A 56,861-nucleotide genomic window follows, 5' to 3' on the forward strand; every position below is an offset into this window, starting at 1 on the left:
ATCAGAAATCACACCAGAACGAAGCACCAACCAATCATCAACGACAGCGCCGCCCGGATTTAGCAGACACGCCCTAGGCGGGCCAGCCTCTTCGGAGCGCCAGCCAGTCGAGGAACGTCCAGGCGTAGAGGCGCTGGTGGCGGCGCAGCTCGGGCGTGCAGCCGGGCGGCGGTGGGGTGTCGAGGTCGTCGAGCATGTACGCCGCGATCAGGGCCGCGCCGCAGTCGAGGTGGTCGGCGGGGACGTCGGCGGTGAGCGGGCTGCTGCGGATCGCCGCCTGGGTGTCGATGCCGTCGTACTGGGCGATCGGGAGCAGGCTGGCCCAGTCCAGCCACCGCGGGCCGAGGGCGAGCCAGTTCCAGTCGACGGTCCAGCAGGTGCCGGACCGGTCGATGAGGAGGTTGTCCGGGCGGAGGTCGTTGTGCAGGGCGGTGTCGCCGGCGAGGGCCTCGGGGTAGAGCGCGATGAGGTCGGAGAGCTCTTGCAGTACGCCGGGGAGCCAGGGCTGGAAGCCCGTCGGGAGCGGTCGGTCGCCGGAGCGGATCCGCTCGGGGAGGTCGATCGGCCAGCCGTTGGCGATGTCGTCGACGAAAGCGTCGAGGCCGGTCAAAGGTGCGGGCGTGAGGGCTTCGGCGATGACCTCACAGGAAGTACTCGCCGCAGCGAAGTCTTCGGTGGTCCAGGGCGAGCTGGGCATCCGCCCGTCGATCAGCTCGGAGGCGACAGCAAACCATTTGGTGTCTTCAGTCTCCGTGGTTGCTGTTGCGACGATCCGCGGGACTCGGATGACGTCCGGCAGTTGGGGGACGATCTCGGCTTCGCGCTGGTAGGCGCCGTACGCGTGCAAGGTGTCCGGGGCCGCTTTGACGAAGAGCTCTCGGCCGTCGGCGAGCCGGACCGGTGCCGCGAAGCCGCCGGTGAAACCGGAGCCGACGACGGCGCCGGCCTCGGCGATCTCGGTGCCCAGGGCAACAGCCAAGGCGTGCTGGAGGGCCGCGGGCAGGGTGTCCCAGCCGGGGCGGGCGGAGGTGGCGCGGTAGTCGACGACGGGGGGACCGGGCATGCCGCAGACCTTAGCTGCCGAGCGCCCAGCGAGCCTCTCATTTCTGGTGGGTGGTGGACGGTTGGCGTGCGCAGCATGGACGGGTCTGTGGTGCTGCGCTCGGAGATCTACGCGAACGCCCCGCTATCGCGCTAGTTGTGCGCGAACACGGTCTTCGGCCGGGCGAACGTGGTCGAGACACCGGCGACACCCGCGCAGAGCACCCCGATGAACACCGGCACCCAGTACGCCGACGAGGCGCCCCACACGTCGACCGCGTGACCGGCGGCCGCGTTGCCGGGGGCAACTCCGAGCAGGATCCCCGTGACCGTCCAGGTGATCGCCTCGGTCAGCCGCTGCGGCGGCACCCACTCCTCGACGCACGCGGTGACCGCCACCATCGTCGGCGCGATCGTGAGCCCGGCGCAGAAGAGCACTCCACCCAGTGCGACGGTGTTGCCGACCCAGGGGAGTGGTGCCAGCGAGATGGCCAGCAGGATCGTCCCGATCAGCAGGCGGCGCTCCACCGGAGCTCGCCAGTGGACCGATCCGTACCAGAGTCCGGCCAGCAGCGACCCGAACGCCCACACCGCCAGTACGACGCCGGACATGCCCGGCTGTCCCTGCTCGGCGGTGAAGGCGACAGTGACGACCTCAGCGCTCCCGAGCGTCGCCCCGAGCCCCACGCCGATCAGGCTGAGGAGCAGCAGCGACAGCCAGGGCAGCGGAGCCTGCTCGGCCCCGTTGGCCTTGCCGCGACCAGGTGGGTCGGAGCGCCGCAGCAGCGCCAGCCAGATGCCACCCGCCAACCCGAGCACGCCGGCGGTCGCCAGGGCGACGTACGGGCTGACCTGGGTTGCCAGCGCGGTGACGAGCACCGGCCCGATGATGAAGACCACCTCGTCGCCGACAGCCTCCAGCGCGAACGCGGTCTGCAGCGCCCGGCCCCGGCCGAGCAGGTGGGTCCAGCGGGCCCGGACGAACGAGCCGACCTGCGGACGGCTTGCACCGGCCAGGAACGACAGCAGGTAGAGCACGGCGGTCGGGGCGTCGGCCCGGACCGCCAGCAGGAGCCCGACCAGGCCGATCGTGCAGAGCACGCTGCCGGTCAACAGGAGGCTGCGCTGCCCGAACCGGTCAACGAGCCGGCCCTGGATCGGACCGGTGATCGCACCCGCGACGACAGCCACGCCGGAGACCGCTCCGGCCAGTCCGTACGAGCCGCTCTCCTGGGCGATCAGGATCACGATGCCCAGCCCGATCATCGAGATCGGCATACGCCCGAGGATCCCGGCGGCGCAGAACGCGGCGGCGCCGGGACGGCGCATGAGGTGGACGTAGGGCATCAGCATGGGGGACCGTGCACACCGTATCCGCAGGGCCTGACAAACTCGTTACATGCCCCACCCCGTGTCGCCTGACTCCACCCCGTACGACGCTGTGCTGCTGCTGTCCTTCGGCGGTCCCGAGAAACCCGAGGACGTGCTGCCGTTCCTGCAGAACGTCACCCGCGGCCGTGGCATCCCCGACGAGCGGCTCAAGGAGGTCGGCGAGCACTACTACGGCTTCGGCGGCAAGAGCCCGATCAACGACCAGAACCGCGCGCTGCTGGCCGCGCTGCGGGAGTCGTTCGGCGACCTCGGCCTGGACCTGCCGATCTACTGGGGCAACCGCAACTGGGCGCCCTACCTGACCGACACGCTGCGCGAGATGGCCGCCGACGGGATCGGCCGGGCGGTGGTGATCGTGACGAGCGCCTACCCGTCGTACTCGGGGTGCCGGCAGTACCGGGAGAACCTGGCCGACGCGACCGCCGCGGTCGAGAACGCGCCGGTGATCGACAAGCTGCGGCACTACGCGAACCACCCGGCCTTCGTCGCCTCGTTCGTCGAGTCGACCGCGGCCGCGCTGAGCGAGCTGCCCGAGGGTGCCGCGATCGCCTACGTGACGCACTCCATCCCGACCGCGATGAACGCGACCAGCGGACCGGACGGCAACGGGTACGTCAGCTGGCACCTCGACGTCGCCGCCGAGATCACCGCCGAGCTGGAACGGCGTACCGGCGTCTCCCGGCGGACCGACCTGGTCTACTGCTCGCGGTCCGGCCCGCCGCAGGTTCCGTGGCTCGAGCCGGACGTCAACGACCACCTGGAGGAGCTGGCTGCGGCCGGCGCGCCCGGGGTGGCCGTCGTGCCGATCGGGTTCGTCAGCGACCACATGGAGGTCATCTACGACCTCGACACCGAGGCCGCGGCGACCGCCGACAAGCTGGGCCTGCCGATGGCCCGGGCAGCGACGCCGGGGACCGACCCGGGGTTCGTGACGATGCTGCGCGACCTGGTGGTCGAGCGGGCCGAGGCCGAGCGCGGCGGCCAGCCCGAGCGGCCCTGCGTGGGCAAGCTGGGTCCCGGCTGGGACAACTGCCGCCCCGACTGCTGCCCGGCCTTGCGCCGCCCGACCCCCTCCACCCACACCGCCGTACCAACGACAGCAGGATCGAAGGAAACCGCATGAGCACCCCGCAGGAACTGCTGAAGCTGGCCGTCACGGTCGCCACCGAAGCGGCCGAGCTGATCGTCGAGCGGCGCCGCGGCACGGTCACCGTCGCCGACACCAAGAGCACCGCGACCGACATCGTCACCGCCGTCGACCGCGAGTCCGAGGAGCTGATCCGGGCCCGCGTGCTGCAGGCCCGGCCGGACGACTCGTTCCTCGGCGAGGAGGGTGACGACATCGACGGGACCAGCGGCGTGCGCTGGGTGGTCGACCCGATCGACGGCACGGTCAACTACCTGTACGACATCCCGACGTACGCCGTCTCGATCGCGGTCGAGCAGGACGGCGTGACGGTCGCCGGGGTGGTCGTGGACGCGCCGAAGGGCGAGGTGTTCACCGCGACGCTCGGCGGCGGCGCGTTCCTGGACGGCAAGCCGATCCGGGTCTCGGACTGTACGTCGCTCGACCGCGCCCTGGTCGGCACGGGCTTCGGCTACGACCCGGACCGGCGGCTGGTGCAGGCCGAGGTGGTCCAGCAGCTGATCGCCAAGGTTCGCGACATCCGGCGGATCGGGGTCGGCGCGATCGACCTGTGCTACGTCGGCTGCGGGCGGCTGGACGCGGTCTACGAGCGCGGGCTGAACCCGTGGGACTACGGCGCCGGCGCGCTGGTCGCGTCCGAGGCGGGGGCGACGGTCGGCGGCCTGAACGGTGCACAAGTTTCGCCGGAGATGTCGATCGCGGCCACGCCTGGGGTGTTCGATGCGTTACACGACGCACTGGCCGCCGCGGACCCGCTGCGCGCATAATTTTGCACATTTGTGCTCACAAAGTGCTCATACTGAGCGGTAACGAGCATTCTTCTGTTCGGTCCTGACAATTTCTTCGACACGCGGGTCACAAGGTGGACCCCGGCGCGCGCGAAGGCCTGTCGATAGGGCACAATCCCTGCCTCGGGAGCGGAAGCGAGTCCGGTCCCAGCCTGTCTGTCAAGGGTTTCGGGGGACCAGAGGATTCCGGGTGGAATTTCTCGGGCGCGTTATCCGTTCCAGGGCTCAGCAGGCAACACCACGGGTACGAAGAGGGCAGGGAAACACCATGGCGACTGACTACGACGCCCCGCGCAAGACGGACGAGGACTCCAGCGAGGAGTCGATCGAAGAGCTGAAGACTCGCCGTCACGACAAGAACTCCGGCAAGGTCGACGAGGACGAGGCCGAGGCGGCCGAGAGCTTCGAGCTGCCCGGTGCCGACCTGAGCCACGAGGAGCTGGCGGTACGGGTCCTCCCGCGCCAGGCCGACGAGTTCACCTGTTCGAGCTGCTTCCTGGTCCACCACCGCAGCCAGCTCGCGAACAGCAAGAACGGCCAGCTGATCTGCCGCGACTGCGCTGCCTGACACACGGCAACGCGGCCGCCCTGCTCGGCTGATCCGTACCAATCGGGACCGTTCCCCTTCCCGGGGGCCGGTCCCTTGGTACGTTCTCAGGCCGCCTCCTCGCTAGATCCCGTGACGTCAGGACCTTGCCACGCTGCTCTGCGTCAGCGCGGCTGCGAGCTGCTCCGGCTTCCGCGTGGCGATCAGCCAGTACGGCGCGGGGTCGTGCGGGTCGGTGATCTCCACCCGGACCGCGCCCTTCAGGTAGCCGCGCAGCACCAGGTACGCCGCCGGGTCGCAGTCGCGGCCGAACGCGTTCCGGACCGCTTCACCGGTCAGCGGCTCGACCTTGCCGAGGTGCTCGCGCTCGATCGACGCCTTGCCCGCGCGGAGCCGCTCGGCGTCCACCGCGACCTGCGCGCCGCCGTACCGGATGAAGAGCGCGGCCAGCAGGACAGCGCACACCCCACCCGCGGCCAGCCCGGCCGGCTGCCCGGCAGGCACCGCGACGATCAGCCAAATGGTCAGAACGAGCAGGGCGGCGATAACCCACCAACGCACCGGCACGCTCAACCGCTCCCGATAGTTCGTCACAGGACCAGCCTGGCACGTGGGTCCAGGAGTGACGTCGGTAGGGTTCTCGATCGTCGGTCCGGCACTCGGAGAAGTGACCCGCCACTGCCAGACGCCAAACACAAAGGTGAACCCCATGACCGAAGTACTGATTCAGCGGCTCGACGCGGAGTTGCCGGTGCCGGCGTACGCGCACCCGGGGGACGCGGGGGCCGACCTGGTGGCGGCGCACGACGTGACGCTGAAGCCGGGGGAGCGGCAGTTGGTCGGGACCGGGATCGCGATCGCGTTGCAGGACGGGTTCGCCGCGTTCGTGCACCCGCGGTCGGGGCTGGCGGCGAAGCACGGGGTGTCGATCGTCAACGCGCCGGGAACAGTGGACGCGGGCTACCGCGGCGAGATCAAGGTGTGCCTGGTCAACCACGACCCGCGCGCCGAGGTGACGCTGCGGCGTGGTGACCGGATCGCGCAGCTGGTGGTTCAGCGGGTCGAGAAGGCCCGGTTCGTCGAGGTGACCACCCTGCCGGGCTCCGCGCGCGGTACGGGAGGACACGGCTCGACCGGCGGTTTCGGTGATGTGACACGCTGATCAGGTTGCCGCCCGCTGACCTGCGGGTACGGGAGACTACGGCGGGGTTCGTGCCGCCCCCAGAAGACTGACGATCGAGGAAGTAGGCAAGAGCAGTGATCTTCCGCCGCAAGGCCAAGAACGAGGACGCCCCGGACACTGTGGACGCCGTCGAGGAGACGACGACCGAGGAGGCCACCGGCGACGGTGGCGCCGAGGACACGGGCACTGGGGAGTCCCCGGCCGCCGTGGACACCAGTGGCGGTCCGTTCGACGTGACCGAGGTGGACCCGGCGACGCTGGAGGCCGAGGACCGGATCGACCTCGGGGCGCTGGTGATCACCGGTCTGCCGGGCATGGAGCTGCGGCTGCAGGTCGACGAGCAGAGCGGTGACGTGCAGGCGATCCTGCTGGTGCTGGAGGACTCGGCGCTGGAGCTGCGCGCGTTCGCCGCCCCGAAGACGGCCGGCATCTGGGACGAGGTCCGCCGCGAGATCGCGAGCGAGGCCACCAAGATGGGCGGTACGGCGTCGGAGACCGAGGGCCCGTTCGGGACCGAGCTCGTGCTCGTCGTACCGGTGCAGGACCCGGAGGGCCAGATCTTCAGCCAGACCTCGCGCGTGATCGGCATCGACGGCCCGCGCTGGCTGCTGCGCGGCACCGTGCTCGGTCGCGCGGCGGTCGAGCCGGAGGCCGCGCCGCCGATGGAGCAGGCTTTCCGCAACGTCGTCGTCGTCCGCGGTTCGGAGCCGATGGCGCCGCGCGAGTCGCTGGCCCTGAAGCTGCCCGCGGGCGCTCAGCCGGCCGCCGAGGAAGAGGCCTGATCCTCATGTCCGGATACCGGTTCGGCGCGCTCGCGCGCGGATTACACTGATCCCATGGGGAGCGACAAACCCGCAGGGTTGTGGCGCCGTGCCTTCCGCGGCCTGGCCGGCGACCAGGACGAGCAGGACGCCGAGGTACTCAAGGACTTCGCCCACGACTGTGGCGCGCGGTCGATCACCGGTTGTCACGACCGGGAGATGGTGACGCTGTACGGGACGCTGCGCACCATCACCTTCAGCCCGCGCGGCGGTGTCCCGGCCCTGGAGGGCGAGTTGTACGACGGCACCGGAACGGTGAAGCTGGTCTGGCTCGGCCGGCGCAAGATCGCCGGCATCCACCCCGGCTCGGAGCTGATCGCCTCCGGGCGGATCGGTGTGGTCGACGGCGACCGGGTGATGTTCAACCCGCGCTACGAGCTGCGTCCGACGGCCGCGAATGGCTGAGCCGCGCGCCGGCCAGGACTCCGAGCGGGACCTGGACGGCCACATCGACCCGAACCTGGGGCACCAGGCCCCGAAGCACCCGACCGACGAGGAGCTCGTCGAGGTCCTCCGGCCGGAGCTCGAGGCGGCCGAGGCCGAGCTGACCGACGACAAGCCCGCGGGCGAGTCCGCCGACGAGCGGCCGAAGACCACCGACAAGGACTTCTTCCAGGCGCTCGGCGGCTGGGGCGCACTGCTCGACATCGGGCTGCCCTGGATCGCGTTCCTGATCGTGTACGGCGTCAGCGACCACGACCTGAAGCTTGCGCTGATCGTCGCGATCGCGTGCGCCGCGGCCGTCGCCGTCCTGCGGCTGGTCCGCAAGCAGCCCCTGCGCAACGTGCTCGGCGGCTTCGTCGGCGTGCTGATCTCCGCCTGGGTGGCGAACCGGAGCGGCAACGCCGAGGACGTCTACCTGCCCGGCCTGCTGACCAACGTCGGCTACGGCCTGCTCTACCTGATCACCGTGCTGATCCGCTGGCCGCTGTTCGGCGTGCTCTACGGCCTGATCACCCAGACCGGTACGGCGTGGCGCCGCGACCCGGCGCTGCTGCGCGGCTTCAGCCGGGCCACGTGGGTGTTCGTCGCGCTGTTCGCGATCCGCCTGATCGTCCAGGTGCCGCTCTACCTGGCCGGCAGCCTGAACGCGCTGGGCATCGCGAAGGTCGGCCTCGGCCTGCCGTTCTACGCGCTGGCGCTGTGGCTCGCGTACGCCGTACTGCGGGGCTCGATGCCCGCGGACAAGTGGGACGAGGCGCGTGACCACGTCACGCACCTGCTGGGCGGCGGCAAGAAGAAGTAGTCCTGACGTACAGAACCGCCGCACACCTCAGAGGTGTGCGGCGGTTTCTTCGTTACTTGCGGTGGTGCGGGGAGAGCATGTCCTCGAGCTGTTCCTCGGTCTCGTCCGCCGCGACGAAGAGGAGCTCGTCGTTCAGCTCCAAGGTGCCCTCCGGGTCCGGCCGCAGCACCCGGCCCTCGCGGATGATCGTCACCAGCGCGGTGTCGGTCGGCCAGTCGATGTCGCCCACCCGCAGGCCGATCATCGGGGAGTCCTCGGGCAGCGTCAGCTCGACCAGGTTCGCGTCGCCCTGGCGGAAGGTGAACAGGCGGACCAGGTCACCGACCGAGACGGCCTCCTCGACCAGCGCCGACATGATGCGCGGTGTCGACACCGACACGTCCACGCCCCACGCCTCGTTGAACATCCACTCGTTGCGCGGGTGGTTGACCCGGGCAACGGTCCTCGGGACGCCGAACTCGGTCTTGGCCAGCAGCGAGACGACCAGGTTCACCTTGTCGTCACCGGTGCTCGCGATCGCGACCTGGCACCGCTGCAGCGCGGCCTCCTCCAGCGAGGACAGCTCGCAGGCGTCGGCCAGCAGCCACTCGGCGCGCGGCACCGACTCGGCCTTGATCGCCCGCGGATCCTTGTCGATCAGCAGGACCTCGTGCCCGTTCTCCAGCAGTTCGCCGGCGATCGAGCGGCCGACGTTCCCCGCGCCGGCGATGGCTACCCGCATCACAGCTCCTCAGGCTTGGTGCCGAGCTGGGACTCGATCGCCGCGGCGCTCGTCTCCAGCATGACCACGTGCACCAGGTCACCCTCCTGGATGACCGTGTCCGCCTTCGGCAGCAGGCCTTCGCCGAGCCGGGTCAGGAACGCGACCCGGGCGCCGGTGGCCTTCTCGATGTCGAACGCGGCCCGCCCGACCCAGCCGGAGTGCACGTGCACCTCGGCCAGCCGGATGGTCGCCGACGGGTCGCGCCACTCGGGCTCGGACCCGCTCGGCAGCAGCCGGCGGACCATCTGGTCCACCGTCCACTTCACCGTGCCGACCGTGGGGATGCCGAGCCGCTGGTAGACCTCGGCACGGCCCGGGTCGTAGATCCGGGCGACGACGTTCTCGATCCCGAAGTTCTCCCGGGCGACGCGCGCGGCCAGGATGTTGGAGTTGTCGCCGTTGGAGACCGCGGCGAAGGCCTCGGCGTCCTCGATGCCGGCCTCGATCAGCACCTCACGGTCGAAACCCATCCCGGTGATCGTGCGGCCGGAGAAGTTCGGGCTCAGCCGGCGGAACGAGTCGGCCGACTGGTCGATGATCGCCACTGTGTGGCTGCGCTTCTCCAGGGTCCGGGCGAGCGTCGACCCGACGCGACCGCAGCCCATGATGACGACGTGCACTCCGTGATCACTCCCTGCCCCGCGGGGGGCCGCTGGCATCCATTCGGCGGTGTAGACGCTACACCGGACCGGGGCTCCCTCTAACATCCTCGTGTGACCCCTGCCCTAGGCGACATCGGCAAACGCATCCTGATCGGCCGCAAGCTGCGCAGCACGCAGCTCGGCGAGACGCTGCTGTCGAAGAAGATCGCACTGCCCGTGTTCGCCAGTGACGCGCTGTCGTCAGTGGCCTACGCGCCCGACGAGATCTTCCTGACCCTGTCGCTGGCCGGGCTGGCGGCCTACAGCTTCTCCTGGAAGATCGGCCTGCTGGTCGCGTTCGTGATGCTGATCGTGGTCGCGTCGTACCGGCAGAACGTGCACGCCTACCCCTCCGGCGGTGGCGACTACGAGGTCGCGACCGTGAACGTCGGGCCGAACGCCGGGCTGACCGTGGCCAGCGCGCTGATGGTCGACTACGTGCTGACCGTGGCGGTGTCGATCTCGTCCGGGGTGCAGAACGCGAAGTCCGCGCTGCCGTTCCTGGCCGGCCACGAGGTCCCGCTCGGGGTCGGGCTGGTGCTGATCCTGACCGCGCTGAACCTGCGCGGCGTCCGGGAGTCGGGGGCACTGTTCGCGATCCCGACGTACATCTTCATGGCCGCGATCATCGGCATGACGCTGTGGGGCCTGGTCCGGCTGAGTGCCGGCAGCCTGCCGCTGGCCGACAGCGCGGCGTACGACATCCATCCCGAACCGGGGCACGAGGTGTTCAGCGGTCTCGCGGCCGCGTTCCTGCTGGCCCGGGCGTTCTCGTCGGGCTGCGCGGCGCTGACCGGGGTCGAGGCGATCAGCAACGGCGTACCGGCGTTCCGCAAGCCGAAGAGCAAGAACGCCGCGACCACGCTGCTGCTGCTCGGCACGATCGCGATCACGATGCTGATGTCGATCCTGTTCCTGGCCAGCAAGATCCACCTGCGCTTCGCCGAGGACCCGGCCACCCAGCTGTACCGCGACGGCGTACCGGTCGGTGACTCCTACACCCAGAAGACCGTGATCGGGCAGATCAGCCACTCGGTCTTCTCGAACTTCTCGCCCGGCTTCTACCTGGTGCTCGCCGCGACCATGCTGATCCTGGTGCTGGCCGCGAACACCGCGTTCAACGGCTTCCCGGTGCTGGCCTCGATCCTGGCCCGGGACGGCTTCCTGCCCAAGCAGCTGCACACCCGCGGCGACCGGCTCGCCTACAGCAACGGCATCATCCTGCTCGCGGCCTGCGCGGTCGGCCTGATCATCGCCTTCGACGCCGAGGTCACCAAGCTGATCCAGCTGTACATCGTCGGGGTGTTCGTCTCGTTCACGCTCAGCCAGTTCGGCATGATCCGGCACTGGACGCGGCACCTGAAGACCGAGACCGACGCCGCGGTCCGGGGCCGGATGATGCGGTCGCGCTCGATCAACGCGGTCGGCCTGACCCTGACCGGCATCGTGCTGGTGATCGTGCTGATCACCAAGTTCACCCACGGCGCCTACATCGCGATCATCGCGATGGCCGTGCTGTTCGTGATGATGAAGGGCATCCGCCGCCACTACGACACGGTCGGCCGCGAGATGGCGGTCGACGAGGGCGACCAGCTGATGCTGCCGGCCCGCGTGCACGCGATCGTGCTGGTCTCCAAGCTGCACAAGCCGACGCTGCGGGCGCTGGCCTTCGCGAAGGCGGCCCGGCCGTACATGCTCGAGGCCGTCACCGTCGACGTCGACCGCGAGGAGTCCGAGACGCTGCAGGCCGAGTGGGAACGGCACGACATCCCGGTCCCGCTGAAGCGGCTGGCGTCGCCGTACCGGGAGATCACCCGGCCGATCCTGCAGTACGTCCGCGACATCCGGCGGCAGTCGCCGCGCGACGTGGTGATGGTCTACATCCCCGAGTACGTCGTCGGTCACTGGTGGGAGCACATCCTGCACAACCAGAGCGCGCTGCGGCTCAAGGGGCGGCTCTTGTTCACACCTGGTGTGATGGTGACGTCGGTTCCGTACCAGCTGATCTCGTCCGAGGCGGCCCAGGAACGGCAGGACAGGGTGGAGCGGGTGGCCGGACAAGTACGCCGGGGCGCTCGCAAGACGTCGGGAGATCGGTGACGGGCGAGAACGACATCGTCGGAACGGTGCTGGAGCTGGAGATCGGCCCGGTGGCGCACGGCGGGCACTGTGTCGCGCGGTACGAGGGCCAGGTGGTCTTCGTCCGGCACGGACTCCCGGGGGAGCTGGTGCACGCCCGGGTGACCGAGCGGACCAACAAGTACCTGCGGGCGGACGTCGTACAGGTGCTGACGCCGTCACCGCACCGGATCGAGCCGCCCTGCCCGTACGCCGGGCCGGGGCGCTGCGGCGGTTGCGACTTCCAGCACGCCAACATCGTCGAGCAGCGACGCCTCAAGGCGACCGTGGTCTCCGACACGCTGCGGCGGATCGGCGGCATCGAGCGGACCGTCACGATGGAGTCGCCCGGTGACGACGGGCTCGGCTGGCGGACCAGGATGCGGTACGCCGTGGGGCCCGGCGGCCGGCCGGGGATGCGGGTGCACCGGTCGCACGACCTGATCCCGATCGACCAGTGCCTGATCGCGCATCCGGGGACGCCCGACGTACTGGACCAGCGCTGGCCGGGGACCACCTCTGTACAGGCGGTGGTGTCGTCGGAGGGCAAGCAGGCCGTGATCACTGACTCCGAGAGCGGCGGCCGGGTTGTCGAGGTCGTGCGGGATCGGCGGTTCCGGGTGGAGGCCGGTGGGTTCTGGCAGGTGCATCCGGCGGCTGCTACCACGCTCGTGGACGCCGTACTGGCTGGGCTGGAGCCTGCTGCTGGTGAGACCGCTCTGGACCTGTACTCCGGGGTGGGGCTGTTCGCGGCGTTCCTGGCTGAGGCCGGGTGTGCGGTGCTGGCGATCGAGGGGGACAAGGACGCGGTCAAGAACGCCCGGCGGAACCTGCACGACCTGAGCGGGGTCACGCTGGAGCAGGGCGATGTGGATCGGGTGCTGAACGGCGCCGTACGGCAGGGGCTGTCGCAGGTCGACCTCGTCGTACTGGATCCGCCGCGGACCGGCGCCGGCAAGCACGTCGTCCAGCGGATCGCCGGGCTGGCGCCGCGGAAGGTGGCGTACGTCGCGTGCGACCCGGCGGCGCTGGCGCGCGACCTGAAGACGTTCGCAGGGCTCGGGTACGGCGTCAGCTCGCTGCGGGCTTTCGACCTGTTCGGGATGACCCATCACATCGAGTGCGTGGCCGTGCTGGAACCTGTGACTGGTTAGTTACTAGGCGGCTCAGGTACCGTTCTGCGCTGGTGCCCTGATGTTCGCTGGAGACCTGATACCCGATGCCGCTCGTCGATCTGGATGACCCGGAGGAGCTCCGCGCCCGCTGGAGCGCCCTCGCCGCGGTCGCTCACGCGACCGGTTTCGACCGTCGCTGGTACGCGGACGCCGACGGCTGGTACCACCAGGACGAGACCGGTTCGGACCTGCGGCTGGTGCGGCTCTCCGACGGCCGGTCGGTTCTCTTCGGGTACCACACGCAGCACAGCCGGACCGCCGGGACGGACCTGCTCGCGGGCGCCCCGGACTGGATCGGGCAGCCGGAGGTCAAGCGGCGGATCGCCGCGGGAGAGCTCGGGTTCGTCTACGGGTCGTTCAACGGGACGTGGGCGCGGGCGTCGTACGAGGGTGATCCTTGGCAGCCGGTGGACGACGGTTTCGGACCGATCGGGCAGTGGATCACCTCGGACGAGGAGGCCGCGCGGGAACTGATCGAGTGGGCCGCGGAGTGGGCCGACTACCTGGGCGGGCTGGACGAGCTGGTGCCTTCGGGCGTGGCGCTGATTCGATCCGCTGGTGCTTCGGCGTTGTCGGCGGAGCAGCTGGGGGAGTTCTTCTCGCGGCTCGGGGTCGGGCCGCGGTCGGCGCAGCAGCCGGACTTGTACGCGGCGCTGACGGCTGTGCAGCAGTTCGATCCTGGGGCTGCTGGTGCTGCTGCTGCGCCGGCTCCTGTTGCTGAGGAGCCTGAGGAGCCTGAGGAAGAGCTCTACATCGTGCCTCCGGGGGTCAGCCCTTTCACCGGCCAGCCCATCGCCGAGGACGCCCACGAGATCATCGGCGCCGAGCCTTCGTACGAGGCCCAGCCGTCGTACGAAGGCCCGCCTTCCCACGAACCTCAGCCCTCGTACGAGGCCCCGCCTTCGTCCGAAGCTCAGCCGGCTCCCGAGCCTCCTGTTGAGGACAACTACGGCGTCGTCAACAAGAAGCCCCGCCTCTTCGGCCGCAAGAAGAAGCAGCGCGAGGACGACAACGCCTCCCTGGCCGGCCTCGGCCTGGCCGCCCCCGACCCCGATCCGACTCCCCAGGCCCCGCGCACCTACGACCGCCCCCTCCCGTCGTCGGAGCCCCCACGCGTAGGCGGCCCCGTACAGGACGGCGAAGACTTCTACGCCAGCCTCTTCGCCGACGCCCCCGCCGCGGCGACGTACACCCCCGACACCCCGACCGACCAGCAGCCCGCCAGCGACACCTGGTCAGCCAACGACGCCACCAGCGAACTAACCGCCGTCCCCGACGAAGCAGCCCCCTTCGCCGCCCCCGACGACACCGCCCCCGTCGCTGTCCCCACTCCCTTCGCCGTCCCCGACGACAGTGCTCCTTTCGCCGTCCCCGACGACACGGCCCCGTTCTCGCCCTTCCCCGAGTCGGACCCGCCACGCCCCGACTCCCCGTTCGCCCCCACCCCCCAAGGCCCGGCCCGCGAGCCCCACTCGCTCCGCGACGCCAGCCCGGGCGACCCCTCACCCCACTCCGCCTCACCTTTCGCGCCATCTGCCGACGGCCCCCAAACACCGCCCCCCGAGGCCCGCTCGCTCCGCGACCCCGGCCAGGGCGACCCCACACCCCAGGCTGCCTCACCCTTCGCGCCCCCGGCTGGTCACCAGCCCGGCCCAGACGCACCCGACTCACCCTTCGCCCCCCAGCGCCCCGGCCTCGACGGGCGTGCGCCCAGCTCCCCTTCAGCGCCCGCTCCTGACACGTCCCGCACTCCAGGACCCGACGACCGCTCGCGTTACGCTCCGGGACCTGACGACCGCTCGCCCTACGCTGCGGATCCCGACAGCCAGTCGCCCTACGCGCCGGCCCCCGGCGCCCGCTCGTTCCAGGACCCCGCGCCCGGCGATCACGCCCCCCAGCCCGCCTCGCCTTTCGCGCTGCCGTACGACGAGCCGGCCCCCTCCGACCCCGAATCTCCTTTCGCTCGTTCACCTGGCGAGCCCCCGGTCGCCCCCGAATTCTCGTCGTCCGCAGCAGACGACACCGGCGTCATCACTCCCATCGATTCCGACGACGAGTTCTCGGCCGCCGACGACGACACCGGCGTGCTCGCCCCCGTCGACAGCGAGCCGTACCCCACAGACGACGCCCCGGACCCCACCCCGCCGACAGATGCCCCCGGCGCCACCCCACCGATAGCCGACCCCGGCACTGTCGACGCCTTCACCGCCGGCGACGACACCGGCGTCATCCCACCAATCACCGACGCCGTCGCGGATCCCACCCCCGACGACGACACCGGAGTAATCCCACCCGTCGCCCCTCTCTCCACCCCGCCGGACGCCCCCCAGGACCACCGCCCCACCTCACCCCTGGACCGCGACCAGGACCACCAGACGTCCACCCCTCCGGCCGCCCCCTCGGACCAGCACCCCGGTTCACCCTTCGACGCTGCCCAGGATCAGCGCCCCGGCTTGCCCTTCGACGCCGCCCAGGGCCAGCGCGCCGGCTTGCCCTTCGACGCCGCCGAGGCTGAGGGCTCCGGCTCGTCCTTCGACGCGGCCCAGGACCAGCGCTCCAGTCCGCCCTTCACCGCGGCCCAGGATCGGCGCTCCGATTCGTCCTTCGACGCCGCCCAGGGCCAGCGCGCCGGCTTGCCCTTCGACGCCGCCGAGGCTGAGGGCTCCGGCCCGTCCCTCGACGCGGCCCAGGACCAGCGCTCCAGTTCGCCCTTCACCGCGGCCCAGGATCGGCGCTCCGATTCGTCGTTCGACGCCGCCGAGGACCAGCGCTCCGGCTCGTCCCTCGACGCGGCCCAGGACCAGCACCTCGGTTCGCCCTTCACCGCGGCCGAGGATCGGCGCTCCGATTCGTCCTTCGACGCCGCCCAGGACCAGCGCCCCGGCGCGCCCTTCGGCACTACCCACGACTACCAGCACCCCACCTCACCGCTGGATGCGCGCGCCACCTCGCCCCTCGGCGGACCTGAGGCCGATCGGTCGACCTCGCCCGAGGATTCGACCGCGAACCACCGGCCGGTCTCGCCCCAGGACCACGGCGTGGCTTCGCCGCCGTACGCGCCTGAGGCCGATCGGTCGACGTCGCCCGAGGATTCGACCGAGGACGACCGGCCGGTCTCGCCCGAGGCCCACAGCGCGGCTTCGCCGCTGGACGTATCCGAGGCCGCTCGGTCGACCTCACCCGAGGACTCGACCGAAGACCATCGCGCGATCTCGCCGCAGGACGCGACCGAGAACTACCAGGCGATCTCACCCCAGGACGCGACCGAGGACTACCGCGCACTCCCGCCGGAGGACGACCGCCAAGCTTCGCCCTTGGACGCACCCCGGGACCGCCGCTCGACGTCCCCTCTGGACGCACCCCAGGACGGCCGCTCAGCCTCGCCGCTCGACGCCCGCCAGAACCCCCGCACAACCTCGCCCCTCGACGACCTCGCGCCCGACCACCCGGCGCAGTCCGAGCCCGAGCCCCCATCTCCGATGGAGCGCGAGTGGGTCGGCGGTGCCTGGATCAACGGCGAGTGGATCGAGGACGCCGCCGCCTACTTGGCAGCCAATCCGCACCTCGCCCACCAACCCCGCCCCGCCCGCCGCCAACGCAGAACCCCGTCGGCCGATGCCGCCCAAGCACCGATCAACGCCGACACGTACGCCCCAGAAGCCGACGGCCACCGCCTCGACGCCCGACCAGACGGCAACAACAGCACCGCCGAAGCCCGAGCCGACCACCAGTCGACCGATGCCCAAGGCAACCGCGCCCACCAGACGGACGACCTACGAGCCGACACCGACAGACGCGGTGTCGACCCCCGAGGAGACGACCTACGAGCCGACGCCGACAGGCGCGGTGCGGATCTCCGCGACGACCGCCGGGCACGCGACGGGGGAGCGGACGTCGACAGGCGCAGTGCCAGCCTCCGGGACGCCCGGCAGGCGGGCGACGTGGGAGCGGACGGCGACAGGCGTAGTGCCAGCCTCCGGGACGCCCGGCAGGCGGGCGACGGGGGAGCGGACGGCGACAGGCATGGCGCCGGTCGCCGGGGCGATCGCCAGGCAGATGACCAGCGAGCCGACGCCGATAGGCGCGGTGCGAGCCTCCGAGACGACCGGTATGCAGGCGACCTGGGACCTGAGGTCGACGGTGGCGGTGCCGCGTTCCGAGACGCCCGGCAGGCGGGCGACTCGGAAACGGACGGCGACAGGCATGGCGCCGGCCGCCGGGATGATCGCGAGGCAGATGACCAGCGAGCCGACGCCGGCCGGCGCGGTGCTGCCCTGGCGGACGATCGCCGGGCGGATGGGCCGGGAGCGGACGTCGACGGGCGTGGCGCCGCGTTCCGAGACGATCGCCGTGCGGATGACCACCGAGCCGATGCCGACAGGCGTGGTGCCGCCGACCTTCGGGACGGCCGGCAGGCGGGCGACGTGGGAGCGGACGTCGACGGGAGCGGTGCCGGCGGTCGGGACGACCGCCGGGCGGATGGCGTGCGAACCGACGTTGACGGGCGCGGTGCTGACCTTCGGGACGCCCGGCAGGCGGGCGACGTGGGATCGGACGTCGACAGCCGCCGTGCCAGCCTCCGGGACGACCGCCGGGCGGACGACCTGCAAGCCGGCGCCGTCGGGCACGGTGACGACGAGCGGGGTGAGGGCGAGCGCAGGACGGGCGATCTGCAGGCTGATGGCGACGGGCGCGACGCTGAGGTTGAGGGTGACGGCGATCGTCGCCGGCTCGGCGTCCGAGGTGACGGCGACGGGCATGCGGCCGACGTACGAGATGACCGCCGGGCGGATGAGCTGCGGGGTGACGTCGAGGGCCGTGATGGCGACGCGCCGGGGGACCGCGATCGCCGAGCGGCCGACGTACGAGGTGAAAGCGAGCGGGCGCTCGACGTACGGGGTGATGGTCGGGCGGGCGGCGCGCGGTGGGTTGCTGACGAGCCGACTGTTTCGTATTCGTCGATCGAGCACGATGCCGCGTCCGACGGGGACGAGCGATGGGCCGCAGAGTCGGGAGTGGCCGATGAGTCGTTCCTGGAGGATCGGCTGGTTGGTGAAGAGGTTGGCTCCGCGGCGGAGGACGAACGGTGGGCCGGCAGCGGTGCGGGGGATGGGCGGTCGGCTGACGTTCAGCCTGGGGACGATGAGCCGACGGCCGAGATCGCCGCGCTGGTTGATGAGCCAGGCGGTGACGACATCGCGCGGGTCGACTCGGGGCAGAGCGCTGCCGCGGGCGATGGGCCGCGGACGTATCCGCCGCTGAGTGATCAGTACGGCGGGTCCGGCGGCGAGCTGGACGACTACGAGTACTCGACCGAGGTCTTCCACGACGAGATCCTCGGCAGCGCGGACTGGACGGCCGACCAGCTGGGCGAGATCTCGGTGGCGCCGGGTGAAGCTCGACCTGAGGTTGAGCCAGCTCGTACGCCGGAGCCGCAGGATGTCGAGCTGCCGGCGGGCGAGGTCGAGGAGTCCGATCAGCAAGGCGCGGACGCCGAGGAGACCGGTGCCGACGAGCCATCAAGCGCCGAGCAGGTCGCGGCCGCCGCCGATCAGGTGTCAGGCGCCGAGCGGGTGTCAGCTGTCGAGCAGGGGTCAACTGCTGAAGGGGAGCCCGCACCCGACCGGGAGGCTGCATCCGACCGGGAGGCCGTATCCGACCGGGAGCCGGCCGCCGAGAAGTCGCCCGCGCCGGAGGAGACGCCGGTCGCCGAGGTGGTTGCTCCCGGCATCGACGAGTCGGCGGACACGCGCGAACCCGAGCAGCCGGAGGCGGCGCTGGCGAGCGACGCCTATGAATCCGAGCAGGCCGACGGAGCCGCGGAGGCGGGTGATGCCCGCGGGCCGCAGCAGGCCGACGAGGTCGCGGAGCGGGGTGGCGCCGACGAGTCTGAGCAGGCTGCGGAGGCGGGTGATGCCCGCGGGCCCGAGCAGGCCCGCGGAATCGCCGAGCCGGACGACGCCCGTACGCCCGAGCAGTTCGACGAGTCTGCCGAGGCTGGCGACGCTTACGAGCCGGACGAGACGGCTGAGATCGTTGGGCTTGCTGACGCGTTGGACTCGTACGAGCCTGATGACACCGCGGAGGTTGCCGGGCTCGCGGAGGCCTCCGAGCCCGAGCGGACTGCAGAAACAGCCGACGAGGTCGAGGGCAGCTCGGAGACGGGTGGCCGCGAACTGGCGGCTGAAGCTGCTGGTGGGGTTGAGCCTGGTGTTCAGGCAGCTGCCGTACAGGTCAACGGGCTGAATGGGCAGCACCCCGAAGACAACGGCCACCACCCCAACGCCGGCATGCTCATCCCCGAGCTCACCAGCTCGGGCGTCCCGATCGCGCTCCCGCTCGGTGTCGAGCAGGCCATGCGTGCCGAGCCCGAGCGTCCCCGCCCGCGCCTCACCGAGTCCGCCGCCTTCGAGGCCCTTCGTCAGTGGTGTCGCGCGCGCACCAGCGTCGTGCCGTCCGGGTTCACCATTCAGGTGCAGGTTCTCGACCCCGCGCGTCCGTCGTACAGGTTCGATCTCGAGCCGGCTCAGGTTGACGACCAGGAGTGGCCCGACGAGCGGCTCGCGGAGCTGCTTGGCGATCTCTGGATCGACGAGGCGCAGACCGAGCACGGTGGCTGGCTGTTCGCGCGGATCGACGCCGCGGGCCGGACGCTGCGCATCGACCGCTGGTACGATCAGGTCCCCGAGTGGTGGGACACGCAGCTCCCGGGCGCGATCGACGTCGAAGGGCTCGTACGACGCCTCTACCGCCGCGGCCCGGACTGGCAGCCGTCCTACCTGGAGCAGCTCTACGTCACCGTGCAGTGAGCCCGGGATAGCGTTGTCCCCATGTTGCTCAGGATCTTCACCGAACCCCAGCAGGGCGCCTCGTACGACGACCAGCTGACCGTTGCCCGCAAGACCGAGGAGTGCGGTTTCGACGCGTTCTTCCGTTCCGACCACTACCTCGCGATGGGCGACGACGACGGCCTGCCCGGCCCGACCGACGCGTGGATCACGCTGGCCGGGCTGGCGCGTGAGACCAGCCGGATCAAGCTCGGCACGCTGGTCAGTTCCGCGACCTTCCGTAACCCGGGCGTGCTGGCGATCAGCGTCGCGCAGGTCGACCAGATGAGCGGCGGTCGCGCCGAGCTCGGGCTGGGGGCGGGCTGGTTCGAGGCCGAGCACGCGGCGTACGGGCTGGACTTCCCGGACACGCCGGGCCGGTTCGACCTGCTGACCGAGCAGCTCGAGCTGATCACCGGGCTGTGGGACACGCCAGTGGGGGAGAAGTACGACTTCACCGGCAAGCACTACCAGCTGAAGGACTCCCCGGCGCTGCCGAAGCCGGTCCAGCAGCCGCACCCGCCAATCATCGTCGGCGGCGCCGGCAAGAAGCGCACACCCGCGCTCGCCGCCCAGTACGCCACGGAGTTCAACGCCGGCTTCAAGAACCTCGACGAGACCAAGGTCCTCTTCGACCGCGTCCGAGCAGCCTGTACGACGATCGACCGCGATCCGAAGACCCTGGCCCTGTCGGCCGCCCACCGCGTCGCCGTCGGCAAGGACCAGGCCGAGGTCGAACGTCGCGCCGCCAACGTCGGCTGGTCCCTCGACCAGCTCGCCGAGCACGGCGTCGGTGGCACCCCCGCCCAGGTCGTCGACCACCTCGGCCGCTTCGCCGAGCTCGGCGCCGACCGCTTCTACCTCCAGATCATGGACCTCACCGACCTGGACCACCTCGACCTGATCGCCTCCGAGGTCCTCCCGCAGCTCTCCTAGTCCGCGGGCCGCCGCATGATCGCCGCGGTCAGGGCGAAGAGTGCGGCGGCTCCCGCGAGGGCGACCGGCAGGCCTGCCAGGTGCGCGACGAGCGTGATCAGCAACCCGCAGACCACCTCGCCGAGGTACTCGGCCTGGGCGAGGAATGAGTGCGTGGTCGCCCGTACGTCGCTCGTCGTGCGCGCGTTGACCCAGATCATCGCGATCACCCGGGTGAGCGGGACGGCGATCCCGGACACGAGGATCAGCGCCGCGGTGGCGCTGATCGAGGTCGGTGCGACCGCCAGCCCGATGACGCCCACGGTGCCGACCAGCGCCGCGACGCCGTACGAGTGACGCGCGTGCTCCCCGTCAAGGCGTCGGGCCACGATCCGCAAGGTCACGGCGCCGAGGACGAGAGCGACCACACCCAGCCCGGTGAACCAGACGATCGGGTCGAGCCGGATCGGCAGGCCCAGTTCGAGCAACTGCTTCGGCGCGAGCCGGCCGGCTGCGTCGGTGGCGCCGTTGACCAGGAACGTCGCCAGGAAGATCCGCAGCAGTTCCGGGCTGCCGCGGACCAGACCGACTCCACGGCGGAACGTCGTCCACGACGCCGCCCAGCGAGCACCGGATGCGGGGACGCACCGTTCCTCGCTGAAGCGGGCGACGACGTACACGCTCAGCAGCAGCATCGCCGCGCCGGCGCCGATGATCGCCACCTCACGCCGGGTCGCCCAGGCGAGAGCTCCGATCACCACGAGCCCGGTCGCCGCGCCGGACAGCTGGGCGCGGGCTGTCCGAGTCAGCACGGCCGAGATGCGATCAGGGGCATTCAGCTCGTCGGTGATCCAGGCGATGTCCGAACCGCTCGCGAAGGTCCACGCCAGCCCCCACAGCACCTGAGTCGCCAGCAGCAACGGGAACGACGTGACCAGGCCGGTGGTCAGCATGGCGGTCCCCATCAGGATCTGCGACACGACCAGCGACCACTTCCGGCTGACGGTGTCCGCCAGTACGCCGGCCGGCACCTCGCAGCACAGCGCGAAGATCCCCTGAGCGGCTCCGATCGCCACGATCTGGGCAGCGCTCAGCCCGGCGTCGAGCACCAGGTAGACCGAGGTGACGAGCCACCAGCCGTTGTGCAGTACGGCGCGGGCCCAGTTCCAGCGGACGAACGCGCGCGTCAGCACGTCCTCCCGCGAACTGTCCACGCTGCAGTCGATCAGCGCCCGGCGCCCTGCGGCAAAGCAATTTCCGACTTGGGGCGGTGGCTCGATGTCGTGTATCTTGATGTCGAGAGAGTTTGCCGCTGAGGAGCTCGGCCGGGAAGTTAGGGCAGCCTGACCTGTAGGTCGGGTGGGTGGCTCGGCAGGATGGGTACCAGCGGAACAGGACGGACAGAGGAGCAGGTTGATGGCCAGCGTCGACAGCTTCGGTGCCAAGGGTGCACTCGAGGTCAACGGACAGTCGTACGAGATCTTCAGGTTGGCGGGCATCGAGGGCGCGGAGACTCTGCCGTACTCGCTCAAGGTGCTGCTCGAGAACCTGCTGCGCACCGAGGACGGCGCGAACATCACCGCCGACCACATCACCAAGCTGGGCAACTGGGACGCCGACGCGGCGCCGGACACGGAGATCCAGTTCACGCCGGCGCGCGTGATCATGCAGGACTTCACCGGAGTGCCGTGCATCGTCGACCTGGCCACCATGCGCGAGGCCGTCGCCGAGCTCGGTGGTGACCCGACCAAGATCAACCCGCTGGCCCCGGCGGAGCTCGTGATCGACCACTCGGTGATCACCGACGTCTTCGGCCGTCCGGACGCCTTCGAGCGCAACGTCGAGTTCGAGTACCAGCGCAACGGCGAGCGGTACCAGTTCCTGCGGTGGGGCCAGACCGCCTTCGACGACTTCAAGGTCGTCCCGCCGGGCACCGGCATCGTGCACCAGGTCAACATCGAGCACCTGGCCCGGACCGTGATGGTCCGCGACGGCATCGCCTACCCGGACACCTGCGTGGGCACCGACAGCCACACCACGATGGTGAACGGCCTGGGCGTGCTGGGCTGGGGCGTCGGCGGCATCGAGGCCGAGGCCGCGATGCTGGGCCAGCCGGTGAGCATGCTGATCCCGAAGGTCGTCGGTTTCAAGCTGACGGGCTCCGTGCCGGCCGGCGCCACCGCGACCGACGTGGTGCTCACCATCACGCAGCAGCTGCGCAAGCACGGCGTGGTCGGCAAGTTCGTCGAGTTCTACGGCGAGGGCGTCGCGGCGGTTCCGCTGGCGAACCGGGCCACCATCGGCAACATGAGCCCGGAGTTCGGCTCGACCTGCGCGATCTTCCCGATCGACGACGTCACCCTGGAGTACCTGCGCCTCACCGGCCGGTCCGACGCCGACGTCGCGCTGGTCGAGGCGTACGCCAAGGAGCAGGGCATGTGGCACGACCAGTCGGTCGAGCCGCGCTTCTCGGAATACCTCGAGCTGGACCTGTCCACGGTCGTTCCGTCGATCGCCGGCCCGAAGCGGCCGCAGGACCGGGTCTCGCTGAGCGAGTCGAGAGAGGCCTTCCGCGGTGCGCTGACCGACTACGCGACCGAGGAGCTCGAGGTCGACCCGTCGGAGCTCGGCAGCTTCCCGGCCAGCGACGCGCCGAACGGTCACGGCCACGTCAACGACGAGCCGCACACGCCGCACGGTGGCCCCGGCCGTCCGTCGAAGAAGACCAAGATCACCCTGAACGGCGCGGAGACCGAGCTCGACCACGGCCACGTCGTGATCGCGTCGATCACGTCCTGCACCAACACCTCCAACCCGTCGGTGATGCTGGCCGCCGCGCTGCTGGCGAAGAAGGCCGTCGACAAGGGCCTGACCAGCAAGCCGTGGGTGAAGACGTCGCTGGCCCCGGGCTCGAAGGTCGTCACCGACTACTACGAGAAGGCCGGCGTCACGCCGTACCTGGAGAAGCTCGGCTTCCACCTGGTCGGCTACGGCTGCACGACCTGCATCGGCAACTCGGGCCCGCTGCCCGAGGAGGTCTCGGCCGGTGTGCAGGAGGCCGACCTGGCGGTCGTGTCGGTGCTGTCCGGCAACCGCAACTTCGAGGGCCGGATCAACCCGGACGTGAAGATGAACTACCTGGCGAGCCCGCCGCTGGTGATCGCGTACGCGCTGGCCGGGACGATGGACTTCGACTTCGAGACCGACGCGCTGGGTCAGGACACCGACGGCAACGACGTGTTCCTGCGCGACATCTGGCCGACCGCGGACGAGGTCGAGAAGACGATCGCCTCCTCGATCAGCAAGGAGATGTTCACCAAGGACTACGCCGACGTCTTCGCCGGTGACGAGCGCTGGCAGTCGCTGCCGACGCCCGAGGGCAAGACCTTCGAGTGGGACGCCGACTCGACGTACGTGCGCAAGCCTCCGTACTTCGAGGGGATGGCCAAGGAGCCGTCGCCGGTCACCGACATCAGCGGCGCGCGCGTGCTGGCGAAGCTGGGCGACTCGGTCACGACCGACCACATCTCCCCGGCCGGTGCGATCAAGGCCGACGGCCCGGCCGGCAAGTACCTGGCCGAGCACGGCGTGGATCGCAAGGACTACAACTCGTACGGTTCGCGGCGCGGTAACCACGAGGTGATGATCCGGGGCACGTTCGCCAACATCCGGCTGCGCAACCAGATCGCACCGGGCACCGAGGGCGGCTTCACCCGCGACTTCACCAAGGCCGACGCGCCCGTCACGTCGATCTACGAGGCGTCCGAGGCGTACCTCGAAGCCGGTACGCCGCTGGTCATCCTGGCCGGCAAGGAGTACGGCTCGGGCTCGTCGCGCGACTGGGCGGCCAAGGGCACGGCGCTGCTCGGCGCGAAGGCGGTCATCACCGAGTCGTTCGAGCGGATCCACCGCTCGAACCTGATCGGCATGGGCGTCCTGCCGCTGCAGTTCCCCGAGGGCGAGAACGCGGAGTCCCTCGGCCTGACCGGTGAGGAGACCTTCGACATCAGCGGCGTCACCGCGCTGAACGACGGCGACGTCCCGCGCACCGTGCACGTCACGGTCACCGGCACCGACGGCGGCACCCAGGAGTTCGACGCGGTCGTCCGCATCGACACCCCCGGTGAGGCCGACTACTACCGCAACGGCGGCATCCTGCAGTACGTGCTCCGCTCGCTGATCGCGAACTGAGCCGGCCTGTACGACGAAGAGCCGGCAGCCCCGACGCGGGGTTGCCGGCTCTTGCCGTTCTCTCGGGTCAGCTTCTGCAGCCCAGGGTCTGGTCCACCCTGACCATGTCTCCCTTGCGGAGCGCATCCCCGCCGGCCCAGATCCAGTACGACCAGCCGCCCTGCTTGTCCATCTCCTGGAGGATGTCCCAGGAGCGGCTGCCGGACAGCGCCGTCACGGCCTCCCGCATCTTCGCGGCGTCACCGGACTTCTTCGCGGCCTTCCACTGGGCGAGCCACCCGCAACTGATCGCGCCGGTGACCTTGGCGCCGAACTGGTAGCGGTCGAGCACCAGGATCTTCAGGAACGGCGAGCGGTCGAAACCGTTCGGGACCGGTACGTCGGCCAGCATCTCGTCGATCACCCGCGGGGCGTCGGACTGCTTGACGATCGACTCCGGCATCGCGTCCAGCCACGTGTCGGTGTCGACGGTCTTCAGCTTGGTCACCAGGCTCCGGTACGCCGCCACCGAACCGACGTCGCCGCGGATCTCCAGGAAGTAGGGCCCCTTCGGCGGCAGAAGGGTGGTCAGGTCCGTCGACCCGTCCCCCTGATGCGCGGTGCCCTTCTGGCCGAGCACCTCGATCGGGATACGCCGCCATTTGACGCCGGGATCCCTCTGGTTCGTCAGGCGGCCCTCGTACAGGCCGGTGGGGATCCAGTTCACCTGGAGCTTCTGTTTGCCCCGCGCGAACCTGATCTCCCCCTCGTTGGCACGGAACACCGGCACGGCGTCGATCTTCCAGGCCGGGTCGTCGAGCACCAGCCTCGGCGTCGCGTCGGTCACCGCGCGGAACTCGGCACCGTACGCCGACACCGGCGCCACCGGGTTGTTCTCACCGGGGAGCAGCACCCCGGTGAGCGCCACCGCCGCGGTCGCGGCGGCCGCCACGAGGACGACCCCGAGCCGCCGCGTCCGCTTCCGTCGTGCCCGCACGAGCGGCGAGACAGCTGCGGGAGTCGAGGCCGGTACAGGGTCGGCGTCCGGCGCGGGGTGCGTCTGAGCCTGTCGGTCGGTGCTGATGATGTCCTCCAGCAGGTCGTGCTCGGCGGCGGCGGTCGGCAGGTGCCGGACCTTCGCGTCGCCGTACGGGTTGGCCCGTGCGATCAGCTGGTCGAGTTCGTGGTCGTTCATCGGTCCTCCTGCGCTGGTCGCTTGGGCTGGTCTTCCCGTTCATGTCCGGAATCGGCGAAGGCGTCTCCGATCGCCTCGCGCAATCTCGTCCGCGCCCGGTGCAGCCGCGTTCGGACAGTCCGCGACGGTACGCCGAGCACGATCGCGGCCTCGCGCGGTTCGAGTCCGTCCCAGGCCGTGAGCATCAGCAGTTCGCGGTCGTCGTCGCTCAGGCGGGCCAGGCCCTGCTGGATCACCGTTGTCGAGCCGGTCAGGTCGGCGTGGTCGGGCATCACCTCGCTGAGGTGCTGCCGCAGCCGCCCGGCCAGCCGGTCGCGCCGGAGCTCGCCGCGGCGGTGGTTGGCGACGACGCGGCGGGCGACGCCGTACAGCCAGAGCCGGGCGGTGTCGTTGGCCGGGACCTCGTCGATGCGCCGCCAGGCGACCAGCATCGCCTCGGCGACGACGTCGGCGGCGTCCTCGGCCGAGCCCACCCGGCGCAACGCGTAGCCGAGCAGGGCGCGGAACTGGCTGTCGAACAGCGCCCGGAACCTGAGCTCGTCGGCGAGGCCGGAGGCGGACGGGCGCTCAGGCGGATCGTCGTGGTCCGGTACGACGGCGACCGGCGGGGGCGGACTCGAAGGACTCCTCATGCTCCACCCATGTCCGGGAGTATGGCGGTCGTTACAGGTCAGCCCCGTCGAGTGTGGACGGACCTGGATGGGGTAGGACGGTCCTGGTGCGACCGGCCGGTACGGCGCCGGTCGCGCCGCGAGGAGCCGGCCGATCCGGGCCCTCGGTGCGGCCCGGCCTCACTCGGCCGTGACCGGCGGGACCTGCTCCGGGGCCCGCGATGCTGGAGAGGCTGGGCGGCGTGGACCTGGGGATTCTGTTGCTGGGCGGGGTGGCGATCGCGGTGGCGGCCGTCGTCCAGGGAACGCTCGGCCTCGGGCTGATGCTGGTCGGTGCGCCGGTCGTCGCGCTGCTCGACCCGTCGCTGATGCCGGGCGGGATGCTCGTGCTCGGGACCTTGCTGCCGATCTTGACGTTGGCGCGGGAGTGGCGGCAGATCGACTGGCGGCAGGCCGGGTGGCTGACCGGTGCACGGGTGGTGACGACGCCGCTGGGCGTGCTGGTGCTGGGGTGGTTGTCGGCGCGGGCGATCGGTGCGGTGGTCGGGTTCGTCGTACTGGGGGCTGTCGTGCTGACGTTCTGGCGGCTCGACGTGCGGGCGACCCGGCGCAACCTGGTGATCGCGGGCGCGGTCGCGGGGATCTCCGGTACGGCGGCGTCGATCGGCGGTCCGCCGGCGGCCGTCGTACTGCAGCACGAGCAGGGGCCGCGGCTGCGGGCGACGCTGGCCGCGTTCTTCTTCCTCGGGTCCGCGGTGTCGCTGGCGGCGGTGGCGATCGGTGGGGAGTTCACGCGGCACCAGCTGTACTACGGCCTGTCGTGGATCCCGGCGCTGGGGATCGGGTTCGCGGTGGCGGTGCCGTTGCAGAAGCGGTTCCACGGCCCGCGGCTGCGGCAGACGATCCTGATCCTGGCCGGGCTGTCGTCGATCCTGGTGATCCTCAAGTCGCTGCTCTGAACTGTCGGCGCGGGCCGCTTTACTGGTCGGGTGGCAGCTCATCCGCGAGCGGTGGTCGAGGCCGCGTGCGCCCGGTACGGCGAGGAGACGGTCGTCGGCTGGTGCATCGCGCTGCTCACCGGGGAGATCTCCGGCGAGGACGCGTACGGGCCCGACCTCCCGAAGCTCCAGGCGATCACCGGCAACCCCAACCCCGGCGGATGGCAGCAGCCGGTCGACCCGGTGAACCACTACTGGGTGCGGGTCTGGGCGGCGCGGGTGCTGCTGTACGCGTGGCGGGACGAGGCCGTCGACGCACTGCGGGCTGTTGCCGACGATCCGGCGTGGCGGGTCCGGGAGCATGTCGCGCGGATCACCGCCCAGCGCGAGCTGGGCGAGCTGGTCGACCTGCTGATCCCGATGCTGGACCACGAGCTGCCCAGGGTCCGGGCGGCTGCCGTACGGGCTGTTGGCGCGGCCGGTGAGTACGAGCACGCCGAGGCGATCGATGCGCTCCGGGACGATCCCGACCCGACAGTCAGAGCAGCCGTTGAAAAAGCTTTGGAGAAATTGTCCGAGCGCTTGGACAGGGAGGTCTAGAGCGCTGCCGTGACCTGGGGGAGGGCCGCGCCTGAGAGATTAGCGAGGCCTGCGGGGCGGCCCGTGGCGGTGAGAATGAGGTCCGCGAGCGGCCCGTGGAGCTCCTGGACGTCGGCGTTGCCTGCGCCTTGGTGACCGACGCCTCCCGACCACGGGTGGTCGGTGGCGACCAGGCGGGTGGCGCGGAGGCGCCGGGGGGCGCCGTAGAACTTGCTCTTCAGGACGTGTTCCAGCGCGATCACCGCCGACTCGGCGGGCATCGGGCGAGGGCGGCCGAGCGGGCGGGCGACGTCCTGGCCGTGGACCAGTGCGTCGAGCAGCGGGTCGACGATGCCGGCGCCGAGGGTCCGGTGGGCCGAGGTCGCGGTCTCGCGGAGTTGGGCGACCAGTTCGGCGGGGGAGAAGCGGGCGGCGCGCTCGGTGGCGAACGTGAGTTCCATCCGGTCGAAGCTGCCGCGCGCCCTGATCGCGCCCTTGATCACCATCGGCACGGTCGTCCGCGTCGACAGCGTCATGTGCGCGGCGACGTCGTGCACGGTCCACCCGGCGCACAGCGAGTCGGCCTGCCACTCAGCGGCGGTCAGGCTCTCGAAGAAGTCGGCGAGGCTGAGCCGTTCGGCGGTCGTCAAGGCGAGTACGGCGCGGTCGTCCATGGTGGTTCCTCTCGTCGGTCTTTGCATCACCACGAACGAGACCGCCACGGATGGACACGAACCTCGGAATGGTCCTGGACTCCGATCCCACCAAGAACCAGCAGGGCAGCGTGACGGCGGAGCCCCGAGCCCTGGTCGACCGCGCTGTCGACGAGGAGGCCGCTGCGCTGCCGCTGCGCTGGCGCCGGGAGGAGGGGGCAGCCGCGGGTCAACTGCTGACCAGGGCCGCTACTCAGCCGCTGGCGGTAGCCGCTGCCCACCTGCTTGACGATGGTGACGAGACGGCGGCGGCTGGCCGGGTGGGGTGGTGGTCAGGCGGCGGTGGGCGGGTCTTTGGCTGAGTTGGGGGTGGGGGTTGCCCAGGCGGGGGTGGTGGCTTGGGGGTGGCCGTTGTGGAAGGTGAGGGTGTAATGGCCTTGGTGTACGGCGTGGTGGTGGGCTTTGCAGAGCAAGGCCAAGTTGGTGATGGTGGTGGGGCCGCCGTCTGCCCAGTGGATGAGGTGGTGGGCTTCGCACATGGCGGTGGGGGCGGCGCAGATGACGCAGCCTTTGTCGCGGGCGTTCAAGGTCTGGCGGATCGCGAGCGTTACGAAGCGGTGTTCGGTGCCCACGTCCAAGGGTTCGGAGTTGGAGCCCAGGACCAGGGGGATGATGCCGGCGTCGCAAGCCAGGCGGCGGATGGTCGCTGCGGAGAGGGTGGTGCCGGTGGCGAGGGTGCCTACGCCGGTGCCGGCCTTCAGGTCTGCCAGGGCGATGGTGACGGTGATGTGGGGTTTGATGTCGCCGTGGGCGGGGGCAGTGGTGCCAGTGGACGCGGCCGCTGTCAGTACGGCGGTGAGGGCGTCGGCTTGGCGTTTGCCTCGGCTTCGGGGGTCGCGGGTGCCGTTGGGGGTGAGGTGGGGTTTGGCCCCGGCGAAGATGAGGGTTTGGAAGAGTTCGGCGTTGGGGCCTGCGAGGTAGCCGCGGAATTCGACGCCGTGGTCGCCGGGCTTCAAGAGGAGGGTTTCGGCGGCCAGGGCGCGGTCTTCGGCTGGTTCGGGGCTGTCGGTGTCGAGGGTGTCCCGGACTCGTTTGGCGAGTTTACGGAGGTCGTTGGGGGTGAGGACTTCGGCGGCTTCGACGAGTTGTTGTTCGGCTACTCGGAGGTCTTCGACGGGGACCATCGCGGTGGTGGGGATGCGTTCCAGGGCGGTGACGATGGCTTCGGCTTGGGCGGGATGCAAGCTGGAGGGGAGGGCTGCTTGGACCTCGGGATATCTGTGGAGGGCGTTGGCGAGGCGGAGGTCGCGGCGTACGTCGACGCGGTCGAGGCGGTGGCGGACGGCGATGAGTTCGGTGGTGTCGCGGGCGCCGAGCTCGGTGGCGTGGCCGTTGGCTTCGAGGGCGGCGAGGAGGTCGAGGCGGCGGGTTTGGAGGCGTGCGAGATCGGCCTGGATCGTGTCGAGGGCGGACAGCATCTCGCTGCCGCTCATCGACCAGATCGGTCGTTCGTCGCACTGTGCCATGGTGACCATGATGAACCATGCCGCCGACAGGAAACGGCCCGGAATCCCTTGTCCACAAGGAGAATGCGTCACACTCCAGGAAGCAGTCAAAGCTGGTAGTCGAGCTGCTGCAGGCGGCGTTCGGCGTGGCAGCGTTCGGGGGCGGTGCCGGCGGTTTCCAGGGCTCGCTGGTACGCCGTGGCGGCCTCGGGCAGGCGGCCGAGGCGTTCGAGCAGGTCGGCTCGGGCGAGCAGGTACGGGTAGTAGGTCCGCAGCTGCGGCTCGTCGGCCAGCTCGTCGATCAGCGCGAGCCCCACGGACGGGCCGTCGCGGAGTGCGATGGCGGCCGCGCGGTTGAGGGCGACGACGGGGGAGGGGACGAGCGCGAGCAGTACGTCGTACAGGGCAACGATCTGCGGCCAGTCGGTGGTCGCGACGTCGGCGGCCTCGTCGTGCAGGGAGGCGATCGCGGCCTGGACGCCGTACGGGCCGGGTGGGCCGGTGATCGCGTCGAGGACGAGGGCGCGGCCCTCCTCGATCATCGTGCGGTCCCAGCGGGCGCGGTCCTGCTCGTCGAGCAGCACGAGCTCGCCGTCGGGGCCGGTGCGGGCGTCGCGGCGGGCGTGGACGAGCAGCATGAGCGCGAGGAGCCCGGCGACCTCGCGGTCGGCGGGCATCAGGCGGTGCAGGATGCGCGCGAGCCGGATCGCCTCCTCGGCGAGGTCGACGCGCTGCAGGTCGGCGCCGGAGCTGGCGGCGTACCCCTCGGTGAAGACCGAGTAGGTCACCTGCAGTACGCCGGGCAGCCGCTCGACCAGCTCGTCGGGGGCCGGTACGCGGAAGGGGATCCGGGCGTCGCGGACCTTCTGCTTCGCCCGCACGATCCGCTTCGCCATCGTTGCCGTCGGCACCAGGAACGCGCGGGCGACCTCGGGGGTGGTGAGGCCGGCCAGGCAGCGGAGGGTGAGGGCGATGCGGTCCTCGGCCGGTAGGGCGGGGTGCGCGCAGGTGAAGAACAGCTGGAGGCGATCGTCGGGGAACTCCGGAGCCGGCGCAGGGTCCCGGAGATCAGCCTCCACCTGCAGTACGGCGAGGCGCGCGGCGTAGGTCTTGTCGCGGCGGAGCCGGTCGACGGCCTTGCGGCGGGCGGTGGTCATCAACCAGGCGCCCGGCTTGGGCGGTACGCCGTCGACAGGCCACTTCTCCAGGGCGATCTCGATGGCCTCAGAAGTGACCTCTTCGGCAAGATCCAGATCGCCGAACCGCCGGGAGAGGGCGGCCAGCAGCCGGCCGCGCTCTTCGCGGAACACCTGCTCGACCACCTCCGAAGAGGTGGCCGAGCGCTCGTCGGGCATCAGTCGAAGTCGGCGACCGGGCGGACGACGATGTTGCCTCCGCCGCGCGAACCCGGGCAGCGGGCGGCCCAGTCGAGGGCCGCGTCCAGGTCGGGCACGTCGATCACGTAGAAGCCGCCCAGGACCTCACGGGTCTCGGCGAACGGCCCGTCGGTGACCGTCCGGTGGCCGCCCTCGTCCACCTTCACGACGGTGGCGGTGACCAGGTCGGCCAGCGACTCGCCCGCGACCATGATCCCGGCGTCGCGGACCTCCTGGTCGTACGCCATCCAGTCGGCCGGCGTACAGCCCTCCACCTCGCCGGACGGCGTCGCGGACGCGTTGATCAGCAGCAGGTACTTCACGGTGGATCTCCTCGGTTCGTCGGTCGGTACGGCACTACCACGAACGACCAGGCCCCAGATGGACAGCTACTGCTGAAGTGCGTCCCACAACTGCTGGGCGTACGACGCCGCCTCGGCGTCGTCGGCGTACTTGGTCCGCGGCCAGAAGAACCCGCGCAGCCCGTCACCCTTCGTCCGCGGTACGACGTGCACGTGCAGGTGCGGCACCGACTGCGACACCACGTTATTCACCGCCACGAACGACCCCTGCGCGCCGTACGCCGTACGAACCGCTGCCGCGACCGACCGCGCCGCGCCGAAGAGCGGCACGGTCAGCTCGTCCGGCAGCTCGACCATCGTCGCGACGTGCTCGCGCGGCACGATCAGCGTGTGCCCCTTGAACACCGGCCGGATGTCGAGGAACCCGACCATTTCGGGCGTGTCCAGCACGAGGTGGGCCGGGGTCGACCCCGCGACGATCGAGCAGAACAGGCAGTCGGCCATCACCCGAGGGTTTCGTCCACGAAGCACCAGCGCCAGTTCTCACCCGGCTCGAACGACCGCATCACCGGGTGCTCGGTCCCGGCGTAGTGCTTGCTGGCGTGCTTCATCTGCGACGAGTCGCAGCAGCCCACGTGGCCGCAGCCCAGGCACAGCCGCAGGTGCACCCAGTTGCCGCCCTCGGCCAGGCACTCCTCACAGCCCTCGGGCGTGTTCGGCGTCTTCACCACCGGCGCGTCGGCCAGGTGCTCGCACGGACCGCCCGCGGGGGCCGGTACGCGGAGGTCGTCGGACTGTCCGCCGACGTCGTCGGCTTCTGCGCGATCCAAGATGGACTCCTCGATGTCGAGTGCGATCTGTGCCCGTTGCAGCACCTCGTCGGCGACGAGGCCCTCGTCCCGGACCTTGAGGATGTGGCCACGCTCGGCCTGCAGCATGACCATCCGAAGTCGACGATAAGCCTCACTCGGCGTTTCGTACTCGGTTTCGGGCCGGCCGAGTCGTTCCCACGCGGCCAGCGCCCGGGCCTCGCCGCGCTGCCGGAGCAGGTCGACGACCTGCTGCGGGTCCTCGGGCGTGAGGACCTTGTCGAGCACCTCCTCGCCGGCCTTGTGCGCGGCCTGCAGTACGGCGGCCTCCTGCAGCGCGTCCTCGGCCGGGTCGGGGCCGGGCAGCCCGATCCGTCGTACCAGCCAGGGCAGGGTCGAGCCCTGCAGCAGCAGCGTCCCGGCGGTGACGGCCAGTGCGATGAACACGAGCACCTCGCGGTGCGGCGTGTCCTCCGGCAGCACGAACACCGCGGCCAGCGTCACCACGCCGCGCATCCCGGCCCACGACACCACGACCAGTGCCTGCCAGGACACCGGGCCGGGCCGCGACCGGCCGATGATCTTGCGCGACAGCATCGTCACCGGGAACAGCCACAGCGGCCGGATCAGCACCACGGCGACGAAGACCCCGATGGTGGCGATCGCGATCGTGCCGCCGGACAGCGGGCTCTCGGCCAGGTCGTCGAGGATCCACCGGGTCTGCAGGCCGATCAGCAGGAAGACCGTGTTCTCCAGCAGGAACTGGAACGTGCGCCAGTTGGTCCGCTCCGAGATCCGCGAGGCCGCGGACTGGATGATCGGCGCCTTGTGCCCGAGCAGCAGCCCGGTGACCACCACAGCCAGTACGCCGGACGCGTGCACGTAGTGGTTCTCGGCGGCGACGTACGCGATGAAGGGTGCGGTCAGGCTCAGCGTGGTGTCCAGGACCGGGTCGGTGAACCGCTTGCGGATCTTGGCCAGCACGATCGCGACCACCAGACCGACCACGACACCGCCACCGGCCGCGCGCAGGAAGTCCAGGCTGACGTGCACGAACGTCGGTGTGATCAGCGCGGCCCCGATCGCGGTCCGCAGGCAGACCAGCGCGGTCGCGTCGTTCAGCAGGCTCTCGCCCTCGAGGATCGTGACCACCCGGCGGGGCAGGCCGACCTTGCGGGCGATCGCGGTCGCCGCGACGGCGTCCGGCGGCGCGACGACCGCGCCGAGCGCGAACGCGGCCCACAGCGGCAGCGCCTCCTGACCGTCACCCTCGGCGAGCCCGCCGAGCAGCCAGTACGCGACGAACCCGACGCCGACCGCGGTGAAGGCGACCAGGCCGACCGACAGCAGGCCGATCGAGCGCCGGTGCTGGGAGAAGTCGACCAGGCTGGTCTTGATCGCCGCCGAGTACAGCAGTGGGGGCAGGAAGCCGACCAGCACGACCTCGTGCGACAGCTCGACCCGGGGGACGAACGGCAGGTACGACGCCCCGACGCCGATGACCACCAGCAGCAGGGGAGCCGACACCCCGATCCGGCGGGCCAGCGCGGCCCCCGTCGCCACCAGGGCGACCAGGGCGACGATCTCGATCGCGATTTCCACGCGCACAGTGTGTCAGGCAGATCCGCGCTGCGCTTGTAAGGACCGGGCGCCTGTGGACAACCCTCTCGCGCCCGGCTGTTCCAACGGTCCTGGGTGTCGTCTACGGTGACCGCACCGGTCCGTCCCCGTACGAGGAGTCACCGTGCGCCGTCTGAAGACTGTTGCCCTCGGCACCGTGCTTGCCCTGCTGGCGGTCGGGCTGCCGGCCTCGGCCGCGGCTGGTGCGACCGATCCGACCACCACCAACGGCTGCGTCGAGAGCGTGCCGGAGCCGGGCAGCACGACGCCGGTCCGGATCTGCTACTCGCTGTTCAAGCCGGCCGGTGCGTCCGCGCGCCGTACCGTGCCGCTGGTTCTGCACAGCCACGGGTGGGGTGGCAGCCGGACCAAGGACGCCGCCGCGTTCGCGTCGTACCTGCAGGCCGGGTACGGCGTACTGAGCTTCGACCAGCGCAGCTTCGGGGAGAGCAGCGGCGTCGCGCACGTGATGAACCCCGATCTCGAGGGCCGCGACGTGGTCCGGCTGGTCGACTTGGTCGCGGGGCTCGACTGGGTGACCGAGCAACGGCCGGGTGATCCGCTGATCGGCGCGATCGGCGGCTCGTACGGTGGTGGCTACCAGTTCGCCGGGGCGTTCACGGAGTTGCGCGACAAGGGCCGGACCCGGTTCGACGCGCTGGTTCCGGAGATCACCTGGTGGGACCTGAAGCAGAGCCTGGCGCCGGACGAGGCGGCGCGGACGCTGTGGCTCACGAGCCTGTACGCCGGTGGCGGACAGAACCTGCCACCCGCGGTGCAGGCGGCGTTCGTCGCGCTGATCACCACCGGCGCCTGGCCGGCCGGGCAGGCCGGTCGTGACCTGGACGCCTTCTTCGCGAAGAACGGTCCGGCCTGGCACGTGCGGCACGGCCGGAAGCTCGACGTACCGGTGCTGATCGGGCAGGGACTGTCGGACAACCTGTTCAACCTCAACCAGGGCCTGCAGAACTTCGACCAGGCGCTTACGCCGCGGGCGCGGGCACGGTCGATGCTGGTCGGCTACAACGGCGGCCACACGCTGCCGAGCGTCGTACCGCCGGGCTACGCGACGCCGGGCGACCCGTGCTCGATCGCGCTCGGCAGCCCGAACTTCGGCGCGCTCGCGCAGCGGTTCCTCGACCTCAGCCTCAAGCACCGCGGCAGCGGGCTGACCGGTTTCGGGCGCTACCACTTGGCGACCGCCGACGGCCGCTGCGCGACCGAGCGCGACCTCACGCCGAACCGGCGGTTCACCCTCGGCAACGTCACCAGCAGCGCGAACGCCGGGCTGCCGGTCACGGTCGAGGTGGCCAAGGGCCCGATCACCGTCACCGGTGTGCCGCGGCTCGACGCGAAGGTGACCACGCTGCGGCCGGACGCCGCGGCGTACTTCGCGCTGAGCGTGGGCTCGTCGCCGCTGGACGCGAAGATCGTGCAGAACAACACGATGCCGCTGCGGGAACCGCGCGTCGTCCGGAACGTCCGCCGTACGGTCGAGCTGCCGGGGATCGCCGTCGACGTACCGGCCGGGAAGTCGCTCTACCTCACCGTCGCGCCGGCCGCCGACATGTTCGCCGGGCAGGACGGGCGGCTGTCGACCGCGGTGAAACTCGACCGGTTGGCGCTCAGTCTGCACCGTAGTTACTGAAAGTTTCGTGAGTGAGCCTGCAAAAGCTTGCGGGTGACCCTCAGTTAGTGGACTCTTGGATCGCTGCCGGGTCGGCCGCACTGGGACGGGGCGGTTCCGGTCGTGGCCGGCCCGGCCGCCTTCGTCGTTGAATCAGCAGAGCTCTGGCGGACCTTGTCGAGGTACGCCTGGTACGCCGACAGGAACGGCTCCTCGGTCAGCACCGCGCCCGCCAGCCAGTCGCAGGACGCCTGCGCCGCCCGGATCACGTCGGCCGGGTAGTCGTACTTCACCTGGTGCTCGGCGAACTCGTCCTCGTCGTCGACGTAGAAGCTGCCGTCGCGCCGCTTCACCACGTCGAGGTCGAGGTCCACCATCGTGAACTCGTCCTCGCCGAACGTGACCGGCGTGGTGATGTCGCAGTAGATCTCGGTCTTCTGCGGCACGTCGTTGAAGCTCGCCGTGAACCACTTCTCCCGCGGGAACAGCATCACGCAGGCCGCCTCCATGGTGATCGCCGGCTCCTCGCCGCGCTGGGCGACCGCCCCGGCCGGCGCACCCAACCACACGCCGTACTGGTCTTCTCCGAGGAAGGTCATCCACTGGTGCCAGTGGAGCTTGCCGTCGTACTTGCGATACACAACCCGGACCTGGCGCATGGCGTCACCGTACCGGCGCCGCCGGTCACCTCCGGCCTCGCTATCCTGTGCCGCATGCGACGGATGCTCATCACCGGCGGCGCCGGCTTCATCGGCTCGAACTTCGTGCACGACACCGTACGGCGGTACGCCGACGTCGAGGTCACCGTGCTCGATGCCCTCACCTACGCCGGCAGTCAGGGCAACCTGGACCCGGTCGCCGAGCAGGTCACCTTCGTGCACGGCGACATCTGCGACGCCGCGCTGGTCGACAAGCTGGTCGCCGAGACCGACGTGCTCGTGCACTTCGCGGCCGAGTCGCACGTCGACAACTCGCTGAACGACCCGTCGCCGTTCATCAAGTCGAACATCATCGGCACCTTCACGCTGCTCGAGGCGGTCCGCAAGCACGACAAGCGGATGCACCACATCTCCACCGACGAGGTCTTCGGCGACCTGCCGCTGGACTCGGTCGACCAGTTCACCGAGACCACGGCGTACGACCCGTCCAGCCCGTACTCGGCGAGCAAGGCGAGCTCGGACATGCTGGTCCGCGCCTGGGCCCGCTCGTACGGCGTGGCCGCGACGTTGTCGAACTGCGCGAACAACTACGGCCCGTACCAGCACGTCGAGAAGCTGATCCCGCGCCAGATCACCAACGTGCTGATCGGCGACAAGCCCAAGCTGTACGGCGCCGGCGAGAACGTCCGCGAGTGGACCCACGTCGAGGACCACAACGACGCCGTGCACCGGATCATCACCGACGGCCGCCTCGGCGAGACCTACCTGATCGGCTCCGGCGACGAGCGCAGCAACAAGCAGATCATCGAGAAGATCCTCACCCTGATGGGCGAGCCCGCCGACGCGTTCGTGCACGTCAACGACCGCCCCGGCCACGACCTGCGCTACTCCAACGACTCCACCAAGATCCGCACCGAGCTCGGCTGGGTCCCGCGCTACGCCGACTTCGACGCCGGCCTGTCCGCGACGATCGACTGGTACAAGGCCAACACCGCGTGGTGGGAGCCCCAGAAGGGCTCGGCCGAAGCGAAGTACAAGGTCCTCGGCCGCTGACTCAGTCCCTCGACAGCTCCCGGACGCGGTCCAGGTACGTCTTGTAGACCGTGAGGAACGGTTCGGCGGTGGTGATGTTGGACACGACCCAGGCGCAGGTGGCCTGGGCCGTGGCGACCACCTGCGGTGGGTAGCCGTAGTGGACCTGGTGGGCGGCGAACTCGTCCTCGTCCATCACCTTCACCGTGCCGTCGCGCAGGCGGCGGATGTCGAGGTCGAGGTCGACGGCGGTGACCGTGTCGACGCCGAACTCGGGCGGCATGGTGATGTCGCAGTAGATCTCGGTCGGGTGCGGCGCGTCGTTGAACAGGGCGCTCCACCACTGGCCGCGCGGGAAGAGGCGGACGCGGCTGTGGTCGACCGGTCTCCAGCTGCCGTCGGCGCGCTGGGCGTGGTCGCCGGGGCGGGAGCCGACCCAGAGGCCGTGGTCGTCCTCGCCGAGGTGCACCGACTCCATCAGCCGGTGCGGGCGGCCGTCGTACTTGCGGAACAGGGTCCGCACCGTCTCCATGACGGTTACTCTAGGTGAGATGGGCGCCACCGGTGAACCACTCGGCCGCCGGCAGCGTCCCGTACTGTGAGATTGCTCCGGAAGGCCTTGCCGCGTTCGGCTTCGCCGACCGGGGTGCATAGACTCGACCAACCGAGACAACCTGCGGAGGGGCTGGATGCGCTTGCTGGACACGGTCGGAGGGCCGGCGGACCTCGAGGACCTGACCGATCAGCAGCTGACGGACCTGGCCGCGGAGATTCGCGACGTCCTGGTCGAGACGGTGTCGCGGACCGGTGGTCACCTGGGCCCCAACCTCGGCATGGTCGAGATCACGCTGGCGATGCACCGGGTCTTCGACTCGCCGCGGGACCGGCTGGTCTACGACACCGGGCACCAGACCTACGTGCACAAACTGCTCACCGGACGGGCGCCGAAGTTCGACACCCTGCGCCAGCAGGGCGGCCTGTCGGGGTACCCGAGCCAGGCCGAGTCCGAGCACGACATCGTCGAGAACAGCCACGCCTCGACCTCGCTGTCGTACGCCGACGGCCTGGCCAAGGCGTACCGCCTCCGCAAGGAGGACCGGCACGTGGTCGCGCTGATCGGTGACGGCGGCCTGACCGGTGGCATGGCCTGGGAGGCGCTGAACAACATCGCCGCCGGCGGCGAGGACCTGAAGCTGGTCGTGATCGTCAACGACAACGGCCGCTCGTACAGCCCGACGGTCGGTGGCCTGGCGACGCACCTGACCAGCCTGCGCACCAACCCGCGGTACGAGAAGATCCTCGACCTGGTGAAGACCAACCTCGGCCGCACGCCGTACGTCGGACCGCCGATGTACGAGGTGCTGCACGGGGTCAAGAAGGGCCTCAAGGACATGCTGGCCCCGCAGGGCATGTTCGAGGACCTCGGCCTGAAGTACGTCGGCCCGGTGGACGGGCACGACCGGGTGGCGATGGAGGACGCGCTGGCCAAGGCGAAGGCCTTCGGTGGCCCGGTCCTGGTGCACGCGGTCACCCAGAAGGGCTTCGGGTACGCCGCCGCCGAGCAGGACGAGGAGGACAACTTCCACCAGGTCCGCCCGGCGCACAAGCCGCGCGGCTGGACGGACGTGTTCGCCGAGGAACTGATCGAGATCGGCCACCGCCGCCCGGACGTCGTCGCGATCACGGCGGCGATGCTGCACCCGACCGGCCTCGCCGCGTTCGGGCAGGAGTTCCCGGACCGGATCTTCGACGTCGGTATCGCCGAGCAGCACGCGGTGACGAGCGCGGCAGGCCTCGCGATGGGTGGTCTGCACCCGGTCGTCGGGCTGTACGCGACGTTCCTGAACCGCGCGTTCGACCAGCTGCTGATGGACGTCGCGCTGCACAAGTGCGGTGTGACGTTCGTGCTCGACCGCGCCGGCGTGACCGGTGACGACGGCGCGAGCCACAACGGCATGTGGGACATGTCGCTGCTGCAGCTCGTGCCGGGGCTGCGCCTGGCCGCGCCGCGCGACGGCAAGCGGGTCGGCGAGCTGCTGAACGAGGCGGTCGAGGTGGACGACGCGCCGACCGTCCTGCGCTACGCCAAGGGCGAGGTGTTCCCCGACCTCGAGGCGATCGACCGGATCGGTACGACGGACATCCTGGTCCGGACCGGCACCGACGTCCTGATCGTCGGGATCGGCGCGATGGCCGCGACCGCGGTGGACGTCGCCGAGCGGCTCGGGGCGCAGGGCTTCGGAGTCACCGTGGTCGACCCGCGCTGGGTCAAGCCGGTCGCGCCGGAGCTGGTCGAGCTCGCGGCCAAGCACAAGTTCGTCGTCACGATCGAGGACAACGGCCGCGTCGGCGGCTGCGGTGCCGCGATCGCGCAGGCGATCCGGGACGCCGATGTCGGTACGCCGGTCCGGGACTTCGGGATCCCGCAGCGGTTCCTCGACCACGCCAAGCGGCCGGCGATCCTGCAGGAGATCGGCCTGACCGGTCAGGAACTGGCCCGCGAAGTGATCGAGATGATCACCCGCCACCAGGGGGACGCGATCACCAGTGAGCCCGACACCGCCCGCGGCCGGCCCGCCGGGGCCTGATCCCGTCAGGGGCCGTCACGCGGCGGCCCCTCGACGGCGTTCGGTAGGACCGGTTCTCGTCGCACTGGTGGTCGTCGCCGGTGCGGTGGCCGGTGGACTGGCTCTGCACAAGTCAGGAACCAGTACGACGCCGCCCGTGGCCGTCGCGCCGAAGACCCCCGAGATCGACCGGGCAGCCCGGGCCTCCGGCGTCGACGCCGTACTCACCGCCCGCGCCGAGGCGGTGAAGCTGAACAAGCCGGACCAGTTCCTCGCGGCGGTCGATCCGGCCGACAAGACGCTCCGGACCCGCCAGCGCACGCTCTTCGACAACCTGCGCCGCTTCGGCTTCGCGGGCCTCAAGTACGAGCGCCTCCAGGAGCAGTACGACCAGGCGCTCACCGACAAGTACGGCCCGAGCACCTTCGTCGTCGCGGTCGCGATGACCTATCAGATCCGTGGCATCGACCCGGTCCCCGCGCGCACCATGCTCGGCTACACCTTCGTCCAGCGCGCCGGCAAGAAGTGGACCCTGGTCTCCGACTCCGACCTCGACAAGCGCCTCCCGCGGGGTTCGCACCAGGAGGCCTGGGACGTCGGCGAGGTCCTGGTCAAGCGAGCGCCAAGGGTCCTCGTGGTCGTGGAACCAGGCCAGGGGAAGCTGGCGACGAGTCTGCTCACGAAGGCCGGCAGCGCGGTCAAGGCGGTCAGCAAGAGCTGGCCCGGCGGCTGGACCGGGTCCGGCGTGGTGATCGCGCTCGACGACAAGGTCGTCCGCGGCGCCGACTACACGCTGCCGAAGAACGCCGAGGACGCGCTCGCGATGGCGACCTGGGTCTACCGGTCGCTGCCCGGCGAGGTCAGCGGCGTGGGGGAGCGGACCGACTCGTACGTCGTGATCAACCCCCGCAACCGGAGCAAGGTCGACGCCCGGACGCTCGCGCACGAGTTCACCCACGTCGCCACCGCGCCGTACGGGACGTTCGCGCCGCGCTGGCTGGTCGAGGGCGCCGCGACCTGGGTCGAGTTCCTGCCGATGGACGGCGCCCGCGACCTCGCGATCGGCACGTACCGGCAGACCGTCCGGACCAAGTACCTGGCCAAGGCGAAGGCGCTCCCGGCCGACACGACGTTCTTCCAGGACTCACTCAAGTCGTACCCGCTGTCCTGGCTGGCCGTCGACCTGCTGATCGAGCGGTACGGCGGGACGGAGCTGATCACGCTGTACCAGGAGATGGCAGCGCTCGGGCAGACCCAGGCCGAGCGCGACCGGATCATGCTCGAGCACCTCGGGCTCACTGAAAAGGGCCTTTTTCAAGCGCTCCAGAAGGTTAGCTCTGCTTAAAAATTCAAACTTTTTTTGAGTAGTAGTTGGTGAAGTGTTCTTCGGTAAGAGCGAGTAGGGTAGCCGGGCTGTCGCAGGCCGGACCCGGAGGAATCGACCCGACGTGAGCTTGTCACCACCTGACGCTGCCCGGCCGGGCGCTCAGGCCCCGCCCCCTAGGCCCCGCCGCTGGCTGGGTCTGCTGGTGGTGGTCGCGGTGACCTGCGGCGGCGTCGGGTACGCCGTCGACCAGCGCGAGGACGACGCCCGCAGCCGGCCCAAGGTGAGTGTCGGACCGACCTCCCCGCCGAACCAGAGCAACAAGCCGCCGTCCAAGACCGCGGCCGCGATCGCCGCTCGGCGACTGGCCGTCGACACCGTGCTGCTGCGCCGCGCGAAGGCGGTCCGGGAGGGCAACGAGAAGCTCTTCCTGGCCGACGTCGACCCGGCCGACACCAAGCTGCGCCAGGAGCAGCGGACGCTGTTCGCGAACCTGGTCGAGATCGGCTTCACCGAGGTCGGGTTCAGCCAGGCCGAGGAGCGGTTCGACCAGGCGGTGGTCCGCGAGCACGGCTCGTCGACGTACCTGGTCCGGGTGCTGATGCGGTACCAGATTCCCAAGGTCGACCACGACCCGGTGACCACCGAGCTCGGCTACACGTTCGTCAGCCACGGCGGCCGCTGGGTCATCACCGACGACGACGACCTGGACGACGAGCTCGGCCCGACCGCGCACCGCGAGCCGTGGGACCTGGGCCGGATCGAGGTCCGGCGCGGACCGCGGGTGCTGGCGATCGTGGAGAAGGGCGACACCGACCGCGCGAAGGCGATCGTTGCCGAGGCAGGAGAGGCGCTGGGCCAGATCGCGGCGTACTGGCCGCGGCGCTGGACCGGCTCGGTGCTGATCGCCGCGCTGGACGACACCGAGGTCCGCGACGCCCGCTTCGCCGACGAGGACATCGAGTCCGCGGCGAGCGCCGGCTCGACGTTCACCTCGCTGCCCGGCCAGGACACCGCGGACGGCACGGTCGGCGGTGCGTACATCGTGGTCAACCCCAAGGAGCGCGACCGGATCGACGAGATCCTGCTGTCGCACGAGATCACCCACGTGGCCACCGCCGACCTCGGCGGGTACGAGCCGCTCTGGCTGGCCGAGGGTGCCGCCGAGTACGTGTCCTGGCGGGGGATCGAGGCGGTCAGCGGCGCGGGCGAGGTCGCCAAGTGGGAGCAGGAAGTGATCGACCAGGCGCTGCCCGGCCTGAACGCGCTGCCGTCGGACCTCGGCTTCTACCAGAGCAACGCCGACGTGTACGGCGTGAGCTGGCTGGCCGTGCGCTTCCTGGTCCGCGAGATCGGCGTCAAGGGCGTCGAGGAACTGTACGAGGACCTGGCCCGCCACGGCACCGACCAGGCCAACCGCGACCGCATACTCCTGACCCGCACCGGGTACACCGAAGCGACGTTGTGGATCTCCCTCAAGGAGTACCGCCCCCAACGCTGAGTGGCGGTTTGACCTCACCGCGTCAGAGGGGCACGCTCGGGATGTTCCGTCCGAGTCATAGGAGGCGTAATGAGTCTGTTGCGGACCAAGACGATCGAGCAGTCGATCGCGGACACCGACGAGCCGGAGTACCAGCTCAAGAAACGCCTCACCGCCCTCGACCTGACCGTCTTCGGTATCGGTGTGATCATCGGCGCCGGCATCTTCACGCTGACCGGCCGCGCCGCCCAGGCCTACGCCGGCCCGGGCATCGCGATCTCGTTCGTCTTCGCCGCGATCTGCTGCGGCCTGGCGGCCCTGTGCTACGCGGAGTTCTCCTCCACCGTCCCGGTCTCGGGATCGGCGTACACGTTCTCGTACTTCTCGCTCGGCGAGATCTTCGCCTGGATCATCGGCTGGGACCTGCTGCTGGAGCTGATGCTCGGGGCAAGCGTCGTCTCGCAGGGCTGGTCGACGTACGCCGCGCTGTTCCTGGAGCAGATCGGTCTGGGCTGGCCGGACTCGATCGGCCCGGACAGCCACGTGAACGTCCTGGCCATGCTGCTGGTGCTCGTGCTGACCGTGCTGGCCACGATCGGGATCAAGGAGTCGCTGCGGGTCAACCTGGCGCTGGTCGCGGTCAAGCTGTTCGTGGTGCTGTTCGTGATCGTCGCGGGCCTGTTCTACGTCAAGGGCTCGAACCTGACCCCGTTCGTCCCGCCGAGTGTGCCGGCCGAGAGCGGCGACGTGACGATCACGACACCGTTGTTCCAGGCCCTGTTCGGGTTCACCCCGTCGACGTTCGGCGTGATGGGCCTGGTGTCCGGTGCGTCGCTGGTGTTCTTCGCGTTCATCGGCTTCGACGTCGTCGCCACCACCGCGGAGGAGGCGAAGAACCCGCAGCGCGACCTGCCCCGCGGCATCTTCGGCTCGCTGGCGATCTGCACGGTGCTCTACGTGCTGGTCTGCATCGTGATCACCGGCATGGTCAACTACAAGGACATCAACGGTGAGGCCGCGCTGGCCGAGGCGTTCCGGTCCGTCGGCCGGCCAGGCTTCGCGACGCTGATCTCCGCCGGTGCGGTCGCCGGTCTGACCACCGTCGTGCTGACGCTGATGATCGGTGCCGCGCGCGTGGTCTTCGCGATGAGCCGCGACCACCTGGTGCCGCCGAACCTGGGCAAGACGCACCCGAAGTTCGGTACGCCGTACCGGCTGACGATCGGGATCGGCGTCGTGGTCGCGATCGTCGCCGGCGTGACGCCGATCGGCAAGCTCGAGGAGATGGTGAACATCGGCACCCTGGCCGCGTTCACCCTGGTCTCGATCGCCGTCCCGCTGCTGCGCAGGTCGCGGCCGGACGTGCAGCGCTCGTTCCGGGTGCCGGGCAACCCGGTGATCCCGATCCTGGCCGCGCTGATCTGCATCTACCTGATGCTGAACCTGTCGCTGGAGACCTGGCTGCGGTTCGCGATCTGGATGGCGCTCGGCTTCATCGTGTACGCCGTGTACGGCTACCGCCGCAGCCGTGTCGGCATCGAGGAGAAGACGGGCGAGTCCACCAAGGCCTAACCCTGCCGGGCGGTCGCCGTCGCGTGCTCCGCGAAGGCGACCGTCCGGGCCACGTCGGCAGGATCGGCCGCGTCCTCGGGATCCCACCCGAGGGCGCGGCCGTCCAGCGTCCGGCGGCACAGGTCGGTCCACTCCGGCTGGAGCGTGTCGATGGCCCACAGCAACGCCGCGCGCTTCGAACACACCCGGCCCTCGGTGAGCGTGTAGAGCGTCCGGCACAGGGTCGTCACCGCGTACCGCTGTCCCCACGCCAGCTCGATCGACACCCAAGTGGCCAGCCCCGGCAGCAGTTGCGGGATGTCCACGCGCATCCGCCGGCGGAGCACGTCGGGCGGGACCACCTCGACGAACGTCTTCGGCTCCGGGCCGGCCAGCGTCACGCCGTACTCGCGCAGCGTCCAGCGCACCACCTCGGTGTTGCAGTGCGTCGACCACTGCATCTCGCGCCAGCCGTGGTCGATGTAGAGCCAGTCCTTCCCGAGGCCGTCGAGGCTGCTGAGTTCGGACAGCAGCGGGTACGAGCCCTCGAGGTGCCCGGTCCAGAAGCCTGACCTGGTGGGGATCTCGTCGTGCAGCGCACGCAGGGCCTTCTCCTGCGCCGGCGTGATCGGCCGATGGACCGGGATCAGGAAGTCACAGTCGCTCTGCAGGTCGGCGTCGCCGAGGGCGAAGGATCCCTGCAGGTAGGCGCCGGCGAAGTTGTCGCCGAGGATGCGCCGAGTGGTCGTGGTGAGATCCTGCAGGAGCTCGTTCAGCTCGGCGTAAGGGGTCATGACGGTAGGATCCCTCAGTTGACTCTCGCAGAGGGCAGGATTTTCTCTCATGAAGCACCCGAGGCGCCTGGTGGCGGCCCTGGCCGCGCTTGTGTTGGCGGGGACTGCCGGTGCCGTGGTCGTGACGCGCTCGGGAGACGCACCCGCCGGCAGTACGGCGGCCGCGCTGCAGGCGCCGGGCAAGGCGCGCGAGCTGAGCGACGCCGAGAAGAAGAGCCGGCAGCACGAGGTCGATCTGCTGCTGGGCAAGCGGGCGACCGCCGTACTCAAAGGTGATCTGAACGGCTTCCTCGCCGCGGTCGACCCGAAGCAACCGAAGCTGGTCGCGCGGCAGAAGTTGCTGTTCGTGAACCTGCGCAAGTTCGGGTTCAGCAGCCTGAAGTACTTCACCGCCGACGACTGGGCGGCGCCGAAGCTGGCCGAGAAGTACGGGCCGTCGACGTACACCACGCGGGTGATGATGCGGTACCAGATCGCCGGCGTCGACCCCACGCCCGTGCAGACCGATCTCGGCTACACGTTCGTCCGCCGCGACAACCTGTGGGTCCTGGTCGAGGACGGCGCGATCGACGAGACGCTGAGCCGCGACGGGCACCGGCAGCCGTGGGACTTCCAGGAGGTCGCGCTGGTGCGGCGCGGCAAGGTCGTCGTCGTGGTCGGTCAGCGGGAGCTCGCGCTCGGCAAGACGGTCGCACGGGTCTCGCAGGACGCCGTCGCCGCCGTCCGCCGGCACTGGCCGCGCGGCTGGAACGGCTCGGTGATGGTCGTCGCGATGCCGGATCCGCAGGTGATGGCGACCGCATGGACCTCGGGTGACGGCCGCGGCTGGACGATCGCCGCCAAGGCCGTCACCTTGTACGAGGGGGAGCAGCTCGGCAAGCCGTCCGGTCCGGCGGTCGGCAGCCGGATCGTGATCAACCCGGCGCTGCGCAAGGACCTCGACGAGGACCTGCTCGTGCACGAGATGACGCACGTCGCGACCGTGCCGATCGGCCCGCTGGTCCCGCTCTGGTTCGCCGAGGGCCTGGCCGAGTACGTGCGCTGCCGGTCGGTCGAGGACGACCCCGAGTGGACCGTCGACCCGTACCGCAAGACGGTGAGGTCCGACTACCTGCCCGGCTTGAAGAAGCTGCCCGACCGCGACGCCTTCGACGCGAACGGCGACCGCGCCTACGGCCAGAGTTGGTGGGCCGTGGAGTACCTGGCCGACCAGCTCGGGATGAAGAAGGTCGCCGCCCTGTACGCCGACCTGGCCGTGCACGCCACCACCGACTCGGCGTACAGCGCGATCCTGAAGCGCCACACCGGCAAGACCCCGGCCGAGCTGACCACGGCGGTCAGGAAGTTCCGGGGTTGATCTCCCTCGCCGGCCGCTGCGGCAGGTAGCGCGCCGCCTTCTGCTCCAGGCTGTCCCGCTGGGCGGGTTTGCGGGCGATGCTGATCCCGCCGTAGCCGGGCGCGAACGGGTAGGTGCCGAACCACAGCCCGCCGTCGCGGTCCTGCAGGATCGAGCGGACCAGGTCGTCGACGAGCTCACCGTCGGCCGTGTACGACGTCCAGTCGCGGCCGTCGTACCGGCTCACGCCGCCCTCGGTGCCGAACCACATCGTCTGCTCGGCGTCGATCAGCATCGCGTAGACGCGGTCGTGCACCAGCCCGTCGGCGGTCGTCATCCGGTACCAGTCGCGGCCGTCGTACACCGAGACGCCGGCCAGCGTGCCGAACCACATCCGGCCGTCGGGGTCCTCGAACATCGAGTAGACGCAGTTGTCGAGCAGGCCGTCCTCGACCCGGAAGTTCTGCCAGCGGGTGCCGTCCCAGCAGCCGACGCCGGCGCCGTTGCCGTGGTCGTAGGTGCCGATCCAGATCCGGCCGCGGGAGTCCTCGAAGACCTTCAGGATCTCGACACCGGGCAGGCCGTCGCGTTTGCCGTAGGACTCCCAGCGTTGCCCGTCGTACCGGTGCAGGCCGCCGCCGGTCAGCCGGGAGCGCCAGGTGCCGGCCCAGACGTTGTCGTCGCCGTCGACGTGCAGGGTGAGGATGCTCTTGCCGGTCAGACCGGCCTTGGTGAACCGCTGGCCGTCGTACAGGGTGAGGCCGCGGTCGGTGCCGATCCACAGCCGGCCGCGCGAGTCCTCGCGGATGCTGGTGACCGCGTTGCTGGCCAGGCCGTCGCGCTTGCTGTACGTCGTCCAGGTGCGGCCGTCGAAGCGGGCCAGGCCGCCGCCCCACGTGCCGACCCAGATGGTGCCGTTGGAGTCCTCGAACAGGTCGTAGATCCAGGTGTGGGGGAGTCCGTCGGCGGTGGTGACCGAGGTCCACTCGAAGGTGTCCTGGTCGCTCTCGGCGAGGCTTGTTTGCTCTCGAAGGAAGGCGCGCATCAGGTCGCGCAGCTCGCTCCGCCGGGCCGGGCCGCCGCGGCCCGCGCGTTCGATCGAGTCACCGGTCACGGCTGGTCTCCCTTGCGTCGGAGGTTCTCCAGGTCGGTGCGCAGCCGCATCACGGTGGCCGACTCCTCGTCGATCGCCTGCAGGAACTCCTGGTTCTGCTCGCGGATCCGCTCCTGCGCGTCGTCCGGCACCGTGAGCTCTGCCTCGGTCGCGTCCGCCCGCAGCCGCGTCAGTCGCTCATCGAGCCGGCCGGCCGCCGCCCGGTACGACGCCAGCCGCTCGGTCGCCTGCCCGGACGACAGCTCGGCGCCGTCGTCGTCGAACGGGCCCAGCTCCCCGCGGTGGCGTCGATGTCGGCGGCGAGACCGGCGTCGTCGGCGTACTCGCCGGCGTCGATCCGCGTCCGGATCCGGTCGAGCTCGGCCTCCAGCCGTCGGCGCTCCTCGATCAGCTGCTGGAGCTGGCACCCCGCTCCCATCACCTGCGTGCGAAAGGCCTCCTCGAGACCCCGCATCCGGGCCGACAGCCCGACGTACGCCGCGAGGGTCCGGACCACCTGGTCCCGGACGACGTTCGCGGCCTGGTTCGCCGCCGTGACCCCGAGCCCGTCCCTTGCCAGTTCACTCACTCACGCGCCCCTTCCGTCCCCGGCACTCTAGGGTGCGAAGGGGGGACCGGTCCCGGCGATGACCGCAACAGGACGCCGCGGGTGAGGTGCCGAAACGTGCTGCTGGGGCCGGAACGAGCCTTCCGGGCTCGCACCGACCCCAGCAGGATCAGGTGGTTCAGGCCAGCGAAGCGACACCCTTGGGGAGGAAGCGCTGCCCGTTGACCTTCTCGGCGATGCCCGAGCGGTCCAGGTACGGCGTGATGCCGCCGAGGTGGAACGGCCAGCCGGCACCGAGCAGCAGGCACAGGTCGATGTCCTGCGCCTCGGCGACGACGCCCTCGTCGAGCATGATCTTGATCTCCTCGGCGAGCGCGGTCAGTACGCGGGTGCGCAGCTCGTCGGCGCCGGACGGCTGGTCGCCGACCGTGACCAGGGCCTCGACCTCGGGGTCGACCGACGGCTTGCCCTCGGCGCTCCAGACGTAGAACGAGCTCTTGCCTGCGGCAACGACCTTGGCGAGGTTCCCGGAGACCGCGAACCGTTCCGGGTAGGCCCGGTTCATCGTCTCGGCGACGTGCAGCGCGACCGGCAGGCCGACCAGCTGCAGCAGCACGAACGGCGGCATCGGCAGGCCGAGCGCCGACAACGCCTTGTCCGCCTCGGGAATCGGGGTGCCCTCGTCGACCGCCGCGCTGACCTCACCGAGGAAGCGGGTCAGCAGCCGGTTCACCACGAAGGCCGGCGCGTCCTTGACCAGCACGCACGACTTCTTCAGCTTCTTGCCGACCGCGAACGCCGTCGCCAGCGCGGCGTCGTCGGTCTGGTCGGCGCGGATGATCTCCAGCAGCGGCAGCACCGCGACCGGGTTGAAGAAGTGGAAGCCGACGACCCGTTCGGGGTGCTCCAGCCCGGCCGCCATCTCGGTGATCGGCAGCGACGAGGTGTTCGTCGCCAGGATCGTCTCCGGCGCGACGATCTTCTCCAGGTCGGCGAAGATCGTCTTCTTCAGCTGCAGTTCCTCGAAGACCGCCTCGATCACGAGGTCCGCGTCGGCGAAGACCGCGCGGTCGACCGAGCCGGTGACGAGCGCCTTCAGCTGGTTGGCCTTGTCCTGGCGGATCCGGCCCTTGCCGAGCAGCTTGTCGATCTCGCCGTGCACGTAGCCGACACCGCGGTCAACCCGCTCCTGGTCGAGGTCGGTGAGGACCACGGGCACCTCGAGCCGCCGTACGAACAGCAGCGCGAGCTGGCCGGCCATCAGACCCGCACCGACCACGCCGACCTTGTTGACCGGGCGGGCCAGCGACTTGTCCGGCGCACCGGCCGGGCGCTTGGCGCGCTTGTTGACCAGGTCGAAGGCGTAGAGGCCGCTGCGCAGCTCCTCGCTCATGATCAGGTCGGCCAGCGCCTCGTCCTCGGCCGCGAACCCACGGTCGCGGTCGTTGTCCTTGGCCGCCGCGATCAGCTCCAGAGCCCGGTACGGCGCGGGCGCCGCGCCGCTGACCTTGAGGTCCGCGAACGCCTTGCCGCGGGCCACGGCCGCGTCCCACGCGTCGCCGCGGTCGATCGCGGGCCGCTCGACGGTGACCTCGCCGGTCAGCACCTTGCTCGCCCAGATCAGCGACTGCTCGAGGAAGTCGGCCGAGTCCAGCAGCACGTCACCGATCCCGAACTTCACCGCCTCGGGGCCGGAGAGCATCTTGTTCTGGTTCAGCGCGTTCTCGACCACGACCTTGACGGCCTTGTCGGCGCCGATCAGGTTCGGCAGCAGGAAGTTGCCGCCCCAGCCCGGGAGCAGACCGAGGAAGACCTCCGGCGTGGAGATCATCCCGGCGGCCACCGACACGGTCCGGTACGACGCGTGCAGCGCGACCTCGAGGCCGCCGCCGAGCGCGACGCCGTTGACGAACGCGAAGCTCGGCTTGCCGCCCTCGGTCAGCTTGCGCATCACGCCGTGGCCGATCCGGCCCAGGTTGAGCGCCTGCTCGCGTTCGGTCAGCTTCGGTACGCCGCTGAGGTCGGCGCCGGCGGCCAGGATGAACGGCTTGCCGGTGACGCCGATCGCGACGACGTCCTCACGGGCGAGCGCGGAGTCGATGGCCTTGTTGAGCTCGGCGAGACCCTTCGGGCCGAAGGTGTTCGGCTTGGTGTGGTCCTGGCCGTTGTCCAGCGTGATCAGCGCGAGGGTGCCGGCCTTGTTCGGCAGCACGACGTCCCGGCTGGGCGCGAGCGTGACCAGCTCGTCGTTCTCGATCGCCGTCGCAGCGTCGATCAGCTGCTGCAGGTCACTCATGCCTTGTTCCCCTCGAAGTTCGGGTTCTCCCAGATGATGGTTCCGCCCATGCCCAGGCCGACGCACATGGTGGTGAGGCCGTACCGGACCTCGGGCTTCAGCTCGAACTGCTTCGCCAGCTGGACCATCAGCCGGACGCCGGACGAGGCCAGCGGGTGGCCGTAGGCGATCGCGCCGCCGTACGGGTTGACGCGCGGGTCGTCGTCGGCGATGCCGTAGTGCTCGAGGAACGCCAGCACCTGGACGGCGAACGCCTCGTTCACCTCGAAGGCCTGGATGTCGTCGATGGTCAGGCCGGCCGTCTTCAGCGCCTTCTCGGTCGCCGGGACCGGGCCGAAGCCCATCACCTCGGGCTCGACGCCGACGAAGGCGTACGAGACCAGCTTCATCTTCGGCTTCAGGCCGAGCTCCTCGGCCGCCTCCGCGGAGGTCAGCAGGGCAGCCGTCGCGCCGTCGTTGATGCCGGCCGCGTTGCCCGCGGTGACCCGGCCGTGCGGGCGGAACGGCGTCTTCAGCTTGGCCAGGTCCTCCAGCGTCGTCCCGGGCCGCATCGGCTCGTCGGTGGTCGCCAGGCCCCAGCCGTGCTCGGCCGAACGGGTCGCGATCGGGACCAGGTCCGGCTGGATCAGGTCGTTCGCGTACGCCTTGGCGGCGCGCTCCTGGGAGGCGACCGCGAACGCGTCGGTGCGCGCCTTGGTGATGCTCGGGTAGCGGTCGTGCAGGTTCTCGGCGGTGGAGCCCATCACCAGCGCGGAGGTGTCGACCAGCTTCTCGGAGATGATCCGCGGGTTCGGGTCGACGCCCTCGCCCATCGGGTGCCGGCCCATGTGCTCGACACCGCCGGCGATCACCACGTCCTGGGCGCCGAAGGCGATCCCGGAGGCGGTGGTCGTCACCGCGGTCATCGCGCCGGCGCACATCCGGTCGATCGCGTAGCCCGGGGTGGTGTTCGGCAGACCGGCCAGCAGCGCGGCGGTCCGGCCGATGGTCAGGCCCTGGTCGCCGATCTGGGTGGTGGCCGCGATCGCGACCTCCTCGACCCGCTCCGGCGGCAGCGACGGGTTGCGGCGCAGCAGCTCACGGATGCACTTGATCACCAGGTCGTCGGCGCGCGTCTCGGCGTACTGACCCTTGGCCTTGCCGAACGGGGTGCGAACGCCGTCGACGAACACGACATCGCGGATCTCACGGGGCACGAGGCCCTCCTTAGTCTGGGGTGGCAGCACCGATGCTACCCGTCGGTAATGAACGGCCCCAAGACGGCGCGCCTGTGCGGCTGCTCACAACTGCTGATCGGCGGGTGTGAGTTGGGCGTGGCGTCCGGGCGGGATCGGGCGCATGCTGGAGGCAGGCACGCTTCGGGAGTCGCTCTGATGAACAACTTCGATTTCGCCGTCCCGGTCCTGAGCCGGGGCAAGCACCGCAATCCGCGCAAGGGCGCGTGCTTCATGGAGTTCGCGTCGTACCTGGCCGGCGAACCCTGGTCGGACCATCCGGCCTGTACGCACCCGCTGCTCGCGGGAGTCGCCCGCGACGTCAACGACTGTACGACGGACGCCGGCCGGTCCCGGCTGGCGCCGCTGATTCCGTCGGTGATCGGCCTGACGCCGGACGACCCGCACGTCGTACCGAGGGTCACCGCCCGCTGCATCCAGGAAGCCCTGCCGGTGGTCTCGCAGGAACGGCAGTACATCCTGGCCGTCGCCCTGATCGTGGGGGAGCGGCAGCTCGCGCAGCTGGACGGACGCCCGCTCGACAGCATGAACCCGGCCTCGCAGGAGGCCCTCGACTCGGTCCCGTCCGCGACCAAGTGGGCCCGCGCGTTCACCGCCAAGGCCCACCGAGGGACGCCCGACTACGCCCGCCGTACGGCGCCCAGAGCGGTGTCGTGCGCGGTCGAGGGAATCTCGCAGGCCTGCGTCTCCGACCCGGACGAGCGGCTCTACCGCCTGCTCGACAACGCGATCGAAGAGTGCCGAAGCTGGGTGCCGGCCGAGCCGTCGCGGTTTCCGAAGGCTGTTCCGAAGGCGACCCAAGTAGCGCAGTAGGCTCGCTGTGTGACCTTGGAAATCGACACCGGCTCCGGTCTGATGCCCGTGCACGTCTGGGAAGGTTCCGGTCCCGGTCTGCTGCTCCTGCAGGAGATCTTCGGGGTCTCGGACTACATCCAGGAGCGCGGTGCCCAGCTCGCCGCGCTCGGGTACCACGTCGTCGCGCCGGAGATCTTCTGGCGCCTGGACGACGTCGATCTCGACCCGGACGCGCCTGATCTGCTGGACCGGGCGCTCGCCGTACTGGGTCGGCTCGATTGGGACCTGGCAGTGTCCGACTCGGTGGCCGCGCTGGAGTACCTACGCGGGCGGGACACCAAGATCGGCGTAGTCGGCTTCTGCTTCGGCGGTGGACTCGGCTTCAACGTCGCAGCAGCCTCCTCGCCGGACGCCCTGGTCAGCTACTACGGCTCCGCCCTGCCGAACCTGCTGCCGCTCGCGCCGGACGTGACGGCGGCGAGCCTGCACCACTTCGGCGACGCGGACGACTACCTCCCGGTCGAGACCGTCGACAGGATCATCGCCGAGCTCGGCGATGCCGAGATCTACCGTTACCCGGGCGCCGGGCACGCGTTCGACAACCCGATGCCCGCCTTCCACCACGCCGAGGCCTCCGCGCGGGCCTGGCAACGCACCACCGAGTTCCTGTCCCGCCAACTGCCTCCTGAAGGAATCAGATGAGCCTGTACGACATTCCCCTGCGGACCCTTTCCGGCGCCGAGACCTCGCTCGCCGAGTACAAGGGCAAGACCGTGCTCGTCGTGAACGTCGCGTCGAAGTGCGGCCTCACCCCGCAGTACGCCGAGCTGGAGAACCTGCAGAAGAAGTACGCGGCGCGTGGCTTCACCGTGCTCGGTGTCCCGTGCAACCAGTTCGGCGGGCAGGAGCCCGGGACGACCGAGGAGATCGAGGAGTTCTGCTCCACGACGTACGGCGTGACGTTCCCGATGCTCGACAAGGTCGAGGTGAACGGCGACACCCGGCACCCGCTCTACTCCGAACTCACGCTGACCCCGGACGCCGAGGGCGCCGCCGGTGACGTGCAGTGGAACTTCGAGAAGTTCCTGCTGACCTCCGACGGCACGATCGCCGGCCGCTTCCGCCCGAAGACCACCCCGGAGTCCGCGGAGATCGTCGAAGCGATCGAGCGCCAGCTCCAGGCCTGAGCCTCATCCGTCCACCAACGCGTCCGCGCCGTCCTCACCCACCCCGGCCGCTGTCCGCGCATTTGGTGGGTTAACCCTGCACTTAGCCCGTTGGCCCACCGAATACTGGTGGGCCAACGGGCGATTTCATGGGTCAACCCACGAAATGACCACCGGAGGCGCGAGTCAGTCCAGTGTTTTCGCCGGCGCCGTGACCGTCAACGCATCCGCAAGCACCTGGGCGGTCAGCCCGATCTGCCATTCGCGGGCGCCGTGCTCGCGCAGGAACGTCTTCACCACGTCGAGCCCGGGCTCGGCCGGCGGTGTCCACGCGAGGCGGCGGATGGTGTCGGGGGAGAGCAGGTTCTCGGTCGGCAGGCGGTGCGCCTCGGCGATCTCACCGACGGCCGCCCGCGCGGCCGACAACCGCGCCGCGGCGTCCGGGTCGCGGTCGGCCCAGGCGCGGGCCGGCGGCGGGCCGTCGTACCGGGGGCCTTGCTTCGGCAGCTCGCTGTCGGGCAGCCGGCGGGCGTGGTCGATCGCTTCCCACCAGACCCGCATGTGACGGTGCGCGCCGCGGCCCTTGAAGGCGGTCAGCTTCTGCAGCGTGTCCCGGTCGACCGGCATCGCGGCCGCGGCCTCGACGATCGCGGCGTCGGGCAGGATCCGGCCGGGGGAGATGTCCGCCGACTCGGCGATCTGGTCGCGGGCCTCCCACAGCGCCCGTACGACGGCCAGGCTGCGACGGTTCCGGACCCGGTGCATGCCCGACGTACGACGCCAGGGGTCGGGCTTCGGCTCGCGCGGCGGCGCGGACAGGATCGCGGCGAACTCCTGCTCGGCCCACTCCCACTTGCCCTCGCGGCGCAGCTCCTGCTCGATCGCGTTGCGCAGCTCGATCAGCATCTCGACGTCCAGCGCGGCGTACACGAGCCAGGGGCTCGGCAGCGGGCGGGTCGACCAGTCGGCGGCCGAGTGCTCCTTGCGCATCCGGTACCCGAGGACTTCGCTGACCAGCGACGCCAGGCCGACCTTCGGGTAGCCGAGCAGTCGCCCGGCCAGTTCGGTGTCGAAAACAGTGCGCGGCACCATGCCGACCTCGGCCAGGCAGGCCAGGTCCTGGTTGGCCGCGTGGATGATCCACTCCGCGTCGATGATCGCGTCACCGAGCGCGGACAGGTCACCGAACGGGATCGGGTCGACCAGCGCCGAGCCGGAACCCTCGCGGCGCAGCTGCACCAGGTACGCACGATGGGAGTAGCGGTAGCCCGACGCGCGCTCGGCGTCCACGGCGACCGGGCCACTGCCGGCCTGGAAGGCCTCGACGACCTCCCGCAGCGCGCTGTCGGTGTCGACGACGTCGGACAGCCCGTCGCGCAGCTCGAGCAGCGGAAGAGCTTCGGCCGGGTCCTCGGGGGCGGCCGGCTGCTTGGTCCGGCTCGTGTCCGCGGGGGCAGCTGACTGCTGAGTCCCGGTCGGGTCCTCGGGAACGGGCGACTGCTGGGTCTCTGCCGGGTTCATCGGCCCCGCTGACCGCGGCGGGTAGGCATCGCGACCACACCGGGCGGCACCGGCGGCAACCCTGCCGCGGTGCACAGCACCTCGCCCCACGCCTCGGCGTGCCGCGTCACGTCGACCCCGCCGTCCTCGCCCGGAACCGGGCTCCAGGAAGCGCGGATCTCGATCTCCGCGGTCGCGTCGTCGTCGGCCATCCCGCCGAAACTCTCGGACACCACCCTCGTGACGGTACCGCTCGGGGCCAGGAACTCCGCACCCCGGTCCGCCAGCGCCTCCATCAACCAGGTCCAGCCCACGCCACCGAGCAGCGCGTCGGTCACCATCTCCGGTTCGACGGCCGCACGCACGTACGCGACACAGCGGAAGGTCGACTGCCAGGCGTCGTTACCGTCCGGGTCGTAGAGGACGACCAGACGGCCGGTGGCGACATCGTCACCGTCGACCGTCACGTCGGCGCTGACCGCGGCCGCGTGCGGAGCGATCCGCTGCGGCGCGGGCATCTCCTCGACGAAGACCTCGGGCCGGAACCGGGCCTCACGCAGCTGCGTCAGGGCCTCGGCAAACTCCGCGGGTGGCGCGTCGACCTGCTTGCGGGCACCCATAGTCGGCAGCCTACGACTGATTACTCACCGACGCGGGCGGCGACGCGCCGGTACGTGGGTGTTGGTCGCACTGTGGGCCGGCGGTGTCACCAGCTGTGTTTTTTTGCGTCGACTTCGTCGCCGCGGGTTTTGGGGCTTTTTCGCCCGCTCTTCCCTCGTCGGTCGGTCGCTGCGCTCCCTCCCTCCTCAGTCCAGAGCGGGCGGCCCCAAAACCTGGGGGACTCCTGGGACCATCTGTGAATTTGGGACTTCACGATGGGCTGTGAATGGGGTGGTAGCCGTGGGGGAAGCGGTGGCAACTGTGGGTTTGCCGCGTGGGATCATCGGTGGGTGCCTTCGACATCGTCTGCTGAGCTTGGCCGTTCTCCCTTCCTGCTCGCTGCCCGGGGGGAGCCTGGGCCGCACACGCCGGTGTGGTTCATGCGCCAGGCGGGTCGCTCGCTGCCGGAGTACCGGGCGATCCGCGAGGGCACGACGATGCTCGAGTCCTGCATGCGAACCGACCTCGTCGTGGAGATAACGCTGCAGCCCGTACGCCGTTACGGCGTCGACGCGGCGATCTTCTACTCCGACATCGTGACGCCGCTCAAGGCGGTCGGTGTCGACCTGGAGATCAAGCCGGGCGTCGGCCCGGTGATCGCGTCACCGGTCCGGACACTGGCCGACCTGGCTCCGGTCCGCCCGGTCGAGCTGTCGGACGTGGCGTTCGTCACCGAGTCGGTCCAGGAGTTGGTGAAGCAGCTCGGCGGTACGCCGCTGATCGGCTTCGCCGGCGCGCCGTTCACCGTCGCGTCGTACCTGGTCGAGGGCGGGCCGAGCAAGGACTACGCCCGGACCAAGGCGCTGATGCACAGCG

At 70.4% G+C, this 56,861-nt stretch carries 50 protein-coding genes (1 of these 50 running past the window's edge); 26 read left to right on the forward strand and 24 right to left on the reverse strand.

Annotated features, from left to right (window positions below; all coding sequences use genetic code 11):
* Window positions 1–73: 73 nt before the first annotated feature.
* Complete coding sequence (locus tag ACLQ2O_RS24570) at window positions 74–1,063, reverse strand: phosphotransferase family protein (RefSeq protein WP_425835285.1); 990 nt, start codon at window positions 1,061–1,063, stop codon at window positions 74–76.
* A gap of 131 nt (window positions 1,064–1,194) precedes the next feature.
* Window positions 1,195–2,394: an MFS transporter gene (locus ACLQ2O_RS24575; protein WP_425835287.1), complete on the reverse strand. Its 1,200-nt coding sequence runs from the start codon at window positions 2,392–2,394 to the stop codon at window positions 1,195–1,197.
* 46 nt (window positions 2,395–2,440) lie between these two features.
* Between ACLQ2O_RS24575 and ACLQ2O_RS24580 the strand changes: the two genes are divergently transcribed.
* The 3 genes from ACLQ2O_RS24580 (at window position 2,441) to ACLQ2O_RS24590 (ending at window position 4,936) form a co-directional block, all read left to right on the forward strand.
* Window positions 2,441–3,556, forward strand: coding sequence for a ferrochelatase (locus ACLQ2O_RS24580; RefSeq protein ID WP_425835289.1), 1,116 nt, complete (start codon window positions 2,441–2,443; stop codon window positions 3,554–3,556).
* Window positions 3,553–4,347 carry an inositol monophosphatase family protein gene (locus ACLQ2O_RS24585; protein WP_425835291.1) on the forward strand — a complete coding sequence of 265 codons (795 nt, stop codon included), beginning with the start codon at window positions 3,553–3,555 and terminating at the stop codon, window positions 4,345–4,347. The genes ACLQ2O_RS24580 and ACLQ2O_RS24585 overlap by 4 nt, the downstream gene beginning before the upstream one ends.
* A 289-nt stretch (window positions 4,348–4,636) precedes the next feature.
* On the forward strand, window positions 4,637–4,936 hold the full coding sequence (locus ACLQ2O_RS24590) for a DUF4193 domain-containing protein (protein ID WP_012921380.1): 300 nt from the start codon (window positions 4,637–4,639) through the stop codon (window positions 4,934–4,936).
* 117 nt (window positions 4,937–5,053) lie between these two features.
* On the opposite strand, the gene ACLQ2O_RS24595 is transcribed toward ACLQ2O_RS24590, so the two are convergent.
* Window positions 5,054–5,509, reverse strand: coding sequence for a DUF3093 domain-containing protein (locus ACLQ2O_RS24595; RefSeq protein WP_425835294.1), 456 nt, complete (start codon window positions 5,507–5,509; stop codon window positions 5,054–5,056).
* Window positions 5,510–5,624: 115 nt separating this feature from the next.
* On the opposite strand from ACLQ2O_RS24595, the gene dut reads away from it, so the two are divergent.
* The 4 genes from dut to ACLQ2O_RS24615 all read left to right on the forward strand — a co-directional run bounded on the left by dut (window position 5,625) and on the right by ACLQ2O_RS24615 (window position 8,165).
* Window positions 5,625–6,077 (forward strand): dUTP diphosphatase, encoded by a 453-nt coding sequence (gene dut, locus ACLQ2O_RS24600; RefSeq protein WP_425835296.1) that lies wholly within the window; start codon window positions 5,625–5,627, stop codon window positions 6,075–6,077.
* Between the two features lie 95 nt (window positions 6,078–6,172).
* A complete protein-coding gene (locus ACLQ2O_RS24605) occupies window positions 6,173–6,880 on the forward strand; it encodes a DUF3710 domain-containing protein (RefSeq protein WP_425835298.1) in 708 nt (235 codons plus the stop codon).
* Window positions 6,881–6,934: 54 nt separating this feature from the next.
* The gene (locus ACLQ2O_RS24610; protein ID WP_425835300.1) at window positions 6,935–7,324 is read left to right on the forward strand and encodes an OB-fold nucleic acid binding domain-containing protein; all 390 of its coding nucleotides are present in this window, start codon (window positions 6,935–6,937) and stop codon (window positions 7,322–7,324) included.
* Entirely contained in the window at window positions 7,317–8,165 is an 849-nt protein-coding gene (locus ACLQ2O_RS24615; RefSeq protein ID WP_425835302.1) for a DUF3159 domain-containing protein, read from the forward strand. The genes ACLQ2O_RS24610 and ACLQ2O_RS24615 overlap by 8 nt, the downstream gene beginning before the upstream one ends.
* Before the next feature lie 52 nt (window positions 8,166–8,217).
* Here the strand turns inward: ACLQ2O_RS24615 and ACLQ2O_RS24620 are convergent, their stop codons facing one another.
* Complete coding sequence (locus ACLQ2O_RS24620; protein WP_077016494.1) at window positions 8,218–8,886, reverse strand: potassium channel family protein; 669 nt, start codon at window positions 8,884–8,886, stop codon at window positions 8,218–8,220.
* Window positions 8,886–9,548, reverse strand: a complete 663-nt coding sequence (locus tag ACLQ2O_RS24625; RefSeq protein WP_425835304.1) for a potassium channel family protein — start codon at window positions 9,546–9,548, stop codon at window positions 8,886–8,888. The genes ACLQ2O_RS24620 and ACLQ2O_RS24625 overlap by 1 nt, the downstream gene beginning before the upstream one ends.
* Before the next feature lie 93 nt (window positions 9,549–9,641).
* Between ACLQ2O_RS24625 and ACLQ2O_RS24630 the strand changes: the two genes are divergently transcribed.
* The 4 genes from ACLQ2O_RS24630 to ACLQ2O_RS24645 all read left to right on the forward strand — a co-directional run bounded on the left by ACLQ2O_RS24630 (window position 9,642) and on the right by ACLQ2O_RS24645 (window position 20,625).
* The gene (locus ACLQ2O_RS24630) at window positions 9,642–11,669 is read left to right on the forward strand and encodes an APC family permease (RefSeq protein WP_425835306.1); all 2,028 of its coding nucleotides are present in this window, start codon (window positions 9,642–9,644) and stop codon (window positions 11,667–11,669) included.
* The gene (locus ACLQ2O_RS24635) at window positions 11,666–12,841 is read left to right on the forward strand and encodes a class I SAM-dependent RNA methyltransferase (RefSeq protein WP_425835308.1); all 1,176 of its coding nucleotides are present in this window, start codon (window positions 11,666–11,668) and stop codon (window positions 12,839–12,841) included. Before ACLQ2O_RS24630 ends, ACLQ2O_RS24635 begins: the two co-directional genes overlap by 4 nt.
* A gap of 65 nt (window positions 12,842–12,906) precedes the next feature.
* The gene (locus ACLQ2O_RS24640; protein WP_425835310.1) at window positions 12,907–19,671 is read left to right on the forward strand and encodes a hypothetical protein; all 6,765 of its coding nucleotides are present in this window, start codon (window positions 12,907–12,909) and stop codon (window positions 19,669–19,671) included.
* 21 nt (window positions 19,672–19,692) lie between these two features.
* Entirely contained in the window at window positions 19,693–20,625 is a 933-nt protein-coding gene (locus tag ACLQ2O_RS24645; protein ID WP_425835312.1) for an LLM class F420-dependent oxidoreductase, read from the forward strand.
* Here ACLQ2O_RS24645 and ACLQ2O_RS24650 read toward each other — a convergent pair.
* Complete coding sequence (locus tag ACLQ2O_RS24650; RefSeq protein WP_425835315.1) at window positions 20,622–21,818, reverse strand: MFS transporter; 1,197 nt, start codon at window positions 21,816–21,818, stop codon at window positions 20,622–20,624. The two genes, ACLQ2O_RS24645 and ACLQ2O_RS24650, sit on opposite strands and share 4 nt — an antisense overlap.
* Window positions 21,819–22,020: 202 nt before the next feature.
* On the opposite strand from ACLQ2O_RS24650, the gene acnA reads away from it, so the two are divergent.
* Window positions 22,021–24,795, forward strand: a complete 2,775-nt coding sequence (gene acnA / locus ACLQ2O_RS24655; protein WP_425835317.1) for an aconitate hydratase AcnA — start codon at window positions 22,021–22,023, stop codon at window positions 24,793–24,795.
* Between the two features lie 67 nt (window positions 24,796–24,862).
* Here the strand turns inward: acnA and ACLQ2O_RS24660 are convergent, their stop codons facing one another.
* Window positions 24,863–25,969, reverse strand: a complete 1,107-nt coding sequence (locus ACLQ2O_RS24660; RefSeq protein WP_425835319.1) for a hypothetical protein — start codon at window positions 25,967–25,969, stop codon at window positions 24,863–24,865.
* Window positions 25,966–26,601, reverse strand: coding sequence for an RNA polymerase sigma factor (locus tag ACLQ2O_RS24665; protein ID WP_425835321.1), 636 nt, complete (start codon window positions 26,599–26,601; stop codon window positions 25,966–25,968). Before ACLQ2O_RS24665 ends, ACLQ2O_RS24660 begins: the two co-directional genes overlap by 4 nt.
* Before the next feature lie 221 nt (window positions 26,602–26,822).
* Here ACLQ2O_RS24665 and ACLQ2O_RS24670 point away from each other — a divergent pair, with 221 nt between their 5' ends.
* Both ACLQ2O_RS24670 and ACLQ2O_RS24675 read left to right on the forward strand, forming a co-directional pair.
* Window positions 26,823–27,539 (forward strand): TSUP family transporter, encoded by a 717-nt coding sequence (locus ACLQ2O_RS24670; protein ID WP_425835323.1) that lies wholly within the window; start codon window positions 26,823–26,825, stop codon window positions 27,537–27,539.
* A 30-nt stretch (window positions 27,540–27,569) separates the two neighbouring features.
* On the forward strand, window positions 27,570–28,118 hold the full coding sequence (locus ACLQ2O_RS24675) for a HEAT repeat domain-containing protein (RefSeq protein WP_425835325.1): 549 nt from the start codon (window positions 27,570–27,572) through the stop codon (window positions 28,116–28,118).
* Here ACLQ2O_RS24675 and ACLQ2O_RS24680 read toward each other — a convergent pair.
* Window positions 28,115–28,771 carry a maleylpyruvate isomerase family mycothiol-dependent enzyme gene (locus ACLQ2O_RS24680; RefSeq protein WP_425835327.1) on the reverse strand — a complete coding sequence of 219 codons (657 nt, stop codon included), beginning with the start codon at window positions 28,769–28,771 and terminating at the stop codon, window positions 28,115–28,117. The genes ACLQ2O_RS24675 and ACLQ2O_RS24680 overlap by 4 nt on opposite strands.
* A gap of 50 nt (window positions 28,772–28,821) precedes the next feature.
* Between ACLQ2O_RS24680 and ACLQ2O_RS24685 the strand changes: the two genes are divergently transcribed.
* Window positions 28,822–29,112, forward strand: a complete 291-nt coding sequence (locus ACLQ2O_RS24685; protein WP_425835329.1) for a hypothetical protein — start codon at window positions 28,822–28,824, stop codon at window positions 29,110–29,112.
* On the opposite strand, the gene ACLQ2O_RS24690 is transcribed toward ACLQ2O_RS24685, so the two are convergent.
* The 5 genes from ACLQ2O_RS24690 to ACLQ2O_RS24710 form a co-directional block, all read right to left on the reverse strand.
* Entirely contained in the window at window positions 29,083–30,366 is a 1,284-nt protein-coding gene (locus ACLQ2O_RS24690; RefSeq protein WP_425835331.1) for a DUF222 domain-containing protein, read from the reverse strand. The genes ACLQ2O_RS24685 and ACLQ2O_RS24690 overlap by 30 nt on opposite strands.
* Window positions 30,363–31,610, reverse strand: a complete 1,248-nt coding sequence (locus ACLQ2O_RS24695) for an RNA polymerase sigma factor (RefSeq protein ID WP_425835333.1) — start codon at window positions 31,608–31,610, stop codon at window positions 30,363–30,365. Before ACLQ2O_RS24695 ends, ACLQ2O_RS24690 begins: the two co-directional genes overlap by 4 nt.
* On the reverse strand, window positions 31,610–31,954 hold the full coding sequence (locus tag ACLQ2O_RS24700; protein WP_425835335.1) for a YciI family protein: 345 nt from the start codon (window positions 31,952–31,954) through the stop codon (window positions 31,610–31,612). Before ACLQ2O_RS24700 ends, ACLQ2O_RS24695 begins: the two co-directional genes overlap by 1 nt.
* A gap of 66 nt (window positions 31,955–32,020) precedes the next feature.
* Window positions 32,021–32,437, reverse strand: coding sequence for an HIT family protein (locus tag ACLQ2O_RS24705; protein ID WP_425835337.1), 417 nt, complete (start codon window positions 32,435–32,437; stop codon window positions 32,021–32,023).
* A complete protein-coding gene (locus tag ACLQ2O_RS24710; protein ID WP_425835339.1) occupies window positions 32,437–34,344 on the reverse strand; it encodes a Na+/H+ antiporter in 1,908 nt (635 codons plus the stop codon). The genes ACLQ2O_RS24705 and ACLQ2O_RS24710 overlap by 1 nt, the downstream gene beginning before the upstream one ends.
* 142 nt (window positions 34,345–34,486) lie before the next feature.
* Here ACLQ2O_RS24710 and ACLQ2O_RS24715 point away from each other — a divergent pair, with 142 nt between their 5' ends.
* On the forward strand, window positions 34,487–36,010 hold the full coding sequence (locus ACLQ2O_RS24715; RefSeq protein ID WP_425835341.1) for an alpha/beta fold hydrolase: 1,524 nt from the start codon (window positions 34,487–34,489) through the stop codon (window positions 36,008–36,010).
* Window positions 36,011–36,054: 44 nt separating this feature from the next.
* Here the strand turns inward: ACLQ2O_RS24715 and ACLQ2O_RS24720 are convergent, their stop codons facing one another.
* Window positions 36,055–36,648, reverse strand: coding sequence for a DUF402 domain-containing protein (locus ACLQ2O_RS24720; RefSeq protein ID WP_425835343.1), 594 nt, complete (start codon window positions 36,646–36,648; stop codon window positions 36,055–36,057).
* A 54-nt stretch (window positions 36,649–36,702) separates the two neighbouring features.
* Between ACLQ2O_RS24720 and rfbB the strand changes: the two genes are divergently transcribed.
* Window positions 36,703–37,701: a dTDP-glucose 4,6-dehydratase gene (rfbB, locus tag ACLQ2O_RS24725; protein ID WP_425835345.1), complete on the forward strand. Its 999-nt coding sequence runs from the start codon at window positions 36,703–36,705 to the stop codon at window positions 37,699–37,701.
* A 1-nt stretch (window position 37,702) separates the two neighbouring features.
* On the opposite strand, the gene ACLQ2O_RS24730 is transcribed toward rfbB, so the two are convergent.
* A complete protein-coding gene (locus ACLQ2O_RS24730) occupies window positions 37,703–38,212 on the reverse strand; it encodes a DUF402 domain-containing protein (RefSeq protein ID WP_425835347.1) in 510 nt (169 codons plus the stop codon).
* Window positions 38,213–38,369: 157 nt separating this feature from the next.
* On the opposite strand from ACLQ2O_RS24730, the gene dxs reads away from it, so the two are divergent.
* The 4 genes from dxs to ACLQ2O_RS24750 all read left to right on the forward strand — a co-directional run bounded on the left by dxs (window position 38,370) and on the right by ACLQ2O_RS24750 (window position 44,623).
* Window positions 38,370–40,268 carry a 1-deoxy-D-xylulose-5-phosphate synthase gene (dxs, locus tag ACLQ2O_RS24735; RefSeq protein ID WP_425835349.1) on the forward strand — a complete coding sequence of 633 codons (1,899 nt, stop codon included), beginning with the start codon at window positions 38,370–38,372 and terminating at the stop codon, window positions 40,266–40,268.
* A 67-nt stretch (window positions 40,269–40,335) separates the two neighbouring features.
* Window positions 40,336–41,592 carry a hypothetical protein gene (locus tag ACLQ2O_RS24740; RefSeq protein ID WP_425835351.1) on the forward strand — a complete coding sequence of 419 codons (1,257 nt, stop codon included), beginning with the start codon at window positions 40,336–40,338 and terminating at the stop codon, window positions 41,590–41,592.
* 184 nt (window positions 41,593–41,776) lie between these two features.
* Window positions 41,777–43,072, forward strand: a complete 1,296-nt coding sequence (locus tag ACLQ2O_RS24745) for a hypothetical protein (protein WP_425835353.1) — start codon at window positions 41,777–41,779, stop codon at window positions 43,070–43,072.
* Window positions 43,073–43,141: 69 nt separating this feature from the next.
* The gene (locus ACLQ2O_RS24750; RefSeq protein ID WP_425835355.1) at window positions 43,142–44,623 is read left to right on the forward strand and encodes an amino acid permease; all 1,482 of its coding nucleotides are present in this window, start codon (window positions 43,142–43,144) and stop codon (window positions 44,621–44,623) included.
* On the opposite strand, the gene ACLQ2O_RS24755 is transcribed toward ACLQ2O_RS24750, so the two are convergent.
* On the reverse strand, window positions 44,620–45,396 hold the full coding sequence (locus ACLQ2O_RS24755) for an aminoglycoside adenylyltransferase domain-containing protein (RefSeq protein ID WP_425835357.1): 777 nt from the start codon (window positions 45,394–45,396) through the stop codon (window positions 44,620–44,622). The genes ACLQ2O_RS24750 and ACLQ2O_RS24755 overlap by 4 nt on opposite strands.
* Before the next feature lie 49 nt (window positions 45,397–45,445).
* On the opposite strand from ACLQ2O_RS24755, the gene ACLQ2O_RS24760 reads away from it, so the two are divergent.
* Complete coding sequence (locus tag ACLQ2O_RS24760; protein WP_425835359.1) at window positions 45,446–46,753, forward strand: hypothetical protein; 1,308 nt, start codon at window positions 45,446–45,448, stop codon at window positions 46,751–46,753.
* Here the strand turns inward: ACLQ2O_RS24760 and ACLQ2O_RS24765 are convergent.
* The 5 genes from ACLQ2O_RS24765 to ACLQ2O_RS24785 all read right to left on the reverse strand — a co-directional run bounded on the left by ACLQ2O_RS24765 (window position 46,734) and on the right by ACLQ2O_RS24785 (window position 51,885).
* On the reverse strand, window positions 46,734–47,846 hold the full coding sequence (locus tag ACLQ2O_RS24765) for a ligand-binding sensor domain-containing protein (RefSeq protein ID WP_425835361.1): 1,113 nt from the start codon (window positions 47,844–47,846) through the stop codon (window positions 46,734–46,736). The genes ACLQ2O_RS24760 and ACLQ2O_RS24765 overlap by 20 nt on opposite strands.
* Window positions 47,843–47,977 carry a hypothetical protein gene (locus ACLQ2O_RS24770; RefSeq protein WP_425835363.1) on the reverse strand — a complete coding sequence of 45 codons (135 nt, stop codon included), beginning with the start codon at window positions 47,975–47,977 and terminating at the stop codon, window positions 47,843–47,845. The genes ACLQ2O_RS24765 and ACLQ2O_RS24770 overlap by 4 nt, the downstream gene beginning before the upstream one ends.
* Before the next feature lie 38 nt (window positions 47,978–48,015).
* Window positions 48,016–48,414 (reverse strand): hypothetical protein, encoded by a 399-nt coding sequence (locus ACLQ2O_RS24775; protein WP_425835365.1) that lies wholly within the window; start codon window positions 48,412–48,414, stop codon window positions 48,016–48,018.
* A 157-nt stretch (window positions 48,415–48,571) separates the two neighbouring features.
* Complete coding sequence (locus ACLQ2O_RS24780; RefSeq protein ID WP_425835367.1) at window positions 48,572–50,689, reverse strand: 3-hydroxyacyl-CoA dehydrogenase NAD-binding domain-containing protein; 2,118 nt, start codon at window positions 50,687–50,689, stop codon at window positions 48,572–48,574.
* Window positions 50,686–51,885, reverse strand: coding sequence for a thiolase family protein (locus ACLQ2O_RS24785; protein WP_425835369.1), 1,200 nt, complete (start codon window positions 51,883–51,885; stop codon window positions 50,686–50,688). The genes ACLQ2O_RS24780 and ACLQ2O_RS24785 overlap by 4 nt, the downstream gene beginning before the upstream one ends.
* 177 nt (window positions 51,886–52,062) lie before the next feature.
* On the opposite strand from ACLQ2O_RS24785, the gene ACLQ2O_RS24790 reads away from it, so the two are divergent.
* Genes ACLQ2O_RS24790 through ACLQ2O_RS24800 form a run of 3 tightly spaced genes read left to right on the forward strand, consistent with a single transcriptional unit; the run spans window position 52,063 to window position 53,906 of the window.
* Window positions 52,063–52,737, forward strand: coding sequence for a hypothetical protein (locus tag ACLQ2O_RS24790; RefSeq protein ID WP_425835371.1), 675 nt, complete (start codon window positions 52,063–52,065; stop codon window positions 52,735–52,737).
* A 9-nt stretch (window positions 52,738–52,746) separates the two neighbouring features.
* On the forward strand, window positions 52,747–53,421 hold the full coding sequence (locus tag ACLQ2O_RS24795) for a dienelactone hydrolase family protein (RefSeq protein WP_425835373.1): 675 nt from the start codon (window positions 52,747–52,749) through the stop codon (window positions 53,419–53,421).
* On the forward strand, window positions 53,418–53,906 hold the full coding sequence (locus ACLQ2O_RS24800) for a glutathione peroxidase (RefSeq protein WP_425835375.1): 489 nt from the start codon (window positions 53,418–53,420) through the stop codon (window positions 53,904–53,906). Before ACLQ2O_RS24795 ends, ACLQ2O_RS24800 begins: the two co-directional genes overlap by 4 nt.
* Window positions 53,907–54,071: 165 nt before the next feature.
* Here ACLQ2O_RS24800 and ACLQ2O_RS24805 read toward each other — a convergent pair whose 3' ends face one another.
* Window positions 54,072–55,406 carry an HRDC domain-containing protein gene (locus ACLQ2O_RS24805; RefSeq protein WP_425835377.1) on the reverse strand — a complete coding sequence of 445 codons (1,335 nt, stop codon included), beginning with the start codon at window positions 55,404–55,406 and terminating at the stop codon, window positions 54,072–54,074.
* Complete coding sequence (locus ACLQ2O_RS24810; RefSeq protein WP_344170687.1) at window positions 55,403–56,005, reverse strand: DUF3000 domain-containing protein; 603 nt, start codon at window positions 56,003–56,005, stop codon at window positions 55,403–55,405. Before ACLQ2O_RS24810 ends, ACLQ2O_RS24805 begins: the two co-directional genes overlap by 4 nt.
* A 255-nt stretch (window positions 56,006–56,260) precedes the next feature.
* Between ACLQ2O_RS24810 and hemE the strand changes: the two genes are divergently transcribed.
* A protein-coding gene (gene hemE / locus ACLQ2O_RS24815; RefSeq protein WP_425835380.1) for a uroporphyrinogen decarboxylase crosses the window boundary here: on the forward strand, window positions 56,261–56,861 show its 5' portion. Its footprint extends 539 nt past the window's final position; 601 of the gene's 1,140 nt are visible here — the first part of the coding sequence; the start codon lies at window positions 56,261–56,263; its stop codon lies beyond the right edge, outside the window.

This window comes from Kribbella sp. DT2, assembly GCF_049844575.1.
Classification (GTDB): Bacteria; Actinomycetota; Actinomycetes; order Propionibacteriales; family Kribbellaceae; genus Kribbella.

Excerpts from the sequence above, each read along its gene's own strand:
- ACLQ2O_RS24665 (WP_425835321.1), bottom strand. The coding sequence starts at position 26,601 with ATGAGGAGTCCTTCGAGTCCGCCCCCGCCGGTCGCCGTCGTACCGGAC.
- ACLQ2O_RS24610 (WP_425835300.1), top strand. The coding sequence starts at position 6,935 with ATGGGGAGCGACAAACCCGCAGGGTTGTGGCGCCGTGCCTTCCGCGGC.
- ACLQ2O_RS24755 (WP_425835357.1), bottom strand. The coding sequence starts at position 45,396 with ATGACCCCTTACGCCGAGCTGAACGAGCTCCTGCAGGATCTCACCACG.
- ACLQ2O_RS24660 (WP_425835319.1), bottom strand. The coding sequence starts at position 25,969 with ATGAACGACCACGAACTCGACCAGCTGATCGCACGGGCCAACCCGTAC.
- ACLQ2O_RS24695 (WP_425835333.1), bottom strand. The coding sequence starts at position 31,610 with ATGCCCGACGAGCGCTCGGCCACCTCTTCGGAGGTGGTCGAGCAGGTG.
- ACLQ2O_RS24585 (WP_425835291.1), top strand. The coding sequence starts at position 3,553 with ATGAGCACCCCGCAGGAACTGCTGAAGCTGGCCGTCACGGTCGCCACC.
- ACLQ2O_RS24580 (WP_425835289.1), top strand. The coding sequence starts at position 2,441 with ATGCCCCACCCCGTGTCGCCTGACTCCACCCCGTACGACGCTGTGCTG.
- ACLQ2O_RS24645 (WP_425835312.1), top strand. The coding sequence starts at position 19,693 with ATGTTGCTCAGGATCTTCACCGAACCCCAGCAGGGCGCCTCGTACGAC.
- ACLQ2O_RS24685 (WP_425835329.1), top strand. The coding sequence starts at position 28,822 with ATGGACACGAACCTCGGAATGGTCCTGGACTCCGATCCCACCAAGAAC.
- ACLQ2O_RS24800 (WP_425835375.1), top strand. The coding sequence starts at position 53,418 with ATGAGCCTGTACGACATTCCCCTGCGGACCCTTTCCGGCGCCGAGACC.
- ACLQ2O_RS24750 (WP_425835355.1), top strand. The coding sequence starts at position 43,142 with ATGAGTCTGTTGCGGACCAAGACGATCGAGCAGTCGATCGCGGACACC.
- ACLQ2O_RS24575 (WP_425835287.1), bottom strand. The coding sequence starts at position 2,394 with ATGCTGATGCCCTACGTCCACCTCATGCGCCGTCCCGGCGCCGCCGCG.
- ACLQ2O_RS24780 (WP_425835367.1), bottom strand. The coding sequence starts at position 50,689 with ATGAGTGACCTGCAGCAGCTGATCGACGCTGCGACGGCGATCGAGAAC.
- ACLQ2O_RS24590 (WP_012921380.1), top strand. The coding sequence starts at position 4,637 with ATGGCGACTGACTACGACGCCCCGCGCAAGACGGACGAGGACTCCAGC.
- ACLQ2O_RS24760 (WP_425835359.1), top strand. The coding sequence starts at position 45,446 with ATGAAGCACCCGAGGCGCCTGGTGGCGGCCCTGGCCGCGCTTGTGTTG.
- acnA (WP_425835317.1), top strand. The coding sequence starts at position 22,021 with ATGGCCAGCGTCGACAGCTTCGGTGCCAAGGGTGCACTCGAGGTCAAC.
- ACLQ2O_RS24680 (WP_425835327.1), bottom strand. The coding sequence starts at position 28,771 with ATGGACGACCGCGCCGTACTCGCCTTGACGACCGCCGAACGGCTCAGC.
- dut (WP_425835296.1), top strand. The coding sequence starts at position 5,625 with ATGACCGAAGTACTGATTCAGCGGCTCGACGCGGAGTTGCCGGTGCCG.
- ACLQ2O_RS24810 (WP_344170687.1), bottom strand. The coding sequence starts at position 56,005 with ATGGGTGCCCGCAAGCAGGTCGACGCGCCACCCGCGGAGTTTGCCGAG.
- rfbB (WP_425835345.1), top strand. The coding sequence starts at position 36,703 with ATGCGACGGATGCTCATCACCGGCGGCGCCGGCTTCATCGGCTCGAAC.
- ACLQ2O_RS24705 (WP_425835337.1), bottom strand. The coding sequence starts at position 32,437 with ATGGCCGACTGCCTGTTCTGCTCGATCGTCGCGGGGTCGACCCCGGCC.
- dxs (WP_425835349.1), top strand. The coding sequence starts at position 38,370 with ATGCGCTTGCTGGACACGGTCGGAGGGCCGGCGGACCTCGAGGACCTG.
- ACLQ2O_RS24720 (WP_425835343.1), bottom strand. The coding sequence starts at position 36,648 with ATGCGCCAGGTCCGGGTTGTGTATCGCAAGTACGACGGCAAGCTCCAC.
- ACLQ2O_RS24805 (WP_425835377.1), bottom strand. The coding sequence starts at position 55,406 with ATGAACCCGGCAGAGACCCAGCAGTCGCCCGTTCCCGAGGACCCGACC.
- ACLQ2O_RS24730 (WP_425835347.1), bottom strand. The coding sequence starts at position 38,212 with ATGGAGACGGTGCGGACCCTGTTCCGCAAGTACGACGGCCGCCCGCAC.
- ACLQ2O_RS24790 (WP_425835371.1), top strand. The coding sequence starts at position 52,063 with ATGAACAACTTCGATTTCGCCGTCCCGGTCCTGAGCCGGGGCAAGCAC.
- ACLQ2O_RS24620 (WP_077016494.1), bottom strand. The coding sequence starts at position 8,886 with ATGCGGGTAGCCATCGCCGGCGCGGGGAACGTCGGCCGCTCGATCGCC.
- ACLQ2O_RS24640 (WP_425835310.1), top strand. The coding sequence starts at position 12,907 with ATGCCGCTCGTCGATCTGGATGACCCGGAGGAGCTCCGCGCCCGCTGG.
- ACLQ2O_RS24570 (WP_425835285.1), bottom strand. The coding sequence starts at position 1,063 with ATGCCCGGTCCCCCCGTCGTCGACTACCGCGCCACCTCCGCCCGCCCC.
- ACLQ2O_RS24615 (WP_425835302.1), top strand. The coding sequence starts at position 7,317 with ATGGCTGAGCCGCGCGCCGGCCAGGACTCCGAGCGGGACCTGGACGGC.